This window comes from Streptomyces sp. ActVer, from assembly GCF_027270795.1.
Classification (GTDB): Bacteria; Actinomycetota; Actinomycetes; order Streptomycetales; family Streptomycetaceae; genus Streptomyces; species Streptomyces umbrinus_A.
In genome coordinates this window covers 1-55230 of record NZ_JAPWHT010000004.1, presented here as the reverse complement: position 1 = coordinate 55230, position 55230 = coordinate 1, and the positions used below count along the sequence as shown (strand labels likewise).

The following is a 55230-nucleotide window of genomic DNA, read 5'->3' as shown; positions in this document are numbered from 1 at the left end:
GTCCGTAGCGTTGTTCGAGCGCCGGGAGGAGCTGGAGCTGGTGGCCGCCGAGGCCGAGCGGGCCCGGGCCGGATCCGGCCGTCTCGTCCTGCTGCGCGGCGCCACCGGCACCGGCCGCACCGCACTCCTGGAGGCCGCCGCCGAGCAGGCGGAGGCAGCCGGAATGCGCGTCCTGCGGGCCCGCTGCTCGCCGGACCAGACCTCCGTGCCGTTCGACACCGTCTTCCAGCTCCTCGCGCACGGACCCGGGTTCGACTCGGCCGCGGGGGAGGAGCCGGACCCGCCCGGCACCCCGCCCCACCGGGGCAGGCCCGCACGGCTGTGGCGTCTGCTGCGCTCGTACGCGGATGACGCGCCTCTCCTCTTGGCCGTGGACGACGTGCACCTCGCCGACGAGTCCTCGCGCCGCTGGCTGGTCGATGCCGTGCGGCGGATCGACCAGTTACCCGTGCTGATGGTGGTGACCGAACGCAGCCAGTACGACATCGATCCGCCGGCCGACGGGCTGGTGCACACGCTCTCCCCCGCCCTCGTCCGCACCCGCACGCTGGCCCCGCTGAGCGCCGGCTCCGCGGCGGAGCTGGTCCGTTCGGCCCTCGGCCGTCCCGCCCCGGCCGAGTGGGTGGACGACTGCGTACGGGCGGGCGCGGGCAGTCCGCTGCTCCTGCGCGCCCTGCTGGACGACGTCGTGAGTACTGCCCCGGAGGACACCCCGGCGGTCCTTCCGGACAACTGCGCGGCGCTCTACCCCGGTTCCTACGCGGCCGCCGTGTCCTGGTGGCTCGACAGCGCCGGGCCCACGACCACCGAGGTCGCCCGCGCGCTCGCCGCTCTGGACGACGACGAGGAGGGCGACGAGAAGGACGGGAACGGGGACGGGGACGGCGAGAGCGGCCGGGGCGGACACGGGGACGCCGACGCCGGGTTGCTCGCCAGGACGGCGGGCGCCGACCCCGCCCGCGTACCGGGCTGGCTCACCGCGATGACCGGCCTCGGGCTGCTGCGCTCCGGCCCCTCCGGACGGCCCCGCTACGCCCATCCGCTGCTGCGGGACGCGGTGCTGAGCAGTTGGTCGGGCGCACTGCGGCAGGCGGCGCACCACCGGGCGGCCGAGGCGATGCTGCGCCGTGGTGACAGCGCCGAGGCGGTGGCCGGGCAGCTGCTGCGGTCCGCCCCGGTCGGCGAGGCGTGGGCGACGGGTGTCCTGCTGGACGCCGCGGACCTGGCCGTCCGGGACGACCGCAGCGACGATGCCCTGGTGTTCCTGCGCCGCGCCCTCGACGAGCCGATGCCGGACGCCCGCCGGAGCGTGGTCCTCACCGAACTGGGCTCGCTGGAGTACGCCACCGTACGGTCGACGGCCGGGATACCGCGGCTCGCCGAGGCGATGCGGCTGCCGGGTCTGCCGCGCGACCGGGTGCGCGCGGCGGTCGCGCTGGGCACGGCGCTGGCCCGGCGGGGCGAGGCGCGCACCGCGATCGACGTGCTGCGCGGCCTGGAGGACGAGCATCTGACCGGCCATCCGGACCTGGTCCGCACCGTACAGACCGCCTCGGCGCTGCTGTCCGACCACGACCCGGGGACACGGCGGGAGGTGTACCGCTGGCTGCGGGAGACCGCCGAACGCTCGCCGCAGCTCGTCGGCACGGCCGGGCAGGCGCTGCTCGTACGCTACGAGTCGACGGCCGGTCTGACCTCGGCGGCGTCGGCGATGCGCCGGATCCGCGCCCTGCTGGCGCAGCCGGCCGACCCGCTCGCGGAGGGGTTCCTGCTGGGCACGGCCGCCGCGGTCGCCCAGTGGGCCGACCAGCTCGACGAGGCCGGACGGCTCGTACGACGCGGCCTGGCCGGGCAGCGCCCGTCGCTGCTGCACCCGATGCACCTGGCGCTGCTGAACGTACAGGTCGACATCGCCGCCGCCCGTGGCGCGTACGCCGAACTGCTCGCCGACCCGGAGGCGTTGAGCCCCGTCGCGGGCCGGCCGGACCCTGCCAACGCGCAGGCCCACGCGCTGATCGCGCTCGTCGAGACGGGCCGTACGGAGGAGGCCACCCGGCTCGCGGACGGCTTCGGCCTCCAGAACCCGCACGACACCTGGGAGTTGAACCGCTTCCTCTACGCGCGCGGTGTCCTGCGCGCGGCCACCGGCGATCCGGCGGGCGCGCTCGGCGACTTCCTGGAGTGCGGGCGCCACCAGTCGGCACGGGACGTGGCGAGCCCGGTCGTCACCCCTTGGCGGACCGCGTCGGCGGAGTGCCACCTCGCGCTCGGCCGGCCCCGCCAGGCGCTGGCCCTGGCCGAGGAGGAACTCCGCCTCGCCACGGTGTGGAACACGCCCCGTGTCCTGGGCCGGGCCCTGCGCGTCCTGGGCACGGCGACCGGCGGCCGCCGAGGCCTCGATCTGACGGACCGGGCGGTACGGGTCCTGCGGCAGGGGGCCGGCGGGGCGTCGGCCGGAACACCCGAGGCGACACCACCCGAGGCGTCCCTCGACGCGGCCTCCGACGGCGGCGGGTCCGCGACCCCGGCCGGGGAGCCGGTCGAAACGGAGTTGATCCCGGCGCTGATCGCACAGGGGCGCCTGCTCACCGCCACCGGGGATCGGGCACGGGCCCGCGAGTCACTCCGGGAGGCTGCCGAACGCGCCGAACGGCTGGGCGCGGTCCGGATGCGGGCGACGGCGGAAGTGGCCCTGCGCGAGGGCGGCGCCCGCCGCGCGGCGACGGCACGGACGGGGTCCGGTTCGCTCACCGCCAGCGAGCGCCGGATCGCGGAGCTCGCCGCGCAGAGCCGCACGAACATGGAGATAGCGGAGCTGCTGCACCTGGCCCGGCGTACCGTCGAGACTCATCTGACCAGTGCCTACCGCAAGTTGGGCATCCGCCGCAGAGCGGAACTCGGCGCCGCGCTCACGGACGCCGGGTCCCGCTCAGGTCCGCCCGAAGACACTCGGGCATAGGCAGTACGTGCCCTACTTGGTCGTGCGGTAGGCCCCGTAGACCGTCTGCTTCAGGGTGTTGCCGTCGGCGTCGGTGAGGGTGGCGCGCAGCGAGACCGTGCCGGGCTTGGCCGGGCTGCGCAGCTTGAGGAACTTGCCGTCCACGGCACTGGCCTTCTTCCAGGTCCTGCCTCCGTCGTAGGAGACGGCGAAGGCGAGCTTGCGCAGCGAGGCGACCTCGGTGGCCGCGCCCTGGAGGGTGAAGGGCACGGTGAGAGTCGTCCTGGCCTTGGCGGTACTGGCCAGCGACAGCTTCGGGGTGAAGCGGACGACCGTCAGCGGCAGCCGCTCGGGCGCCTCACCGGCGACGTGCGCCGAGGCGAAGGTCCAGGTCGCGGCGACCCGGGTGCTGACGGCGGACTGCGCCGGGGAGCGGGAGACGTCCACGTCGAGCCTGTAGCTGCGCCGGCCGGCGGGGACCGTGTGGGACTCACCGTCCAGCGGCTCGTCCACCGTGAAGATCTCCTCGCCGTCGGCGTGGAGCGAGCTCCTGGCCTTCGTGTAGGCGGAGTTGCCCACGTTGCCGCCGCCGTCGGAGAACAGCGGCAGGTACGCCGAGAAGGTGTCGCCGGAGCGGATCGCGCCCGGCCGGTCGAAGCCGTGCGCGAGCGGACCCGAGGGGAGGGACGGGCCGAAGACGCCGACGTTGAAGCGCTGGGTGTAGTCCCTGCCCGCCGCGTACGCCCTGGGCGCGCCGACCTGGGCGTTCTCCCACGTCGGATCGCCCTCCACGTCGGGGGCGCCGAGCTGGCTGACCTGGTAGAACCACTTGATGCCGTTGGGCAGTACGTAGTCGGTGCCGGTCAGCGGCAGACGGCCCGGCGTCTGGAAGAGGTTGAAGTAGCCGCCGGGCATCAGCGGCGCGGCCCAGACGGTCGCCGTCTTGCCCTTGACCGGCGTCCCGACGACGATCTTGACCTTGGTGAGCTGCGAGCGCCTGACGTTCTTGGTGAAGCCGGACAGGTCGCCCGTACGGTTCCAGGCCAGCCGGTAGTTGACGGCCTTGTGGGTCCAGATTCCGTGGTACATCGCGGACGCCTCGGCGGCCGGCACCGGGGCGCCGAGCTGTCCGACACGCATGCTGCCGAAGGAGGGGGCGTCGTACAGAGACGTGTACGGCTTGTTGTTGACGTCGACGTGGAAGAAGAACATCGCGCCCGCGGGCTTGGCCGCGCCGTCCGGCACGGTGACCTTGACGGGTTTCGTCTTCCGGGCGTCCATGACCAGGGTCGTGTCCTTGGTCAGCGCGAACTTCGGGTACAGCAGCACGGACCGTCCGGAGTTGCCGGTGAAGAACCTTCCTTCCAGGGCGTAACGGCCCTTCGGCAGACGGATGGTGACCTCGCCGTCCTTCTTGTCGGCGACCTCCGTCCAGATGTCGTTGTCCAGGCCGTAGATACCCGTCTCGGCGTCGTCGGGGACCTTGCCCTCGAGGTCGAGGTGCTTGATGGTCAGGTCGTACGACTCGACCTCGCGGACGACGCCGAGGGAGGTGCGCGCGGTGGTGGTGCCGTCAGCGGTGGTGGCGGTCACCGAGCCGCCGAAGCTGCCGTCGGCCGCTCCCGCACGCGTGTCGGCGGTCACGGTGGCGGTCGCCTCCCCGCCCGCCGGGACGGTGAGTTGCTGCGGCGAGACGGTGAACAGGCCCTCGGCCGTGGGCTTTCCGTCGTCGCCGTAGGCCTCGGTGGCCAGGTCGAGGGTGACCGGCCCGGTACCCGCGTTGCGGTACGTGACGTCCTTGGTGACCGGCTGGTCGTCGGTGTGGGGGAATTCCTGTGTCCCGAAGTCCAGCGAGGTCGGGCTGCTGGTGAGCTGCTGGGTGATCGCCCCGGCGACGTCCACCCGGCCGGTGCCCTGCGTGTACGCGGAGGTGGCGGCGGCCGGCTTCGCGGAGGCGGTGAGGGCGGCCTTGATCCGCGAGCCGGTCCAGTCCGGGTGCTGCTGGGCCAGGATCGCGGCGGCGCCCGCCACATGCGGGGTCGCCATCGACGTACCGCTCATGGAGACATAGCCGTCGGCGGCGGGGTCGCCCATGAAGCCCTCGGCGGCCTTGGCGGCGACGATGTCCACGCCCGGCGCGGTGAGGTCGGGCTTGAGGGAGCCGTCGGCCGTGGGACCGCGGCTGGAGAACTCGGCGATGGCGTCCTGCCGGTCGACCGCGCCGACGGTGAGCGCGGCGGCGGCGCTGCCGGGCGTGCCGATGGTGCCTTCCTTGGGACCATCGTTGCCGGCGGCTATCACGAACAGGGCGCCGGAACTGGCCGACAGGTCGTTGACGGCCTGTTCCACGGGGTCGATACCGGGCCTGTCCTCGCCGCCCAGGCTCATGTTGACGACCTCGGCGCCCTGCGCGACGGCCCACTGCATACCGGCGATGACACCGGAGTCGTCGCCCGAGCCCTCGTCGTCGAGCACCTTGCCGACCAGGAGCCGGGCGCCGGGCGCGACACCCGCGTACTTGGTGCCCGCGGGAGACGCGGCCCCGGAGCCCACGATCGTCGAGGCCACGTGCGTGCCGTGGCCCGCGCGGTCGACGGTGTCCGCGGCGGCGGAGAAGTTCTTCTCCGCGTCGATACGGTCCTTCAGGTCCGGATGCGTGGCGTCGATGCCGGTGTCGAGGACGGCGACCTTGACGCCCTTGCCGTCGTACCCCGCCGAGTGGGCCGCGGGCGCGCCGATCTGCGGCACGCTCCGGTCCAGGCTCGCCTTCACCTTCCCGTCCAGCCAGATCTTCCTGACCTTCGCGGAGCCGGTGCCGCTGGTGAGCGTCTTCCACAGGGCGGAGCCCTCGGACTTACGGGCGCGTACGGCGTCACCGTTGATGCTCGGCAGGTCCCGGCGGACGGTCGCGCCCGAACTCCGGAACGTACCGGCCGACAGGGACGTGCCCTTGTCGTACGTGACGATCAGCGGTACGTCGGAGCGGCGGGCGTCGTCGTAGTGCCCGCCGACCAGCCGCTTCACGTCGAACAGCCGGCGGTCGACCGTGCCGTTCGCGATCAGCGGCTCGGCGTCGCGCGGCACGACATACGCGTGACCGGCGGCCTGCTGGACGCGGAAGCCGATCCCCTTGCGGCCCTCGGCGGCCACCACACCGGTGACCTTGCCCTTGGCGTCCAGGGCCACCTTGTCGCCGGTCACGAGCGTGACCGTCCTGGCGGCGGCGGGGAGGGGGCTTTCGACGGGGGCGGCCTGGGCGCCGCCGGACGTGCTCACCAGCAGTCCGGCGCCGAGCGCCGCCGTGAGAGCGGCGGCCAGCGGGACCGTCACGACCGCTCGTTTCCTGTGCTTGTGCGACTTCAACTCGGGCCTTTCGACATGGTTCATGGCGATGTGTTCGCCGGCTCGGGGCAGCGTCAGGGCGCGGCGGAGCGACACTGTGGCCGCTCGGCCGCGTACTGGGAAAAGGACAGAAAGGAGAACTGCGAAGAGAACTGCGAGAGGGACTGCGAGGGGGTCGGGCCGGACGAGGCGCCCGGCCGGACGGCGGCGCTCGGTCAGACGAGGCGCTTGCGGCCCCAGAGGATGACGAAGGCCGCGATGCCGGCGGTCAGGGCCAGCAGGATCGAGGCGCCGAGCCACTGCATGGAGGACATCTGGGAGATCGGGATGTACTCGACGTTCCAGCCGACGACCTGTGCCTTCTCCAGGCAGGCGTTGGCGGCCTTCTCCGTCGGCTCGTTGCAGCTGCCGTAGCCGATGAGGTCGCCGGACGCGGTGAGGTAGGACTGGTCCACGGCATAGGCGCCGTCGGGCAGCTTCGGGAAGTTGTCTCCCCCGACACCGTTGGTCGTGACGGTGATGACGTCCCCGAGGGACATCCGGAAGTGCGACCACACCATCTGCACGACGACGGCGAAGCCGAAGGTGACGACGATGGACAGCAGGGTCCGGCGCAGCAGCATGCCGATCGCGATGCCGCCGACGACGGTGAACAGGGTGAGCGCCACGGGCACGGGTCCACTGCTGTCGAAGGCGTTTCCGTCGGACCAGTCCAGCGCGTACTGCGACGACTTGACCGGCGACCACCACCAGGTGAACACGGCGGAGGCCGCCGCGGTGGACACCGCGACCACGAGTGCGGTCACCCCGAGCTTGGTGGCGAGCCAGCGGACGCGGCTGGTGGACTGCGCGTTGACCAGCTTGGCGGTGCCGCCCTCCAGGTCCCCGGCGAGCAGCGGCGCGCCCAGGAAGACACCGATCAGGATGGGCGCGTAGCCGAGCAGTTGGCCGGCCATGCTGAGCGGCCTCCGGTTGAACTTCTCCTCCCAGCCGGACTTCAGGTCCGGCCAGCCGTAGCCGTCGAGGTACGTCACCATCTGCTGGCGCCCGTAGAGCATCAACGCGACGGTGATCGCGGCGGTGGCCAGCAGGGTCCAGTACGCGGCCCGGTGCTGACGCCAGACGAGCCAGTTCATGCCGCTGAGCCGCAGGCCACGGCCACGGCCCGCCTGGGGGTGGGCGGATTCGGCGGGGGCCGGTCCGCCGGTGCTTCCGGTGCTGGTCATCGTGCTCATGCCGCCACCGCCTGCGGGGCGACGTAGGAGCTGGGACTGATCAGGGGCGGTGCCTCGGGGGAGCGCAGATAGGCGAGCAGGAGTTCCTCCAGGTTCGGGGTGCTCGCCTGCCAGGGGCCGCCGCTGACCGGCCCGTCGGGGCGGACCAGCGCGGTGAACTGCCGTCCGCTGGTACGGGTTTCGACCACCGTGTGGTACGCCAGCTCCGCGGGCGCCCGCCCGTCGGAGTGGACCCCGGTCAACACGGCGTGCGCGGTGCGGAGTTCGTCGACCTCACCGGCGAGCCGCAGCCCTCCTTCGGCGATGACCAACAGGTAGTCGCAGGTGTTCTCCAGCTCGGCGATCATGTGGGTGGACATCAGCACGGTGGTGCCGCGCTCGGCGGCCTCGGCCAGCAGGGTGCTCATCAACTCGTGGCGCACCAGCGGGTCGAGGTCGGACATCGGCTCGTCGAGGAGCAGCAGGTCGGGGCGCTTGCCGAAGGCGACGGCGAACGCCACCCGGGTGCGCTGGCCGCCGGAGAGGGTGCCGATCCTCGCCTCGAACGGCACATTGCCCGCGCGGACGATGTTCTCGGCGGCCCGCTGGTCCCAGCCGGGGTTCAGTTCACGGCCGAACCGCAGGGTCTCGGCGACGGTGAAGCGCTTGAACAGCGGCTTCTCCTGGGCGAGGAACGCCGTACGCCGGCCGGCCTCCGCGGACTCCGGGGCCGCGCCGAACACCCGCAGCGTGCCGGCGGTCGGCTCCAGCAGGTTGGCGGCGATGGACATCAGCGTGGTCTTGCCCGCGCCGTTGGGGCCCACCAGACCGCAGATCCGCCCGGCCGGCAGCCGGAAGGAGCAGTCCCGCAGGGCCCAGCCCCGGCGGTACTTCCTGCCGACCGCGTGGGCCTCTATCGCGGACTCGCCCGCGAGGCCCCCGTATATCTCGTGTCCCCCGTAACCCGTCCCGTTGCTCATCATCCGTGTCCCCCGTGTCCCTTGTGCCCGGCGGTCGCGCTGGTCTCGGCGTACCGCTCCTCCATCACCGACGTGACCAGCGCGGTCACGTCCTCCTGTTCCAGACCCGCTTCGTGGGCCCGGTCCATCCACGCCTCCAGCTCACCCCGCAGCGGTGAGTCCGCCCCCGCCTGAGGACGGGCCAGCGACTGGCGGACGAAGGTGCCCAGGCCCGGCCGAAGTTCGACCAGGCCCTCCCGGTCCAGCTCGCGGTACGCCTTGAGCGTCGTGTTCGGGTTGACCGCGGAGGTCGCCGCGACCTCCTTGGCCGTCGGCAACTGGTCCCCGGGCACCAGTACGCCGAGGCGCAGGGCCTGCTTGGTCTGCTGGACGATCTGCTGATAGGCGGCCACCCCGCTCCGCCTGTCGATCCGGAACTCCAACTTCCATCACCACCCTTTAGCTAATGAACTAGTGGATTGATGATGGAGATGATGGAGTACGGATCGCGTACCTGTCAAAGACCTCTGGTCACCGAACGCCGAAGACCCTCCCGCGAGTTGATCGGCGGAAGGGTCTTGGACGGAGGTCGCGGTTCTGGTCGGCTGTTTGCCGCTTACCCCTTGTCCGGTGCGGAGGGAGTGGCGGACTGCTCGGTCACGAAGGAGCCGAGGCCGGGTTCGGTGTGGATGAGCCCTTCCGTGCGCAAGCCCTTGTGCACCTTCTGCGCGGTCGCTGTGGCGATCCCGAATTCGGCGATGATCTGTTGGACGGACGGCACTCGGGTACGCGGCGGGTAGGTCCCGTCCTCGATCCGGCTCCGGATGACTTCGGCGACCTGTCGCCAGCGAGGGATATCTGGTACGAACTGCATCACTACACCACCATGTCCATACTAAGGACACCAGTGCGATCCCTGATACCCCCTAGTACACCTGCCTCACTATGGGTAAGGTGCGGGCAGAAGACCCCCGCGACGGAAGCAAGCCGTCCGGGGGCGCGGCCACCAGCAATTCCTGAACCGGAGCTGATGACATGACCGACCTTATCCACCGCCTCGCCACCTGGGTGGGCCTCCTGCTCATCCCACGCGGAGCGCATCGAGGGCGGCCGGCCCACCCGGCACCCGCCACCTCCCCGCCACCGCGAGCCGTCGTGCCGCCCCTCCCCGCCCACCGCAGCCCGTACGGCCTGGACACCCCCCTCGACGCCACCGCCACCCAGCCCGTACGCCCCTACCTGACCGCCCACGAGCAGTGGTGGCGGCGCCGCGAACTCGCCCTGGCCACCCTGGGGTTGGACACGCCGGGACCGTACTGGATCCACGGGGTGGAGGTCGCCTGATGGAACCGCAGCCGCTGGAACAGCCGCGCCTGTTGCCCTGGTCGGGGCCCGAGGGCAAGCCCTGCTATCTCATCAGCGACGACCACGGCGGCCCGGTGTCCCGCCTCGCCGACGCCACCGAGTCCATCCAGCTCGGCATGGGTACGGAACTCCTCGCGCACGCCCACGAGATGCTGCCGGACAGTCCGCGGGGCGAACTCCGTTTCCTCGCCGAGCGGTTGAGCGAGGCTCTGCAGGCGGCCCTGCGGGTGGCCGAGAGCCGGGGCCGACGCCTCAGCCGGCTGAACTGAGCGCCGACCACCAGAGGACGCCGACACCCCATGCCCGGGCGGGACATGGGGTGTCGGCCGTGCTGACGTGGTGGGCTACTTCACCGGTTGCGGCTCCGGCTCGTTCTCCGAATCGGCCGCACCCGCCGGGGGTTCGTCGTCGACCGGGGTCTTCACGGAGTCGAGCAGCAACTGGGCCACGTCGACGACCGTGATGGACTCCTTCGCCTTGCCGTCGTTCTTCTTGCCGTTGACCGAGTCGGTCAGCATGACCAGGCAGAACGGGCAGGCGGTGGAGACGATGTCCGGGTTGAGGCTGAGGGCCTCGTCGACGCGCTCGTTGTTGATGCGCTTGCCGATCCGCTCCTCCATCCACATCCGCGCACCACCGGCGCCGCAGCAGAAGCCGCGCTCCTTGTGGCGGTGCATCTCCTGCTGGCGCAGGCCCGGGACGGCCGACATGATCTCGCGCGGAGGCGTGTAGATCTTGTTGTGACGGCCCAGGTAGCAGGGGTCGTGGTAGGTGATGAGGCCCTCGACCGGGGTCACCGGGATCAGCTTGCCCTCGTCGATCAGGTGCTGGAGCAGCTGGGTGTGGTGGATGACCTCGTAGTCGCCGCCGAGCTGCGGGTACTCGTTGCCGAGGGTGTTGAGGCAGTGCGGGCAGGTCGCGACGATCTTCTTCGCGGACTTGGGCTTCTTCGACTCGGCGGTGAAGTTGCCCTCGTCGTCCATCTCCTCGCCGAACGCCATGTTCAGCGCGGAGACGTTCTCCATGCCGAGCTCCTGGAAGAGGGGCTCGTTGCCCAGGCGGCGGGCGGAGTCACCGGTGCACTTCTCGTCGCCGCCCATGATCGCGAACTTGACGCCCGCGATGTGGAGCAGCTCGGCGAAGGCCTTGGTGGTCTTCTTGGCGCGGTCCTCAAGGGCACCCGCACAGCCGACCCAGTACAGGTAGTCGACCTCGGACAGGTCCTCGATGTCCTTGCCGACGACCGGGATCTCGAAGTCGACCTCCTTGGTCCACTCCAGGCGCTGCTTCTTCGCCAGACCCCAGGGGTTGCCCTTCTTCTCCAGGTTCTTGAGCATCGTGCCCGCCTCGGACGGGAACGCGGACTCGATCATCACCTGGTAGCGGCGCATGTCGACGATGTGGTCGACGTGCTCGATGTCGACGGGGCACTGCTCGACACAGGCGCCGCAGGTGGTGCAGGACCACAGGACGTCGGGGTCGATGACGCCGTTCTCTTCGAGGGTCCCGATGAGGGGCCGCTCGGCCTCGGCGAGGGCGGCGGCGGGCACGTCCTTGAGCTGCTCCGCGGACGCCTTCTCGTTGCCCTCCATGTCCTTGCCGCCACCGGCGAGCAGGTAGGGGGCCTTGGCGTGGGCGTGGTCCCGCAGCGACATGATCAGCAGCTTCGGGGAGAGCGGCTTCCCGGTGTTCCAGGCGGGGCACTGGGACTGGCAGCGCCCGCACTCGGTGCACGTGGAGAAGTCGAGGATGCCCTTCCAGGAGAACTGCTCGACCTGGGATACGCCGAAGACGTCGTCGTCGCCCGGGTCGGTGAAGTCGATCGGCTCGCCGCCCGACGTCATCGGCAGCAGGGCGCCCAGCGCGGTGCCGCCCTCGGCGTTCCGCTTGAACCAGATGTTCGGGAAGCCGAGGAAGCGGTGCCAGGCGACACCCATGTTGGTGTTCAGCGCGACGGTGATCATCCAGATCAGCGAGGTGCCGATCTTGATCATCGCGACGAGGTAGATGAGGTTCTGGAGCGCGCCGAGGGAGAGCCCCTTGAAGGCGAGGACCAGGGGGTACGAGGCGAAGTACGCGGCCTCGTAGTGCTCGACGTCGTGGATCGCGCCCTCAAGCCCGCGCAGGGTGTAGATGGCGAGGCCGATGGTGAGGATGACGTACTCGACGAAGTAGGCCTGCCAGGCCTTGGAGCCCGCGAAACGGGACTTGCGGCCGGCCCGGGAGGGCAGGTTCAGCAGCCGGATCGCGATGAGCACGACGATGCCGACGATCGTCATCACGCCGATGAACTCGGTGTACATCTCGAACGGCACGAAGCCGCCGATGACGGGCAGCACCCAGTCCGCCTCGAAGAGCTGGCCGTAGGCCTGCGCGAGGGTCGGCGGCAGCGTCAGGAAGCCGATCGCGACGAACCAGTGGGCGAAGCCGACGATGCCCCAGCGGTTCATCCGGGTGTGACCCAGGAATTCCTTCACCAGGGTGATCGTGCGAGCCTTGGGGTTGTCGGTGCGGCTGCCCGCCGGCACCGGCTGGCCCAGCTTCACGAACCGGTAGATCTGCGCGACGGCTCGGGCGATGAGCGCAACGCCGACCACGGTCAGGACCAGCGACACGATGATCGCGGCGAGTTGCATTTCGGGACTCCTCGGGCCTGCGAGGTTCTCTTCGGGGTGGGTCTCCCGGTTCCCCGAAGATTGATTACTAAGCGGTAACTTATGCAGTCCTCTGAGACTACCCACTCCTGTGTCCGCACTGTAGTCAGGGGTGCGGTGATCTGCGTCGCTGAGGCTTGCCTGAGTGAGTCGTGCCCCTTTAGGGGCGCGGGGCAGTGACACCACGCGGCTCCGCCGCGTGGTGTCACTGCCCCCGCCGCCCCGCAGCCGACAGTCGACCCGCAGGTCAGGGCCTAATTGCGCGTAAGGGTGAGATAAGAGTTGAGCCCCCAAGACTCACCTCTGTTGACCGAGCGGTGAGCGTCGTGCACACTTGAGCCTGTTCCACTCAAGTCATTGCTGGAGGAATTGAAATGGCACGTGCGGTCGGCATCGACCTGGGCACGACTAACTCCGTCGTCAGCGTTCTGGAGGGCGGTGAGCCCACCGTCATCACCAACGCCGAGGGCGCCAGGACCACGCCGTCCGTCGTCGCCTTCGCCAAGAACGGTGAGGTGCTCGTCGGAGAGGTCGCCAAGCGCCAGGCGGTCACGAACGTGGACCGGACCATCCGCTCTGTGAAGCGTCACATGGGCACGGACTGGTCCATCGAGCTCGACGGGAAGAACTTCAACCCGCAGCAGATGAGCGCGTTCATCCTGCAGAAGCTGAAGCGCGACGCCGAGGCGTACCTGGGCGAGAAGGTCGCGGACGCGGTCATCACCGTCCCGGCGTACTTCAACGACTCCGAGCGTCAGGCGACGAAGGAGGCCGGCGAGATCGCGGGCCTGAACGTCCTGCGCATCGTGAACGAGCCCACCGCGGCCGCCCTCGCGTACGGCCTCGACAAGGACGACCAGACGATCCTCGTCTTCGACCTCGGCGGTGGCACCTTCGACGTGTCCCTCCTGGAGATCGGTGACGGCGTCGTCGAGGTGAAGGCCACGAACGGCGACAACCACCTCGGTGGTGACGACTGGGACCAGCGCGTCATGGACTACCTGGTCAAGCAGTTCTCCGCGGGCCACGGCGTGGACCTGGGCAAGGACAAGATGGCCCTCCAGCGCCTCCGCGAGGCCGCCGAGAAGGCCAAGATCGAGCTGTCCTCGTCCACCGAGACCTCGATCAACCTGCCCTACATCACCGCGTCCGCCGAGGGCCCGCTGCACCTGGACGAGAAGCTCACGCGCGCCCAGTTCCAGCAGCTGACGGCCGACCTGCTGGAGCGCTGCAAGACGCCGTTCCACAACGTCATCAAGGACGCGGGCATCCAGCTCAGCGAGATCGACCACGTCGTTCTCGTCGGTGGCTCCACCCGTATGCCCGCCGTCGCCGAGCTCGTCAAGGAGCTGACCGGCGGCCAGGACGCCAACAAGGGTGTGAACCCGGACGAGGTCGTCGCCATCGGCGCCGCCCTCCAGGCCGGTGTCCTCAAGGGTGAGGTCAAGGACGTCCTGCTCCTCGACGTGACCCCGCTGTCCCTCGGTATCGAGACCAAGGGAGGGATCATGACCAAGCTCATCGAGCGCAACACCACGATCCCGACCAAGCGGTCCGAGATCTTCACGACGGCCGAGGACAACCAGCCGTCCGTCCAGATCCAGGTCTACCAGGGCGAGCGCGAGATCGCGGCGTACAACAAGAAGCTCGGGATGTTCGAGCTGACCGGTCTGCCGCCGGCCCCGCGCGGGGTCCCGCAGATCGAGGTCGCCTTCGACATCGACGCCAACGGCATCATGCACGTGACCGCGAAGGACCTGGGCACGGGCAAGGAGCAGAAGATGACCGTCACCGGCGGCTCCTCGCTGCCGAAGGACGAGGTCGACCGCATGCGCCAGGAGGCCGAGCAGTACGCGGACGAGGACCACCGTCGCCGCGAGGCCGCCGAGTCCCGCAACCAGGGCGAGCAGCTCGTCTACCAGACGGAGAAGTTCCTCAAGGACAACGAGGACAAGGTCCCCGGTGACGTCAAGACCGAGGTCGAGACGAGCATCGAGGAACTGAAGACCGCGCTCAAGGGCGAGGACACCTCCGAGATCCGTACGGCCACCGAGAAGGTCGCCGCCGTCTCCCAGAAGCTCGGCCAGGCGATGTACGCGGACGCCCAGGCCTCGCAGGGTGCCGCCGGCGCCGAGGCTCCGGGTGCCGACGAGGGCGCGGGCGCCAAGGCCGCCGACGACGACGTCGTGGACGCCGAGATCGTCGACGAGGACCGTGACCGCAAGGACGGTGCCGCGTGACAGAGGAGACCCCGGGCTTCGACGAGCAGCCCGACGTCCCCTCCGGCGCCACCCCTGAAGACGCCGAGCCGAAGGCTGGCCCCTCCGTGGAGGAGGGGGCGGCCCGGGCCGGGGACGCGGCAGCAGCAGCACAGATCGCAGGCCTCACCGCTCAGCTGGACCAGGTACGCACGGCGCTCGGCGAGCGCACGGCGGACGTCCAGCGGCTCCAGGCCGAGTACCAGAACTACCGCCGCCGGGTCGAGCGCGACCGGATCGCGGTCAAGGAGATCGCCATCGCGAACCTCCTGACCGAGCTCCTGCCCGTGCTCGACGACATCGGCCGCGCGCGGGACCACAGCGAACTGGTCGGCGGCTTCAAGTCGGTGGCCGAGTCGCTGGAGACCGTCGCGGCGAAGATGGGTCTGCAGCAGTTCGGCAAGGAGGGCGAGCCCTTCGACCCGACGATCCACGAGGCCCTGATGCACAGTTACGCACCGGACGTCACCGAGACGACGTGCGTGGCCATTCTGCAGCCGGGGTATCGCTTCGGCGAGCGCACCATCCGCCCCGCGCGGGTGGCCGTCGCCGAGCCCCAGCCCGGCGCGCAGACGGTCAAGGGCGACGAGACGGACGGGACGCAGGCGGCCGACGACAAGGAGAGCGGTGGCCCGGACGAGGGCTGACGTGAAACAGGGCGTACGCGCGCCCGTATGCAGCACGAACACCAAGCGCGTACGTGACAGTGGCGTGCGGAAGGAGGGGCGTCGAGGATGAGCACCAAGGACTTCATCGAGAAGGACTACTACAAGGTCCTCGGCGTCCCCAAGGACGCCACCGAGGCCGAGATCAAGAAGGCGTACCGGAAGCTCGCCCGCGAGTACCACCCGGACGCCAACAAGGGGAACGCGAAGGCCGAGGACCGCTTCAAGGAGATCTCCGAGGCGAACGACATCCTCGGGGACCCCAAGAAGCGCAAGGAGTACGACGAGGCGCGCGCCCTCTTCGGCAACGGCGGGTTCAGGCCCGGACCGGGCGCCGGAGGCGGCAACTTCAACTTCGACCTGGGCGACCTCTTCGGTGGCGGCCCGGGGCAGGGCGGAGCGGGCGGCCAGGGCGGCGCCGGCGGCTTCGGCGGCGGTATCGGTGACGTGTTCGGCGGCCTGTTCAACCGTGGCGGCGCCACGACCGGCACGCGTACGCAGCCGCGGCGCGGCCAGGACATCGACACCGAGGTCACGCTCAGCTTCACGGAGGCGGTGGACGGGGCGACCGTTCCCCTCCGCATGACCTCGCAGTCCCCCTGCAAGGCCTGTTCGGGCACCGGCGACAAGAACGGCACACCGCGCGTGTGCCCGACCTGCGTCGGCACCGGCCAGGTGGCGCGCGGCTCGGGCGGCGGCTTCTCGCTGACCGACCCGTGCCCCGACTGCAAGGGCCGCGGCCTGATCGCGGAGCACGCGTGCCTGGTCTGCAACGGCTCGGGGCGCGCCAAGTCGTCCCGCACCATGCAGGTCCGTATCCCGGCCGGGGTGTCGGACAGCCAGCGCATCCGGCTCCGTGGCAAGGGCGCCCCGGGCGAGCGGGGCGGGCCCGCGGGCGATCTGTACGTCACCGTGCATGTGGACGCGCACCCGGTCTTCGGCCGCAAGGGCGACAACCTCACCGTCACCGTGCCCGTCACCTTCACGGAGGCGGCGCTCGGCGGCGAGGTCCGCGTGCCCACGCTCGGGGGGCCTCCGGTCACCCTGAAGCTGCCCCCGGGCACGCCCAACGGCCGTACGATGCGCGCCCGTGGCAAGGGCGCGGTCCGCAAGGACGGCACCCGCGGGGACCTGTTGGTCACCGTCGAGGTGAGTGTTCCCACGGACGTGACGGGGAAGGCTCGTGACGCGCTAGAGGCGTATCGCGAGGCCACCGCGGACGAGGACCCGCGGGCGGAGCTGTTCCAGGCCGCGAAGGGAGCATGAGGACACCATGGACGCAACCGGACGCCGTCGACAGAGTTCTTATTCCGCATATGAGCTGACGGAAGAAACACCGGTGTACGTCATCTCGGTGGCCGCCCAGCTTTCCGGCCTGCACCCGCAGACCCTCCGCCAGTACGACCGCCTCGGCCTGGTCTCCCCGGACCGCACGGCCGGGCGAGGCCGCCGCTACTCGGCCCGTGACATCGAACTGCTGCGCACCGTCCAGCAGTTGTCGCAGGACGAGGGCATCAACCTCGCCGGCATCAAGCGCATCATCGAGCTGGAGAACCAGGTCGCCGCGCTCCAGTCCCGCGTCGCGGAGATGGAAGCGGCCCTGGACGGCGCGGCGGCGGCGATGCAGCAGCGCGAGGCCGCCGTCCACGCCTCGTACCGCCGCGACCTGGTCCCGTACCAGGAGGTCCAGCAGACGAGCGCGCTGGTGGTGTGGCGCCCTAAGCGACAGCAGTCGGACTGACGCGGACTGACACCGCGTCAATCATGCGAAGGGGCCCGGAGGTTCGACTGAACCTCCGGGCCCCTTCGTGTGGCGCCGCTTGGCCGAACGCCCTCCGCGCCCCTCGCCCGCAGGGAATTTGACGGTACGTCACCATCCGTTCGCGTTCCTCTGGGCATATGGATTCGAATCACTTCTGGATCGAACGCAGTCGAACACATACGGGGGGACATGTTGAGACCGATCACACGTACCAGAGGCGTTCTGCTCACCCTCGCCCTGACGGCCATCGCCACGGCCATCACCGCCCCGCCCACCGCGAGTGCGGCCGCCGAGCGGTCGGCGCAGGTCGGCGCACCGTGCACCAGGTCGCAGCTCGCGGTACCCGCCGGCACCTATCGGGCCGGGGTGTATGACGCCGACCCCACCGGCCGATTCCAGGTCGGCTACATGATGGACACGGCCTTCGTGTACCACCTGATCCGGTGGACCGATGGCGTGCCCGAGGATCTGGGCACTACCCGCACCGGAGCCAAGGGGATCAACGCGCACGGCGACATCGTGGGGTCCGAGTTCGACAACGAGACCTACCGGTCGGCGGGGTGGCTCTACCGGAACGGTGAGTTCAGCGCACTGCCGGGTATCGAGCCGGGCTTCGACACCATCCCGGAGTCCATCAACGCGGACGGCACGGTCTCCGGAGCCTCCGGTGCTCCCGGTCAGCGGCCCGTGCCGGTGCTCTGGACACCGGCGGGCGACGTGCGTCCGCTGGACCTGCCTCCCGGCGACGCCGGCGGGCGCGGCACCGACATCGATGACGACGGCACCATCGTCGGCTGGACCGACGCGGGCCCCGAAACCTCCACGCACGCGGCCCGCTGGAGCCCCGACGGCACCCCGGAGCGACTCCCCGAGCACCGGCCCGGCCCGGAGACCGGGTCGAGGGCCGAGGCCGTGGCCGGCGACACCGCGCTCGGGTACGAGGTCCACGCCACCGGCCCGACCTCGATCCTGCTCTGGCGGAACGGGACCGCAGGCGGTCCCGAGGTCCTCGGCGAAGGCGCACCGCAGGCGGTCAACAGGCACGGCTCGGTCGTCGTGCTTACCACGCCGGACACCAAGTTGTGGCTGATCCAGAACGGGGTCACGCGGTCTCTGCCCAGTGACACCACGCCCTTCCCCACCGCCGAGGTCACGGCACTGACCGACCACGACATCGCCTACGGCCGCTGGAACAGCACTCCCGTGCGCTGGGACTGCCGGCTTCCGTAGTCGTGACCGTGGCAACCACGTGAAGGGGCCCGGAGGCTGAGACAGCTTCCGGGCCCTCCCATGTGTTGGGATCATGTACTGGACTGCTGATCTACCGATCGACGGATCCGTTGGATTCACGGGGGGAATGGAGCTTGCCCATGGCCATGGTGGGGCTGTTCTGGATCGCCGAGGGCGATGTGTACGTGGGGGCGAAACCGTCCGGGCGCGCCCCGGGGGTGCGGCTGACGCCGGAGGGGGTCGTGTCGCTCGGTGACGGCAGCTCGGACCTGTGGCCGTGGGACGAGGTGCGTGGGCTGACGGTCGAGGATGTCCCGTTGAAGACCCTCAAACGTCGGATCAGCGTGATGGTGGACATGGTGCTGACCGTGACCAGCTTCGGCGAGACCGATGCGCCGCCGATGATGAGCGTCCTCGTCGAAGCGGCCGACGGGACCACCGATTTGACCGTGTACGCGGCGGCCTCCAGCTACTCCCAGGAGGAGTACGACCTCTCGCTGTCCCTCCTGTCCCACCTGACGGCGGGCGAGGCCACCCTGCGGGCGACGCTGGCCGCCATGGCGCAGTGGGGACGGGCGCAGGAGGACGGGTCGCCCCGGGCGGCGGAGCGGGAGGGGCTGCTGCGGGAGTGGGTCGGGGTCGGCAGCCTCTCGTGAGCGGCCGGGCGTCAGAGGTGTCGGGGCATCAGGTGCGTCCGGCTCCCCGCGATAGTGCGACGAAGACGAACTCGCGGCCCGGCCGGTCGGGGGCGTCGCGGACGTCCTCCACGATGTAGCCCTGCGCGGCCAGGTCAGCCTCGATCTCGTCCCGCTCGCGGAAACGGAGGGTCGATTCCGAGGTGAGTACCTGTCCGTCCGCGGCAAACACAAAGGTGTGGCGGAACGTCACCAACTGCCCGTCGACCTCGACCAGGTCGTCCCAGCCCTCGACCGCGCCGACGCCCGGGATCTCCGTAACTCCGTACGAGGACTCGCGGGTCCACTCCTCCCAGGCGCGCCGGGCCGGATCCCGGGTCTCGAAGACCAACCGCCCGCCGGGGCGCAGGGCTTCGTAGGCGCCCCGCAGGGTTTTCCGCCACATCTCCGGATCGGCGAACTCCTGGGCGGCGTTCGCCGTCATGGTCGCGAGGTCGGCCTGGAGCGGCGGGAGGGTGGTGCCGTCTCCGTGGACCCAGCGCACCCTTTCACCGCCGGGCTTGCCCCGGGCCACATCGAGGGACGCCGGCGCCGGGTCGACACCGACGACCTCGATCCCGCGATCGGCGAGCAGCAGCGCGAACACACCTGTCCCGCAGCCGATGTCCAGCACACACCGCGCCCCGAACTCCTCCGCGATGCGCACGTACGCGTCGAGGTCGCTCCGATCGGGATCGAGCGGGTCGTAGAGAGCGGCGAGCCGCGGATGCCTGAAGGCTTCGCCCGCCATCAGGAGTTGTGAGTACGGGTACGGAGGTGGTGCAGAAGCCCCGCGAGGCCCTGCGGGGCGGTGGCGAGGACGACGCCGGGGGTGTCGCTCTCACGGAGGCGGAGGGTTCCGTCGGGGGCGGTGGCTATGTAGAGACACTCGCCCTGCGGGCCGCCGCTGAACGTGGACTTCTGCCAGTTGAGTTCAGGCATGGGCCTGTGCGGGTGCGTGTCCTGTCGCGGCGGTGCGGATGTGGTGCAGAAGTCCCGCGAGGCCCTGCGGGGCGGTGGCGAGGATGATGTCGGGGGTGTCGCTCTCGCGGAGGCGGAGGGTTCCGTCGGGGGCGGTGGCTATGTAGAGGCAGTTGCCTTCGGGGCCACCGCTGAAGGATGACTTCTGCCAGCTGATCTCGGGCATGCGGGCCTCCCTAGAGGGTGTAGAGGAGATGCTGGATGAGGGCCAGCGAGTCCTTCACCGAGTGTGCTTCGGGGGCCAACGATACGTCGATGGGGGCGAGGGCGCTCCCGGTGAGGTGATCGAACAGGGCGGTGTACTCCAGCAGTTGCTCCCACTCCGTCAAGTAGTGCGACCTCAGGGGTGCTTCGAGCACGACGGTGCCCAACTTCGGGTTGGCGGGCACGAAGTGGGCGAAGTTGCCGCTGAGCACCGCGTAGGCCTGGGCGCTGAACGGGTAGATCTGGATCGTCACATGAGGCAGCCGAGCTAGCTCGACGAGTCGCAGCAACTGTTCTCGTACGACGTCGACGCCGCCGAACCGCATGTGCAGCGCCGCTTCGTGGATGACGGCGTGCACGGACGGCGGGTTGTCGAGCGTGAGGATGCGCTGCCGCTCCATACGGAACTTCACGCCTTCCTCGATGTTGTCGAACCCCAGCTTGGGGCTGGTGAAGATGGCGCGCGCGTAGTCGGCGGTCTGGAACAGCCCCGGGATGAACAGCGGTTCGTGCGTCCGGATGCTCACCGCCCCCGATTCCAGCTCGGCCAGGTCGAGGGCACCGGGGCCCCTGCGTTTCTTATGCGCACTCCACCAGCCTTTGCCGCTCGCCTCGGACGTGGCGACCAGTGCCGATACATAGGGCTCGTCCACGCACCCGTACACCCTGCACAGGTCGCGGAGTCGTTCCGTGAGGATCGAGGTGCGACCCAGCTCGATGTGGCTGAGCTGGCCACGGCTCATGCCAATGCGCTCGCTTGCCTCCCCGGCACTCAATCCTGCCTGTTCGCGCAGTTGTTTGAGTTCGAGGCCGAGGCGGCGCTGGCGTTCGCTGATGGTGGTCCGCAGTCCCACGTATATCTCCTTGATGGCGTGCCCAGAGTCTGCCGCCTACAAGGGAGTTGGTCCACCGCTTCGAGTGATCTGGTTGCGCATAAGAACCCAGAAGCTCTACCGTCAGTGTTGGATCAGTTACTCACTGAAGCCGTTCAACTCCCCTGCCCACAAGCCGACAGAGCACCCGCCCCTCCACCCAGGAGCGCTCGGGCAAAGCCATCGCCGGGCGCGGGCCGATCACCCCCCACCTCCCGACTGGAGTCGACGCCCATGCACCCCGCCCGCCGCGCCGCCCACCGCCCCGCGCAACTCGCCTACGAATACAGCCTGTTCGCCCCCGCGGACGCCACCGCACCCCGCGTCTGCCGGGATTTCGTACGGGCCGTCCTGTTCACGCACGACCACGAACCCCTCGTCATGCCCGCCGCCCTGTGCACCTCGGAGCTCGTCACGAACGTCCACCTGCACACCAAGGGCGCCGCCATGCTCCGGGTCCGGCTGAATCCGGCCCGTCTCCATGTGAGCGTCTTCGACGAGAGCCCCGACCCACCGGTCGTGGCGCACCCGGTGGCGGGGGTGGCCGCCTGCTGGGGGCGAGGGCTTGCCCTGGTCGAGGAGGTGGCGGATACGTGGGGCGTCGCCGTCGAGCGAGCGGGGCGGTACGCGAAGGGCGTGTGGTTCGAGCTGAGGCCGGCGGGGTGAGTCGTTTCTGCTTCATCTGTTCGAGTGAACAGCGAACGTTTCCGCAGGTGAGCCCATGTGGCTGCCTACCGTGATGGCGTTGCTTGTGCCACAAGCACGCCCAGCCCACACTTGAGGAGGTGACGCCACGATGACCGCTCTTGCGCACGAGAGGCCCGAGACCATGACCGAGATCAGGACCGAGCCTCACTGCCTGCCCGAGAACGGGCCCGGCCTTGACAAGGTCCTGTGGCAGGCATGGAAGGCCATGGAACTCCCCGAGGGCTACCGCGCTGAGATCATCGAGGGAGCCATCGAGGTGTCGCCCACCGGCCGTTATTCGCATGCTCGTGTCGTCAACCGTTTGCGGGACGCGCTGGCGGACTTCTTGCGAGGCAGTGAGCATGCTGCCTGGAATGACACAAACGTGATCCACGGGCACCGGGCGTGGATTCCGGATGGCTTCGTGGCTCCAAGGGATGAGGAGCCAGCAGCGACAGAGGATGATCTGGGCATCAAGGCCTCTGCGGTCGAACTGATCTTCGAGATCGTCTCTCCCGGCAAGCGCAGCCAGGATCGCGACCGGATCAAGAAGCGCCGCGAATACGCCCGCGCCGGCATTCCCGTGTACGTGATCATCGATGACTACGACGGTGAGGGCGCCGTCACCCTCTTCACCGGACCCCGCCCCGACAGGGCCGACTGGGAGGACATCCACCGGGTCCCCTACGGCACCGAGGTCACCATCCCCGAAGGCCCCGCCAAGGGTTTCGTCGTCACGGAGGCGATCACGGGACCTGCGCGGGCCAAGGAGTAGAGCGCCTATCTGCCCAGCGTCTGCCAGACCGTGAGTGCCAGGGCCAGGCACGACGTGGCCGCCGCCAGGGAGGGCAGGGGCCAGCGGGTGCGTTCCAGGGCCTCGATACGGGTCTCGTGTTCGTCGAGGGTCTTGTCGGTCTGGTCGACGCGCTGGAGGAGGAGCGCGAGGTCGCCCCGGGTGGTCGCGAAACCGACGTCGACCGAGCGACGCAGCCGCTCCAGCTCCAGAACGACCTCCTCCGTCTCAGTCGCTGTCATCTCGCACCTCCCGGCGATCGTCCGCATCGGTATCCGTATCGGCATCGGTTTCGGTCATCGTGCTGCTCCTCGTGCTCCTCGTTCTCTTCGGTGTTCGCGGCGCTTTCTGGCGAGGGTCGCTCGTCAGTCCCTCGGCACGCGCAGTCTGTCCCAGCTGGTGCGGCCCGGGATGCCGTCCGCCGCCGCGCCCACGTAGCCGAGCTTGCGCTGCCAGGCGGCGTACGAGAGGACGTCGGCGCGGGTCCAGACGGGGCCGGGGCCGTTCGCGTACCGGCCGCAGTCCTCGGCGACCAGCCGTCTGCCGACGGCGGTGACCAGTTCACTGCGGCGGCCCGGCACGAAGAACGCGGCGCCCGGGAAGGGCGCGTGTGCCACAGGTGTGGGGCGCGGAGTGGGCTTGTCGCCCAGCAGCGCCTCGATCCGCGCGCGCATAACCGCCATCGGGAACGACGGGTCGATCTTCCGCCGCGTCCACTCCTTGTGGGCGATCACGCTGGCCGCCGACCAGCCATGGGCACGGCACACGGCTGCCGACAGCCGCTCCACGGCGGCGAGTTGGGCCGCCGGATACGGATCGCGGCCGTTGCCCAGGTTCTCGATCTCGAAGCCGTAGAAGCGGGCGTTGCCGTCCACGGCGTCGGGCCCGGGGGCGGGGAGCGTGGACTTCTCGGCCCGTACGGCGTCCAGGACCGCGGTCGAACCCGAACCGGCGTGGTTGGTACGGCCGTACCCGAGCAGGTGCAGTGTGCCGTCCTTGGTGATCAGCCCGACGCACAGCGGGCCCGGCAGCGCCGCGGTGCCGTCGCGGCACAGGCGGAGACTGTCGGTGCCGGCGGTGTGGTGCAGCATCACGCCGTGCACCGGACCCCAGGGACCCTTGTGATTGCGGTTGTGCGTACGCCAGTTGGAGTGCTCGGAAAGGGCGACGCCCTCGCCGCGCAGCGCGCGGGCGAGGGCGTCGGCCGTCAGGGGTGTGGCCATGACGTCCTCTAGTTCACGGGGGTGACGGTCAGGAATCGGAAGGCGAACGTGGCCGTTCCCGTCGTGCACTTGTAGGCGGCGGTCGCCGTGTACGCGCTGTTCGGGGTGAGGCCGCTGACCAGGTACTGGGTGCTCGCCGAGACCTGGCCCGTACCGGTGGAGATGGCCGAGCGGCCCTCGCCGGCGGCCAGCACGACCGTCGAACCCGAACCGGCCTTGACGTTCGCCGACATGAAGCACGTACCGGTGGTGCTGTTGCTGATACGTGCGCCCACCGACACGAGCACGGAGCCGGAGGCCGGAGCCGTGAAGGCGGCGACCGAGTCGCCGGTGGAACCGGTGAGTGTCTCCACGAACGCTGTCGCGGCGGTGGTGCCGACCGTCGGGTTCGCCTTGTGGACCGGGGCGGGCGCCAGTTGGGACCAGACGCTGCCGGTGTAGTACCAGTACTGCTTCGGCGTGCTGAGCCAGCACAGCATGCCCGCCACCGGGGCGGTCACCTTGGCGTCCCGCGCGGCGCCGTCGGCGAACCGCAGCACGGTCCGGCCGTCCACGGCCTCGGCGAGCGACTGGATGTGCACGGGAATGTTCGCGGCGTCGGCCGGCTGCGGGTACGGGAGACTGCCGAGCGGAGTGAGCAGGGCCATGACGGCTTCCTCCTGGAGTTCGTGGGAGACGGGGAGTTGGGGAGTTGGGGAGCTGGGCGTTACGGGGATGGGGAGACGCGGCGCGAGGTCAGTCGCCCAGGACCGGCGGCAGCGAATCCGGGGGCATGCCGCCGTCGCCGTCGCGTGTCGTCGGGCTGTCGATCGGGACGGGATGGGCCACGTTGCCGTCCTCCTCGACGGGGTCCAGCAGCGATTCCTGCTGCGGTTCCTGCTGCGGTTCCAACAGCGGTTCCAACAGCGGTTCCTGCGCGGGCAGTTCGCTCATGCCGCACCTCCCGGTGCATTGAGCAGCTCGCGGTAGGAGACCTTGCTGCTGGTCAGGACGTCGAGCGTCGCGTTCTGCGCCTCGATCAGGGAGTACGTGCGCTGCGTGCCGTACCCCGGATCGACCGGCGGGTCCGGAGTGAGTCCGGCGTCGGACGGGACACCGTTGTAGGAGGTGCCGCGCAGGGTCAGGGTCTGCTGCGGTGCGGCGCCGGACGCACAGGTGGTGCGGATTCCGACGACCCAGGCGAGCGTGTCGAGCGTGGCGCCACTGGTGTCCACCACCCGTACGACGTCGCCGAGTTGGATGCGGGGGTCGTGCAGCACCTCCACCTCGCCGAGCACCGGCACCGGATAGCGGCCGGCGTCGAGCATGGCGAACGACAGGTCCGAGGCGGCCTGCCGCTGCTGCACCCACTCGGTCGCGGGCGCCTGGTAGACCTGCTTGCCGTAGTGGAGCTGGCTGTTGGTGTTGTACCAGGCGTACGAGCGCTGTCTGGGATCGCCGGTCCGCTTCTGCGGCACGATCTGCACGGACGGCTTGCCGTCCTTGGTGACCGTCCAGACGCTCGCCGTGCCGTGGTTGGTGAAGTGGACGATGTAGTTCGGGCCGTCGCGCCGTGCACCGACCGTCACCCTGCCCTTGACCGAGGTGCCGCCCGTCACCGCGCTGCCGAAGCGGACCCGGTGGCCCCCGATCGGAGCCACGTCGTCCTCGATCTGGAGTGGCCCGATGTCGAGCTCGTCCTCGGCGATGGCGTAGACCACCTCCACCGGGGTGCCCGGCCGGATCTCCCGTACGACGGTGTCGGTGACCGTGTCGCTGAAGGTGTGGCTGATGCCCGTCCAGTCCTGGTAGGGCTGTTCGCAGTAGTTGCGGCAGGCGTCGATCTCCTCGGAGACGGTGAGCGCGGCGATGTCCCGCCGGGTGGTCACCGTGAGATCGGGCCGCGCCGGCACCGACTGGAACCGGCTCGGCCCGCGCCAGCGGAAGACGCCCAGCTCGTCGAACTCGGCCGTGGACAGCGTGGCGCGGGCGATCTCGGTGATGGCGTCCCACTGGGAGCCGGAGACCTTGGGCAGGTCGAACAGCGGCACCGTCGCGTCGTCGAGCACCGCGCCCCTGGCCCAACGGCCCTTCTGCTCCCACTCGTCGGCCGTGTACGAGGTCAGGTCGGGCCAGGAACGGTCGGTGACCTGGAGGCATTCGACGGCCACGTCCGTCTTCAGATTGACCTGGAACAGCTCGGAGGGAGGCTGGAGGGCGGATGCCTCGGTGAAGGTGTAGGGCGCGGTCGGCGGGACGACGTACTCCCCGTCGGGTGCGGTGAGCCGCGGGTACACGGTCGCCGGAGTGCTCGCGCCGGTGGTTCCCGCCCGGGTGTCCACGGTGAACCCGAGATGCCACACCCCCTTGAGGGAGGCGAGCTTGGGAATGGTCCAGCTCGCGACCGTGCCGCCGCCGTCGACCGTGCCCGAGGTGATCTTCACGACGCCGGTCGCGAAGTACACGTTCAGCGCGTAGTTCCCGAACGCTCCAGCGCTGCGGTCGAAGACCAGCTTGAGTTCCAGTTCGCTGCCCACCGAGAGAGCGGTGTTCACATGCAGCTCGGCCTGGAACACCTTCCCGGCCACGACGAAGCGGGACCGCGGCATCCAGGACACTTCGAGTCCGGCCGCCTTCGGCATCAGAGCCGTGTCGAACGGGGCTCCGTCCCGGATCCAGGAGTACGACGCCGGGGCCGGCAGCGTCTCCGGCTGCCCGTACGAGGCGTTGAAGCCGCCGTGCAGTGAGGCGTAGAGCGCGGTGAACGGCTTGGCGGGGTCCTCGGCCACGGCCGGCCCCCGGGGCGGCGGACAGCTGTGGATGCCGCCCTGGCGCAGGAGTTCGTCCACGCACCAGGTCGCGCTCGCCACCGGACGGCCGTACCGCAGACCGTGATAGGGCCGCGGCAACTGGGCGGGTCCGCGCAGCCGCTCCGCGCCGTCCAGCGCCTGCACGGTGACGGTGTCGCTGCCCGACGCGGCAGTACGGGACCGCACTGTGCCCCGGAAGGCAGGCACCGTACGGCCGTTCGCGCCCGCCCGGTGGACGACGGACTGACCGGGGCGTACGGCGTCGCCGGTGCCGCGGCCCGCCCATGCCGAGTACAGCAGGGGCGCGGGCACGCCGTTGCCGCCGAGGAGCAGTTCCAGCTGGGCCGACGCGCTTCCGGAGAAGGCGCGCAGGGCTTCGGGCAGATCGGTGCTGTAGGCCCGCTCCACCTTCCAGGACTGGATCTGCGCGCCCAGCTCCCGGCCGCCGAGCCGGGTGGCGTGGGCCGGGGTCCGGTCCGGGGCGGCGAGGGCGGCGCCGAGCAACTCGTCTGAATCCTGCACCTGTTACACCTCCACCAGGTCGATGCTGATGTTCCGGTACGGCAGCCGGGACGCCGGGACGTCGCTGTACGCGGTCACGGTCATCGCCGGGCAGCCGTCGCCGAGCGCGTACGCGACGGGGACCGCGTCGATCGTCAGACAGGCGCCGGCCAGTCCGGCGAGTACGGCTTCCCCGGGGCCGCCGACCGGAGTGACGAAGGCGGCCTCGGCCGGAGCGGTGCCGGTGACGGAGGCGCCGGACGCGGCCGTGGTGCTCAGATACGTTCCGTCGGCGCGCTTCCAGTCCAGCTGGGCGCTCGCGAGTGCCGGGTTCCAGTCGGGTGGCACCTGCCAGGACACCCGCATACCGGGAGCCACCGGCCAGCCGGTCCACGTGCCGTGCCTCCAGCCGATCCGGGTGGTCTCCCCGAAGTCGCCGATGACGGTGTCACCGGTGTGGGGGAGCACGCCCAGGGAGCCGGACACGGTGAACCAGTGGTCGGTGCCGCCGGGTTCAGCGCTCTGGGCCGCGGCCTGGTACGGCCCGAGCAGATTGGCGGAGGCCGGGTCGATGACCACGAGCGGTCCGTACGACGGCCCCGGACTGCCTTGCAGACCGGGGCCGTTGACCCGGCGCGCGAGCCGGGTCAGGTGCTGTGCGTCACCGGGTTCGAGCCAGTCCCAGGAGAACTTGAGCCGGCGGACCGTACGCGGCGGCGCGATGGTGGTGACGCGTCCTTCGAGGGACTTGAACTCGGTGACGTTCAACTCGGCGCTGCGGTCCCAGCTCTTGGCGGCCTGGTCGATCTCCCGCAGCAGACCGGGCTTGCCGATCCACAGGTTCCTGGCCATGTCCTTGCCTCACCTCCGGGCGAGCTTGCGCTGCCCCAGCTGGACGGCGCGCGCGATGGTCTGGGAGTCCACGTCGATCTGGACGGGCCGCTCGGCGAGCGCCTCGACGGCGGCTGCGAGCCGGCGCATGCCACCGCCGGAGCCGAGCATCCGCTCCAGCTTGGACAGCGGAATGACGGCCTCGTGCTCACCGCCCTCGCCGACGAGCGCGAGCGTGCCGCCGGTACGGGCCCGTACGACGCCGCCCTTCGCGAGCTGCGGCACCGGGATGGGCGACAGGTTGAAGGCGAAGCCCCGGCCGCCGATGCCGGGCACCCAGTCCGGGATCTTGAACTTGACGCGGTTCAGGGCGCCGATGAGGACGTTGAGCCCGCGGACGAGCATCCGGGTGGGGGTCAGGAACCCGTTCACGACGCCTTTGAAGAGCGGCCCGAGGATCCTCGCGGCCGACTGCGAGGAGCTCTTGATGTGACCCCAGGCGGCGGTGAGCCCCTTGCGGACCAGGGCGGCGACCTTGTCCATGTTCACGAACTGGGCGATGAGCGGGGCGACCAGGGTCATCACCAGCCCGAACGGGTTGGAGGCCATGGCGAGGTTCAGCCCCTTCTGCGCGGTGGACGCCCCCTTGAGCCCCTTCCCGAGGCTCCCCATGGACTTCCCGCCCTTGTCGGCGTTCTTGCCGGCCCTCCCCACGGACTTCTCCACGGCGTCGGCCTGCTGCCTGACGTCCTTGAGCGCGCCCTTGGCCTTGTCGGCGGAGGACTTGAGCTTGTCGAGGGAGGTCTTGAACTTGTCGGTGGTGGACCTGGACCTGGCGAGGGAGCCATCGGCGCCCTTGGCCCCGGAGCCGGCCTTCGAGAGGCCACTGCCCGTCTGCGAGGCGGCCGTCCGCAGCCGGCCCAGCGAGGTGTTGAGCTTGTCGGAACCGCCCCGGATCCTGTCCAGCGAGGGATTGGCACCGGTGGTCGCGGTCCGCAACTGCCGTACGGAGCCGGATGCCTGGGCGGCCGCGCCGCGAAAACGTGCGAGCGCTCCGGCGGCGGTGGTGGAGCTACGCGCGAGTGACATGGGAACTCCCTGGGTCAGGCGATCTCACGCGACGCGTCGCGTACGTCCTTGGTGAGATCGTTCAGCGAACGGGAGAGGGCGATGGAGGTACTGCGCATCGCTTTCAGACGGTCGATGTCGATGCTGGTGATGGGGGCCTGGAGGGGAGGTTGGAGAGGAGATGCGGCCGAATCATTTTTCCGGGGAATTCCCGTGTCGTCTCGGGTGTATCCGCGCTTTTTCAACAGCGAGGTCGTGAGTGCTTCTTTGTCGATGATGTTACTGGCCAGGAATCCGATCACCACAGCACTGAGGGTGGACCAAGTGGCTATGGAGTTCACTTTCAAATCCTGTACGGCCTTCACCACCTCTTCCATGCCTATCAACTTGGCCCAGTTCTCGATCTGGGACGGCTCTTTCTTCGGTTCCTCCTTCGGCTTTTCCTTTGCGGTTGCTTCGAGCTTCTTCTTTATGTCGGCGACTTGGGCGTAGACGTCGTCGATTGAATGCTGAGACATGAGGAAACCTCCTCGGTCTTCCCGCCGTGGATGCTCAGAGAGCCTTGACGCAGACATGTCGAGGGCTCAATAATGGGTTGGTTCGCGTCCGAGTGGGGGGTTCGATATGTACGGTCCTGCAATACCCGTCGTCGTATTGGCGAGTGTGGTGTTCTGGTTCTCTGCTGGAATTTTCCGACGAGGCAGAGCACTGCGGAGACGCGGTATCCGCACCGACGCGAAATGCGTGGACAGGGAGAGGGATGCGAAAGGAATCAGCTTCCTCGTCATGCGGTTCGCGGCAGAAGACGGTAGGACGCTGCAGGCGAAGGTAGGACCCTTCAGGAATCCGCCCGCCCTGGTGGGGGGCATCATCGATGTGGTCTATGACCCGAAGGACCTGTCCAATGTCGAGACCCCCGGCCAGATGACGAGCGGAAGGGTGGCTCTGCCGACGGCCATAGTTTCCGGTCTGGTGCTCGCCTTCTCGCTCCTCATGCTGTTCTTCGGCGGCTGAGGAGAGAAGGGAACCGCAGTCGAAAAGCAGAGGGAGAAGCGCTGGTGTCGAAGAAGGCCGGAAAGCTAGGAAAGGGGCGTTTCGCCGCGTCCCTGGCCGTGCGGACGAGTAAAGCCAAACGGCATTCGCCGCGTGTGGTGCTGGCTTTTCCTGGGGGCAGTAGCCGTCCGTTCGAGAGCGGCGAAATCGCCGGCATGGCGCGTCGGGCCGTCACGCTCGGCGAGTTCCTGGCTCCCGGGGCGGGCGTGGAGCCCTGGATCTACACCGCGCGGGCGCACCGGTTGCCGCAACTGCTGCCGGCCAACGCCGCGGAGTGGATCGAGGACTGGGCCGTCGTACCGCCCAAGTCCCTCCTCACCAGGGACGCTTCGCCGGACAACCAGCTCCTCGCGAACACGAAGCGTTTCGGCCTCTTCGGCTTCGATGACGGGGCCGAGGCGGTCAGGGCCATCACGGCAAGTCTCCCGAAGGACGGGGACCCGACCCTGGTGCTGTTCCACGTCTGGGCGCCGGGCGATGACGGCACCCCCCTCGCCGACCAGTTGGAGGCGGCGTCCGGTTCGAACGTCTTCTGGCAGTTCCTCGGCGACCCGGACCCGGGGCATGTGCTCTGGCACCTCGACGAACTCCGGGCCGAGGCGCCGCACATCACGAACGTGAGTTTCTACCGGTGGTGGAACATGCCACAGGGCGTCCCCGAGTACCTCCTCTTCCGAGGCCCCCTGAAGCCGTTCGTGCGCTGGTGCCGTCAGCCGAAGAACTGAGCGAGCTCCAGGGCGCTGGGCTGCTGCCGCGGTACCGGCCGGGCCGCCGGCTCCTCGTGGTCCGCGCCGGGACGCGGTACGGGCTCGGGGAAGTCGATCGACTCGGCGTCCTCGTCCCGGTTGACCGTCGCGAACATCCAGTTCGCCTCGGCGAGTTGGTCGACGACGGTGGCGAGCAGGTGGTCGGTGACCGACCAGTCCGCCGACTCGCCGTGCAGTTCTCGGGCCGTCGCGCTGTCCCGCGGAAGGTGCTGGAGCAGTACCGAGAGCCGCCGCGACGACAGCAGCCCCCGGTGCCAGTCCAGCAGGTCGACGCCGTAGTGGCGGAGCAGGTCCGCCTCCAGGGCCTCGGCGTGCTCTTCTACGAGCTCGCCGAGGCTCAGTCTTCCCCCAGGCCCAGCCCCGTCTCCTTGCCGTAGGCCTCCAGGATGGCGGCGATGTCCTGCATGGTGACGTCGTGCCGCTCGAAGCGGGCGAACTGCTTCTCGCCCAGCAGGAGTTGGAGCAGCCCGTCCACGTCGTTGTCGTCGAGGTCGCGGAGTGTGTGGGCCGTGGTGCGGGTCAGCTCGGTCGGCAACTCGAAGCTGTCGTCGTCGAGCTCGAAGGTCCAGGCCCGGCCGAGCGCCTCCAGGCGCTGCGCGCGGGCCGCGTTGACGTTGAATCCGGCCATGGTGAACTCCCTTGCGGATGGGGGTGGTGCCGTGGTGTGTCGGGTGCGGGTGCGTTGTGGCTGGTCGCGCAGTTCCCCGCGCCCCTGAAAGCGGGGCTGCGCCCCTGCTTTTGTCTTTGGGGGCGCGGGGAACTGCGCGACGTGGGGGCCGGGGCGGCGGGTGGGGGAGCCCGCCGCCCCGGGTGACGAGCCCGAACAGGGCTGTCACAGAAGGCGGATCAGAGGGTGGACGGGCGGTCCGTCACAGAGCCGCGTACGCCTTGTCCTTCATGATCCACTTGGCCAGTTCGCGCTTGGTGGTCTCCGCCTCCAGCGCGGTGAAGGTGACCCCGAGCTTCACGGAACCGGTCCGCGTGAAGCCCATCTCCTCGGTCTCGGTGACCTGCCCGCGCGGCAGGATGAAGCGGTACACGGCGTCCGTGCCGTCCGTGAACTCGATGCCGAGGGCCCGCTCGTCCTTCGCGGGCGTACTCGGGATCAGGAACTCGTACGTGTCCGCCACCGCGGTACCGCCCACCGAGGTCTGGGTGATGTCGGTGGCCGGGATGCCCATGAAGAAGGAGAGCGTGCTCTTGTTCATCTGGAGCAGCTGGAACTTCACGGTCAGGTCCCGGTCGGAGTAGATGAACCGGCCCGGGCTCGCCGACTGCCAGGTGTCGACCGGGTCGATCTTGTCCTTCTTGTTGAGCTTGATGCCGTCGACGGAGGTGTATCCCAGCTCGACCCAGCCGGTCGGCCAGACGTCGTCGGACTTGGCCGGCGCGGTGTTCCCGGCGGGGGCCACCAGGACCCGGCCGGTGCCGGCGACACGGATTTCCTTGCCGTTGTTCGTTGCCATGCGAACGCCTCTTTCGAGTAAGGGACTTGAGCGGTCGTACGGTGAGCGGTCGTACGGTGAGCCGCCGGGCTCAGCCGAGCCGCAGCAGCAGCCGGATCGTGGAGCGGTAGCGGTTCGCCGCCGACCGCGTGTAGTCGGGGAGCCAGCGCGGTCCGTCGGCCTCGGAGACATCGACGACGACCGCGGAGCCGTACACCGTGTCGGCCAGTTCCAGGACGCAGGCACGGGCGGACAGTGCCACGGTGTGTGCCGTGGGCTTGTCCGGGCCGTACGCCTCCAGGTCGAGCAGCGGCTGGTCGAGATGCTGGTCGTCGATCCACGCGCCGCCCATGTGGGAGACGAGGACCACCTTCTGGGTGCCGTCGAACCCGGCAGGCGGGCGGCTGTCGACGGTGACACCGGTCAGCTCGGCCCGGTTCTTGAGGAAGTCGACGACCAGTTGCTCGGCGTCGGGGAAGGTCAGGATGGCCACATGGACGCTCCCTTCGGGAGACGGGTTTCCGGGGTCTCCGGGCGGCCTGGCCCGGGAGTTTCCGGGCAACACAAAGCGGCAGGTCCGCCGCCCGTCCTCCGGGCGCAGCTCTGCCGCTGCATCCACTGTGACACCGGTCGGAGAAACATGCAACTGGCTTATGCCGAGCGCCTATTCGGCCCGTACGCATGAGGGGTCCCGCCGCGTTGTGCGGCGGCACCCCTCGGGCGTACGACGGAATCAGCGGGACCAGCGGGTTCAGTGGGATCAGTGGTCGTGGTGCCGGGCGAGGTGTGTCGTCCGCTCGGCGGCGAAGACGTCCTCCAGGCGGAAGAGGCGCCGACGGCCCTGCGTGCCCGCGGGCCGCAGATGGCCGCGCTGCACCCACTTGCGGATGGTCGCGGTCGTGACGCCCGCCTCGTCGGCGGCCAACTGGGCAGTGATCAAAGGTGCGTTCGTGGGTCTGTTCACGTTCGTGGTTCCGGTCATGAGTGCTCGGCCTCCAGTAACCGCCCGCACACGGGATTGACGCATCTGATCTCGGCCCGCTCGGGTAACGCCCGCAGCGAGACGCAGTCGCAGGCGGGGCAGCGGCCGGGCAGCCGCACGAGCTGTTCCGGGTCGCCGAGCGCGCGGGCGCAGCGTGCGGCCATCCGCCGGGTCTCGTCCTCGACGTGCGGGGCGAGCAGCGGGTCGGCGGCGATGCGGTCCAGCAGTCCGGCGATACGGCGCAGCCGTACCGGAACGGAGGCCGGGGGCACCGGCCGCAGGCCGAGCCGTTCACGTACGGCCTCCTCCAGTTCGACGACTCCGTCGGTGATGTCCCGTACGGCGTCGGAGACGTAGAGGCGGACCGGGGCGGTCGTACCGCCGACGGGTCCGCTGTCCCGGCGCTCGCGCAGGCCTCCGTGGACCGCGGGGGACAACTCGTCGACGAGGTCCGGGAAGCGGCGGACGAGTGAGGCGATCCAGACGGCTCCACCGTGGTCTTCGCTCATCGGCTGACCTCGCACGGCCGGCGGACCGGGCGCTGATTGCAGCCGCGCAATACCGGTTCGGCAGCAGATCGCCAGGTTAGGGCTGTGGTCGTGGTGGCGGCGGCTCCGGGCGGCTGGTCGGGCACGTGCAACCCCTCTCGATCTATGGGAACATATGTTCGATGGTTGCGAGCGAGCGGACAGAGTTGCATGTTGCGAGCGCGTACGCAAGTGATTACGTTCCGTGGAGGTCGATGTGACGGCGGGTCCTCAATCCCTCCTGAGCTGCGGGAAGTTGCCGAATCTCCACAGTTACGTGCGGGCGCGCACACGTATTGGTGCGTGTGCGATCGGTACGCTGCCCCGGCGACGAGGGGAGAGCCGACTCATGGCTTCGACGAGCTCACGGGCCGGTGCCCGCGCGGACCACAACTTCCGGGCCGCGGGCCTCGACGACTTCGCCGGCTGGATCGAGGGACTGCTGCGCGCCCGGGGCTACGACATCGACAGCCCGCGCGGCGGCGGCCGTTCGAAGCTCGCGGACGACGCCGGGGTGCACCGGGCCGCCGTGAGCCGGCTGCTCCAGCGGCAGTCCATGCCCGACCTGGAGACGATGCGGCGTATCGCGGCCGTACTCGGCGTGCCGCTGCGGGAGATGCTCATCCGCTCGGGCCGGCTCACCGAGGACGACCTGCCGGTGTCGGACGGCGTGCGCCCCGCGGGCGGTGAGGACCGCCCGTGGCTGAGCGCCGAGGAGGCCGCTCTGCGCATGGGTGTCCCGCCCGAACTGCGGGAGCTGTTCGCCAAGGTGGCCCAGCAGTTCCTGCCGGACGGCGGCTGACGACGAAGGGCCCGGGGCCGGAGTGCTCGGGCCATTGGCCTGCGTGGCCTGCGGAGCCTTGAGGGAGCGCGGCATGGGAAATCCAGGAGGCGGCCCGGAAGGTGAGGCGGAACGTGTCTCCCGCCTGGTGGGCGAACTGCTCATCGGCCTCGGCGAGAAGGTCCGGTCGGCGGGACCGGAATCCGTCCGCGTCCTCACCGAGGAAGAACTCCAACGGCATCAGCTGAACTGGTTCCGCGCGGGCTGGGACGAACACGCGCGGGCGACTGTCCCGGAGGAGAACCCGGAGGGACAGGCCCTTTGGGAGGGGCAGGCCCGGCCCGGCTCCGACGTCTCCGGGCATCCCGACACCGAGGGCTTCCCAGTCCCGCCCTCCGCCCTCCTCCTCCGCTTCCCCGAACGCCCACCGGGCGACGAGGGCGGGGGCGGGGGTGGCGGCCGGGACTGACCGCAACGCGCGGCAACGGCTCAGGCGGTCTCAGTGCGCCGCTCGTAGGCCGGCAGCGCCGACCTCCCGTACGACGACGGTCGCGTTCCAGTCGGTCGCCCTGGTGTCGAGCCGTTCTGTCAAATGCCGGCAGGGTCCGGCGCGGTGTCGTCCCTGGCCGGAAGGGGTGGGCGTTTCTCCGGCGGGTAACACCGCCCACCCTCTTCCGTTATTCACGAACCCCTTGCACCTTTTGCCGTGGACCCCTTTGTCAGGGGGCCGGATCGGCGTGGGCCGGACGGCACAGTGTCGGCTCGTCGAAGATCTCGGCGAGGTCGCAGGCCAGATCGTCGTCCCAGTCGGCGGCGTCGGCGCCGGTCCAGTCCTCCACGGCGGTGACCCCCTGCTCCTTCTTCTCCACCGGCGCCACCTGAGCCGCCTGCGCCATCTGCTCGACCTGCTCCTTCTGTGTCATCTGCTCCACGGGCGGCTTCGGCGGGGCCTGGAGCCAGCTGTCGAGGTCGCGTTCCGTGTAGCTCTCGACGCAGGTGACGATCGCCTCGCGGAGCGTGCCGGTATCGGTGAGCCCGGCGAGCGCGGGCCAGTCGACGGCACACGGGTCGGGGGCGGGTTCGGGTACGGGCAGGGGCGCGGCCGGCGCCACGGCACCGGCGTCGACCGCAGAGGCCGTAGAGGCCGTCGCGGACGTACCGGCCGTCACGGCCAGGCAGCCGGCCGCCAGAAGCGGTATGAGGCATCGGGAGAGCGTGCGCATGGGGACTCCAGAGTGAGTGAGGACACGGGCGGGACGGGCTGCCTGGTTCCGGCAACTGCTCCCGGCACCTCCTCCCAGCAACTTCCGAGAGCCGCGCCACCGCAATCCGTACGCGGCCGAACAGGTGCCCGTACTGACCCGGACGTGGTGTTCTGGCCGCTTCCGCCCAGGTCCGCCCCACCCTCGCCCCCCTCGTACGACGAGCGTGTGGCCCCCTGCCCGACGGATTTCCCCCACATCACCCCGGTCTCTCCACAGGTTTCTGTTGCGATCTCGTTAGCAGTTACTCCTTGACGCACCGGGAACCCCGACGTTGGCTTTTGTCACCTGGGCCAGCACGGTTGCGCCCTCGTCCGGAAGGCACCCGAAAGTGAACAGCGCCATACGTCGTACCGCCGTAGCCGTCTCGGCTTCCACGATGACCCTCATGCTCGCCGCATGCGGAGCACTGGACGGGAGCAGTGACGGCGGCGAGGCGAGCCCGGCCAAGGGCGACGACATCACGGTGGGGCTGCTGCTGCCGGAGAAGTCGAACTCGCGCTACGAGAAGTTCGACTACCCGATCATCAAGGAGAAGGTCGAGACGCTGACCGACGGCAAGGGGAAGGTCGTCTACGAGAACGCCGAGCAGGACGCGGCCGAGCAGAACAAGCAGCTCGCGCGGATGGTGGCCGACAAGGTCGACGTACTCCTCGTGGACGCGGTGGACTCCAAGGCCATCGCCTCCGGGGTGAAGCAGGCCAAGGAGGCGGGGATTCCCGTCATCGCGTACGACAGGCTGGCCGAGGGGCCGATCGACGCGTACGTCTCGTTCGACAACGAGGCGGTCGGCCAGGTGCAGGGCCGGGCCCTCGCCGACGAGCTCAACGGCGGCAAGTCGCAGAAGATCGTCATGATGAACGGCGCGGTGACGGACCCGAACGCCGCCCAGTTCAAGGACGGCGCCCTCGGCGAGCTCAAGGGCAAGGTGACCATCGCCAAGTCGTACGACACCAAGGACTGGAAGCCGGCCAACGCCCGGGCCAACATGATGGCCGCGATCTCCTCCATCGGCGCCGACAACATCGCCGGGGTGTACTCCGCCAACGACGGCATGGCCGGCGGCATCATCTCCGCGCTGAAGGCGGCCGGGGTCACCGACCTGCCGCCGATCACCGGCCAGGACGCCGAGCTGGACGCGGTGCAGCGCGTCGTCACCGGCGACCAGTTCATGAGCGTCTACAAGCCGTACCCGCAGGAGGCCGAGACCGCCGCCGAGATGGCCGTGGCCGTCGTCCGCGGATTCGGCATCGAGTTCGACTCCCTGACGCCCGACAAGGCCACCAGCCCCACGAAGAAGAACATCCCGTCCAACCTCCTCCAGGTCTCCGCCCTGACCAAGAACACCATCAAGTCGACGGTCCTCCGGGACGGCATCTACACGGCCGACCAGATCTGCACGGCCAAGTACAAAGCGGCCTGCGACTCCCTCGGCATCAAGTAGCGCTTTGTGCGGTGCGTGGTCGACGCGCGTAACCGGGATGGTTCAGGGGGTTTCCCACATCTGTGGAAAAACCCCTGAACCTCTCGGCCCACGGGGGCCCGGGAACTCACGCCACCGGGAGCTCATGCCACCCGGGTGAACTCCACCGTCACCTCCGGCGGGCCCCCGGCCACCCCCCGGTAGATCCCCTTGTGCGGGGTCACGTCGTCGTAGTCGCGGCCTCGGCCGACCACGACGTGGGACTCGTTGGCGCGGGTGCGGTTGGTGGGGTCGTGGCCGGTCCAGTCGCCGGCCCAGTACTCGATCCAGGCGTGGCTCTGGCCGGCGACGGGGCGGTGCAGTTCCGCGTCCCGTTCGGGGTGCAGGTAGCCGGACACGTAGCGGGTCGGCAGGCCGAGGGCCCGCAGGAGTCCGGCCGTGAGGTGGGCTATGTCCTGGCAGACGCCCGCGCCCTGGTCCCAGGCCTCGGCCGCGCTGGTGTTCACGCCGGTGGAGCCCGGGATGTACGAGACCCGGTCTGCGACCAGGTCCGAGACCGCGACCGCCGTCTCGTGCGGGTCCAGGCCCGCGGCCGCCGTGCGGGCCCGCTCGACCAGCTCCTCGGGGACGGCCGTGCGGGAGGTCTGGACCGAGTGTTCCAGCAGGCGGGAGTTGGTCACGCGTTCGGCCACCTCCGCCCAGGTCGGGGCCGACGGCAGCGCGGCCGGCGGTGACGTCTCCACCAGGCTCACCGCCGTGATCGTCAGATCCTCGTGCGGCTCCATCAGGTCGAAGCCGGTGACCTGGGTGCCCCAGTAGTCCCAGTACGACCAGGTCGGCGTGGACGGGTTGACCAGGACGCGGGCGTCCAGGGTCGTCTGGCCCGGCAGCGTCAGCGGGGTCATGCGGACCTCGTTGTGGGAGCGGACCGCGGCCTGCGCGTACGAGACGCGGGTGATGTGCCGGATGCGGAGCCGACGGGTCATCGGTGCGTTCGAGTTCATGCTCGTGTTCAGGCTCGTATTCATGTTCATGCTCCTTCCTGGGCCCACTCGACTGGTCCCTGGTACGGGAAGAACCTCTCCGCGACCGCCTCGGCGGAGGCCATGCACGACGTCTGCAACTCCCTCAGGAGGGAGGGGAGTACGTCCTCCAGGGCCGTCGAGTCCAGGTATTCGAGGCGGGTGCGCATCCTGCCGATCGGGCGCCGCGCCGGATCCTGGCGCGGGCGGCCGAGCGCCGCCAGGCACTCCTCCGCCGTGGTCAGCGAGTGCAGCACCGAACGCGGGAACTCCCGGTCCATGATGAGGAATTCGGCCACCCGGGCGGTGTCACCGAAACCGCCGTACACCCGCGCGTACGCCTCGTCCGCCCCGCTCGCGCTGAGCAGCGTCGGCCAGTCGGGCGCGTGCGCCGCGTCCAGCACCCGTACGGACAGCAGCCGTACGGTCATGTCCACCCGCTCCAGGCTCCTGCCGAGGACCACGAATCGCCAGCTGTCGTCCCGGCTCATCGTCGAGTCGGCGAGCCCGCAGAAGAGCGCGGCCCGCCGGCGGACCAGCTCCAGATAGGCGTACGGGCCGGTGCGGCGGGCCGCGAGTCGCTGGTCGGCGAGGGCGTGCCAGGTGGAGTTGAGGCACTCCCACATCTCGGAGGACACCGCCTCGCGGGCGCTGCGCGCGTTCAGCCGGGCGGCGCCCAGCGCGCCCTCGATGGAGCAGGTCGAGCGGGCGTCGAAGGCCAGCTGGTCCAGGACCTGTTGCATGTCGACGGGTTCGGTGCCCGCGTCGACGCCGAGGATCGCGTACAGCGAGCGGCAGGCCACGTCCTCGTCCCGCCAGGGGTCTTCGAGGAGCCGGTGCAGATACGCGTCGAGGATGCGGCCGGTGGCGTCGGCCCGTTCGACATAGCGGCCCGTCCAGGTCAGTGCCTCGGCGATGCGCGAGAGGATCACGTCGTTCACGGCCGTACCTCCTGCTGCGTGTGCGGCTTGAGTTGCATGTGCTGCCTGAGCTGTTCGAGCTGCTTGTGCGGGCACTCCATGCGTGGCCGTCACTGCTGCTGCGCCCCTTCCTGCGGGACGAGGCGGTCGCCGTCCGGGCCGAGCTGACGCGGGGCGACGTCGGGCAGGGGGCCCGTGGGCTCCTCCGCCGGTCCCTCCGCCGGTCCCTCCGCGAGCACCCAGGTGTCCTTGGAACCGCCGCCCTGGCTGGAGTTGACGATGAGGTTGCCCTCCTGGAGCGCGACCCGGGTGAGACCGCCGGGCAGCACCCACACATCGCTGCCGTCGTTCACGGCGAACGGCCGGAGATCGATGTGGCGCGGGGCCATCCGCTCGCCCGCGAGGGTCGGGGAGGTGGACAGGGCCACCGGCCGCTGGGCGATCCACCCCCGGGGATCGGCGACGACCTCTTTGCGTACGCGATCGAGTGTCTGCCGGTCCGCGTGCGGTCCGATCACGATGCCCTGCCCGCCGGCTCCGTCGACGGGCTTCACGACGAGCTGGTCGAGCTGGTCGAGGACTGCTTCCAACTGCCCAGGTTCATCAGGGCGAAACGATTCGACATTGGGGAGCACCGGCTCCTCGGACAGGTAGTACCGGATGAGATCGGGAACGTACGTGTAGAGGAGCTTGTCGTCCGCTATGCCGTTGCCCACCGCATTCGCGAGTGTGACGTTCCCGGCCTGGGCGGCGTTCATGATGCCGGGGCAGCCGATCACCGAGCCGGGCCGGAAGTGCAGCGGGTCGAGGAAGTCGTCGTCGAGCCGCCGGTATACGACATGGACCGGCATCTCGCCGCGTGTGGTCCGCATCCACACCCGGTTCCCGCGGCAGACCAGATCGTGCCCCTCCACCAGCTGCACGCCCATCAGCCGTGCCAGCAGGGCGTGTTCGAAGTAGGCGGCGTTGCTCGGACCCGGGGTGAGCACGACGACGCGCGGGTCGCCGACCCCGTCGGGCGCGGCCGCGCGCAGCGCCGCGAGCAGCCGCTGCCCGTACCCGTCGACCGGCAGCACATGCTGCTCGGCGAAGAGCGAGGGGAAGATCCGGGTCATCGCCCGCCGGTTCTCGATGACGTACGAGACCCCGGACGGCACCCGGACGTTGTCCTCCAGGACCCGGAAGGCGCCGGCCTCGTCCCGTACGAGATCGATGCCGGCGACGTGGACGCGTACCCCGCCCGGGGGTTCCACGCCGTGCGCGGCCCGGTGGAAATGGGGGGAGTTGAGGAGGAGCCGCCAGGGCACGACCCCGTCCTCGAAGGCCCGGCACGGCCCGTACGCGTCCGCGAGGTAGGCCTCAAGGGCCCTGACCCGTTGGGAGACCCCGCGTTGGATGAGATCCCATTCCAGTGCGTCCAGCACCCGCGGCACGAGGTCCAGCGGCCAGGGCCGCTCCTCGCCCGCGAACGCGTACGTCACGCCGCGGTCCGTGAACGACCGGGCCATCTGATCGGCCCTGAACCGAAGTTCGGCCGGTTCCATCGGTTGGAGTGCCGCCAGCACCGGCTCATAGGCGGCCCTGACCTCACCCGGCCGCTCAAACATCTCGTCCCACGCGTCGGCCAACGCGTATGCGTCAAATATGTCCGCCATGGCCTGACGTTAAGTGCGGTACGTAACGTGCCGATCACTCGACGATTTCCGGCAGCTCACGCAAGTCGCTCGTCTTCTCCTTGTCCTCGCGCGTCGCATCCGCGCCAAGCCGTCGGCTTCGCGACCGCCATCAGCTTGTTGCAACGAGCCATGCTGGGGTGGGGACAAAGAAGTATCAACTGTGACGATAGGGGGTGTGGGTGCGGCGAAGCCGTGTTGCGGAGGCGGTGGCAGCCGCGCATAGTTGCGCTCCGGAAGAGGCTGGAACCGGGGGTTGAGGAGATGGCCGGGCACGGGAAGGAAGCGCATCCGCACGGTGCTGACCGCCTGTGCGAGGCGGGGGACCGGGTGTACTCCCGGGCGGTACGACGCGGCCGGGTGTCCCGCGAGGACGCCGAGACCGTGCCCTGCCTGGTCGAACTGGCGCTGCTGCACCCCGACCCCGACGACATGGGCTGGCTGGTGCCGACCTCGCCGCAGGAGGTCATGACACGGCTGCTCCGGGAGATGCACGAGCACGTCGTCACGACGCAGTCGCGCATGGGCTCGGCGGTGTCCGCCTTCGAGTGGTACGCGACCCTCGGCGGCAACGCCCATTCGCGCACCGAGGGCGTGGCGATCCGGGTGCTCGACGGACTGCCCCGGATCCGGGCCGCGATGGACGGGGCGACCGAGGCATGCACGGCCGAGGTACTTGCCGTCCAGCCGGGCGGAATCCGCCGCGAGGACGAACTCTCCGAGGGCCTGCCCCGGGCGATGGCGCTGCGCCGCCGGGGCGTGCGCATGCGGGACCTGTACACACACGTGGCCCGGCACGGGCAGGGCCTGCTCAACTACATGGAGTTGATGGGCGACGCGGCCGAGGCCCGCACGCTCGACGAGGTCACCGAGCGGCTCATCATCTTCGACCGCACGGTCGCCTTCATCCCGGCGAGCGCCGACCGCACGATCGCGCTGGAGTTGCGTCACCCGGCGCTGGTGGACTACCTGGTCACCGTCTTCGAACGGCTCTGGCGCCTGGCGATCCCCCTCACCGCGCCCCTCCCGGACACGGGCATCGAGGGCATCACGCACCGGGAGCGTTCGATCGCGGCACTCCTGGCGGAGGGCCACCAGGACGCGGTGGTCGCGGAGCGGCTGGGCATCAGCGTCCGCACCTGCCGGGCCCACATCGCCCGCCTCTCGGAGACACTGGGCGCCGCCAGCCGCACGCAACTGGGCGTCCGCATAGCCCAGGCGGGCCTCGACGGCCCACCCCGCGACCCGGAGCTTCAGTCCCTCACGGCTCCCGGTCCGGGGGTTCCAGAATCCCCGACCGACCGATGAGGTAGCCGAGTTGGGCGCGGCTTTCGCTGCCGAGGGTGGCGGCGAGTTTGGCGATGTGGACGCGGGCGGTGCGGATGTTGAGGCCGAGGCGGTCGGCGATGGCCGCGTCGGTGTGTCCTTCGATGAGGAGGGCGGCGATGGCGTGCTGGCGGGGGGTGACGCCGTTGAGGGACGGGCGGTGTGCCGCTTCGGGGTGCATGGGGGTGGCCAGGCGCCAGAGGCGGTCGAAGGTGGTCACGAAAAAGGTGAGCAGGGCCGGAGTGCGGACTTCCAGTGCGGCCGTACGGTCCTTGCTTGCCGCGACGAACGCGACAGCGCGGTCGATGACAAGTAGCCGCTCGGTCACTTCGTCGAGGGTGCGCGCTTCCACATCGCCCCGGAGCAGCTCGTAGCGGGCGATCACCGGAGGCGTATGGCGGACGGGGTGCTGGTAGAGGGTGCGGATGCGGGCGCCCCGATCCAGCAGTGCCTGGTCGCGATCCAGGGCGCTGCCCAGGGTTTTGGAGGCCAGGCCGTTGTGCGGCTGGATCGCGAGGAGCTCCTCGCTCGCTTTGGCCAGTGCCTCAGTGATGGCCAGGTCGATCTGTCCTTTGCCACGGAGAACCCTGATCGTGGGAGTGTCTGTCACCGCCGTATGGCTGCCCGCGATCCGCATCAGTGGCTCGAACGCTTCGGCCAGCCGAGCCTCCCGCCGCCGTTCCTCCGCGATCCGCTCGTCGAACGTCCGAAGGAGCCGGGGCAGCGCGACGGTCGGCGCCGTGGGAACCAGACGCTTCTCGTCGTCCATGTCGGGGTGCAACAGTCCCAGGTCGAGCAAGCAGGGAGCAGCCTCGCCATCGTCCCTGTGCACGCTGCCCTCGCGCAGCGCACGGGCGTACAGGGCCATGCCTGTTTCGCACAGCTCCTCGTCTCCGTGCGCGTGGAGGTTGCGGCTCTCTCCGGAGGACATGTCAGTGATCCCGCTCCAGGAGCCCCGACTGCGCTATGAGAAAGCCGAGTTGGGCCCGGCTGCCGCTGCCGAGGGCGGAGGCCAGCTTCGCTATGTGGGCGCGGCAGGTGCGGACGTTCATACCCAGGCGGCGCGCTATGGCCTCGTCGACATGCCCCTCGATGAGGAGTTTGGCGATGGACCGCTGGACAGGGGTGATGCCATTGGGGTCGACGTCGTTCGGGACGTCCTCGGTCAGCGGGACCGCGCGCTGCCAGAGCTGTTCGAAGACCTTGCTGAGGTACAGGACGAGTCCGGGGTGCCGGAGTTCGAGAGCGACCCGCCGGTCGTCGCTGGCGGGGATGAAGGCCACGGTCCGGTCGAAGATGATCAGACGCTCTATGAGCTCTTCCAGCGTGCGGACCTGGATCCTGCCGCCGGATATTCGCTCCACGTAGGCGAGCGTTCCCTGGCTGTGCCTCGCCGTGTGCTGGTACAGCGTGCGGATGCTGACCCCGCGGTCCGTGAGGGGCCGGTCCCGCTCCAGGGCCTGCATGAGGGCGTCCGCGGGGCGCCCCCCGCCGGGCTGGATCGTCAGCATCTCCCTGTTGCACTCGGCGGTAGCCGAATTGAGTGCCGCGTTGATCCGGTCGAATCCCTCCAGAACGGTGATCGCGTGGATGCTCGTCTGACCCTGCGTACTGATCGCGATGAACGGATCGAAGGAATCGGTCAGCTCGATCGCCTGGCGTCGCCGCTCCTGGATCTCGCGTTCCAGGGGGTGAAGACGTTGTGCGAGAGCGACGGACGGGGGAACTGGACGCAGCCACTTCTCGTCGTCCGGATCGGGATGGAGCAGTGCGAACTCCAGGAGACAGGGAGCCGCCTCCACCTCGACCCGGGTGATCCGGCCGGAGTGCAATGCGCTGGCGTAAAGGCGCGCTCCTTCGTCACACAACGTCGTGACAGCATGGGGATGTGTCGGTTGTGAGTTATTTGTAGGCAAATCTCCACCCCCCAGGGTCCTGAACATGCAGGAACATGATGCATCGCTCCTGTGGCATTGACGTGCCTGAATGAGCCATCGTCTTGTGACGACGGGGGAGAAGATTCCATCAAGTGAGGACGAAGCCGACTATGCGAGCGAGATTGCTTGGTTCAGTGCTTGCCGCAGTCTTCTCTGTCGCTGTGGCCTTCGGCGCGTCGGGGGGCTCGGGCCTTGACGTCGTGCACGCCGAGCTGACGGTCCCACCGGACAGCGGTTGGACCGATGCGGAGGCGGCGCCGGCGGACAGTGGCTGGACCAATGTAGTGGCCGGTGCGGCGGAGGTCCCGCCGGACAGCGGTTGGACGAGCAGCCCCGCGGACGCAGAAGCATGACCACCCCTCCCGACGACCGCTCCTTCCGCCGAGAAATGGCCACCGCGTACCGCTCCGGCTGGCACTTCATCGATCTGGCCACTGCTGTCCCCCACAGCGGTGACTCGTTGATGGTGACGGTGTTCGGGGAGCCGGTCGTGGTGACCCGGGACGACGACGACGACCTGCGGGCGTACCGGTGTCTGCGACGGCCTCGGGGGGCGCCGCAGCCAGTACGGTGCGCCATTCGGTACGGAATGATCTTTGTGAACCTCGACCAGCGCGACCACCGACTGGACGAGCCGGAAGCCCCGGACGTACGAGCCATCTCAGCCACCCCCCGCAGTGCCTGACGCGATTCCCCCGTCGTTGTAAATCGCTCAGGCGCTTCCCCCCGCAGCGGCGTCACCGTGACCTGAACACGGTGACGCCGCTGCAGTTTCCAGGCATATTTCAGGTCATCCACCAGTTTCCACAAGGGCTGAAACCAGCCTGGTACCTGACTGGTGTCGCACTGTGCGCGCACCTCGCACCCGTTTCCCGTCAGTCGCGCGGTCAGCCGTGCCCAAGTGCCGACGTCAGCGCGATCTCGACGACCACCCGGGACGGGTTGGGGGACGGGGTCCGGCCATAGCGCTCGGCGTACCGCCGTACCGCCTCCGCGACCCGGGCCGGATCCGTGGACACCGTCGCGCGCCCCTCCAGCGTCGCCCACCGCCGCCCGTCCACCTGGCAGACCGCGACCGGGACGCCCTCGGGCCCGCCGGCCTGCACGTTCCGGATCTTCGTGCTGGACTTGTTCGCGATCACCCGAGCGAGACCGGCCTCCGGATCGTATGTAACCCCGACGGGCACCACATGCGGCGTGCCGTCGGGACGGGGGGTGGTCAGGGTGCACAGGTGACGTTCCCGCCAGAATCCGAGATACGAGTCGTCGGGATCGCGCGGGTTCACGGGGTACGAGGCCATGGACCGGAACCTATCCGCTGACCCTCGCCCGCACCTTCTTGAGTGGAATAGACTCAACTTTGTGTACGTTGGTTGGGTCAGCCAACCTGGAGCACGAGGAGGAGAACGGACACGTGGACGCCGAGCTGACCAACAGGAGCCGGGACGCGATCAACGCGGCCAGCAACCGGGCCGTGACCGGGGGGCACGCCGATCTCACCCCCGCGCATCTGCTCCTCGCGCTGCTTGAGGGGCAGGAGAACGAGAACATCACCGACCTGCTGGCCGCCGTCGAGGCCGATCAGGCCGCCGTACGGACCGGCGCGGAGCGCGTACTGAGCGCGTTGCCCAGCGTGACGGGCTCCACCGTCGCCCCGCCCCAGCCCAACCGCGAACTGCTCGCCGTCATCGCCGACGCCGCCGAGCGCGCCAAGGAGCTGGGCGACGAGTACCTCTCCACCGAGCACCTGCTCATGGGGATCGCGGCGAAGGGCGGCCAGAGCGGGGACGTACTCTCCCGGGAGGGAGCTGATGCGAAAAAGCTCCTTGAGGCCTTTCAGAAGAGCAGGGGAGGGCGCCGGGTGACCACCCCGGATCCCGAGGGCCAGTACAAGGCACTCGAAAAGTTCGGTACGGACTTCACCGCGGCCGCGCGTGAGGGCAAGCTCGACCCCGTCATCGGCCGCGACCAGGAAATCCGCCGGGTCGTGCAGGTGCTCAGCCGCCGCACCAAGAACAACCCCGTCCTCATCGGCGAGCCCGGCGTCGGCAAGACCGCCGTCGTCGAGGGGCTCGCCCAGCGGATCGTGAAGGGTGACGTCCCGGAGTCCCTCAAGAACAAGCGGCTCGTCTCGCTCGACCTGGGCGCGATGGTGGCCGGCGCCAAGTACCGCGGTGAGTTCGAGGAGCGCCTGAAGACGGTCCTGGCCGAGATCAAGGACTCGGACGGGCAGATCATCACCTTCATTGATGAATTGCACACCGTTGTCGGCGCGGGTGCCGGCGGCGACTCCTCCATGGACGCCGGCAACATGCTGAAGCCGATGCTCGCCCGCGGTGAGCTGCGCATGGTCGGGGCGACGACTCTGGACGAGTACCGCGAGCGGATCGAGAAGGACCCCGCCCTCGAACGCCGCTTCCAGCAGGTGCTGGTCGCCGAGCCGACCGTCGAGGACACCATCGCGATCCTGCGCGGACTCAAGGGGCGGTACGAGGCCCACCACAAGGTCGTCATCGCGGACAGCGCGCTCGTCGCCGCCGCGACCCTCTCCGACCGGTACATCACCTCCCGCTTCCTGCCGGACAAGGCCATCGACCTCGTCGACGAGTCCGCGTCCCGGCTGCGGATGGAGATCGACTCGTCCCCCGTCGAGATCGACGAGCTCCAGCGGGCCGTCGACCGGCTCCGCATGGAGGAGCTCGCGCTCGACAAGGAGACCGACCCCGCCTCCAAGCAGCGCCTGGAGAAGCTGCGCCGCGACCTCGCCGACAAGGAGGAGGAGCTGCGCGGCCTCACCGCCCGCTGGGAGAAGGAGAAGCAGTCCCTCAACCGCGTCGGTGAGCTGAAGGAGAAGCTCGACGAACTGCGCGGCCAGGCCGAACGGGCCCAGCGCGACGGCGACTTCGACACCGCCTCCAAGCTGCTGTACGGCGAGATCCCCACCCTGGAGAGGGACCTGGAGGAAGCCTCCGAGGCCGAGGAGGAGGCCGCCAAGGGCACGATGGTGAAGGAGGAGGTCGGCCCGGACGACATCGCGGACGTGGTCGGCGCCTGGACCGGCATCCCCGCCGGCCGCCTCCTGGAGGGCGAGACCCAGAAACTCCTGCGCATGGAGGAGGAGTTGGGCCGCAGGCTGATCGGCCAGACGGAGGCGGTGCAGGCCGTCTCGGACGCCGTACGCCGCACCCGCGCGGGCATCGCCGACCCGGACCGCCCGACCGGCTCGTTCCTCTTCCTCGGCCCGACCGGCGTCGGCAAGACCGAACTCGCCAAGGCCCTCGCGGACTTCCTCTTCGACGACGAGCGGGCCATGATCCGCATCGACATGTCGGAGTACGGAGAGAAGCACAGCGTGGCCCGGCTGGTCGGCGCGCCGCCCGGCTACATCGGCTACGAGGAGGGCGGCCAGCTGACCGAGGCGGTCCGCCGCCGTCCGTACAGCGTCGTGCTCCTCGACGAGGTGGAGAAGGCGCACCCGGAGGTCTTCGACATCCTGCTCCAGGTGCTGGACGACGGCCGCCTGACGGACGGCCAGGGGCGGACGGTCGACTTCCGCAACACCATCCTGGTCCTCACCTCGAACCTCGGCAGCCAGTATCTGGTCGAGCCGCTGACGTCCGAGGAGGAGAAGAAGCAGCAGGTCCTGGAGGTCGTACGCGCGTCCTTCAAGCCGGAGTTCCTCAACCGGCTCGACGACCTGGTGGTCTTCTCCGCGCTGAACAAGACCGAGCTGGAGCGGATCGCCAGGCTCCAGGTCGACCGGCTCGCGAAGCGGCTCGCCGAGCGGCGGCTCACCCTGGAGGTCACCGACGCGGCGCTGGCCTGGCTCGCCGACGAGGGCAACGACCCGGCGTACGGGGCGCGGCCGTTGCGGCGGCTCGTCCAGACCGCCATCGGTGACCGGCTCGCCAAGGAGATCCTCTCCGGCGAGGTCAACGACGGCGACACGGTTCGCGTGGACGCGTTCGGCGACGGCCTGATCGTCGGCCCCGCGACAGCCTCCGGCAAGGAGCTGTAGGGGAGTTGCGGCCTGGTTTCGCCTGCGGGCCCGGTGGGGGCTTGTCGCGCAGTTCCCCGCGCCCCTGAGGTGATTGGGGCCGAGCGTGGTGAGTTCGCCGCGGGTTGTTCTGGGCTGAGCGCGCAGTTCCCCGCGCCCCTGAAAGGCGGGGCTGCGCCCCTGCCTTTCGTCTTTAGGGGCGCGCGGAACTGCGCGACAAGCCCCACCGGGCCCGCACACGCACAACGAACCCCACGCACCCCTCACGTCACGCCGGTGCAGCCACCCGCACACCCACCCGCGTACGGGTGGCCACCAGCTGCCCGTCCTGCGGATACGCATGCCACGTGCGCCAGTGCACTTGCCCCTCGTGCCGCTGGGCAAGCATCGCCGTGAAGGCGTGCGGGCTGCCGGGGAACACCCCCGCCAGACCGTTCGGATGGTCGGCCACCAGCGCGAGCAACTCCTGCGCGCGCCCCGCGAACGAGCCCCGCGACAACGTCTCCACCCGCGCGGCGAACTCGTACTCCCAGTCGCCCACCCGCTTGGCGACGCCGAGCGGCAACGGTGTGCTGCTGCCCGGAATACAGGCGACGGTTTCCGAACAGCTGCCCCGCTCCTCCTCCAATAGCACCTGGTGGGACGCCCCGAGCAGTCTCAACTGGAGCTTCGAACCCGAGAGTTCCAGATCGAGCGTGGCGAGCGCGGGCAGCGGTTCGCGACCGAGTGCCCAGGCGAGATCGGCCGCACGAGTGTCGGTGTAGGCGGTGTTGAGGGTCGTGAGCATGGGTCGGCTCCGCTGCACGCAAAAGGGTGGGGTTGGTGTCTGTGAAGGGTGAAGGCGAGTCGGTCCGTCGCACCCCGGTCGGCGCCGGGCGGGGATTGGGCCCGGGCGGCCAGGTCAGAAGGATGTTCCGGGGTCTGCGTCGGCGATTACGAGGGAATCATGAACGGCGCGTCCGCCACAGCGTTTTTACCCAACTTCGTAGGGTTTCCATCCCCCAGAGGGCTCCACAGCTCAACTGTTCAAGCAAGAAGTGCGCCATTGGCTCACACGTGCGCCTTCACGCCCCCCGCTCTCTCAACGCCCCTCAACGTCCCTCAACAACGCTCCTCGACACCCGCCCGGCTCTCCTCACACGGCGAAGCGCCGCCCGGCGCCGAATCCCGCCACACGGCGAAGCGCCCGCCGGGAGGTGACTCCCGACGGACGCTTGTGGTGCCGGACGGCCCGGACGCGTTTCCCCGTCCGGAGCTCAGCTGCCCCGTGTCAGCTGCCTCCGCCGCATCCGCCCCCATCGCCCCCGCCCCCGCAGGACAACGACCCGCCTCCGCAGGACGAACCGCCACCGCAGGAAGAACTGCTCCCCGTGGAACAGCCGCCGCCCGAGCCTGAACCCGAACCGGAGCCGCCGGCCCACCAGCTGTGCCTGGACCGGCGCGAACGCCTCGTGTTGCTGCGCCCCGCCGCGGACACGACGGCCACGAATGCCACCGCGATGACTGCCACCAGGATGATGCCTCCGATCATGGCGCCACCCTCCTTCCGTTCCCCCGAAGCGGCCCCCCGTGGGCTCTGCTTCTTGCCTGTGCTTCTGTGTGTGTTTGTGCCTGTTCCTCTTACTGCTCTGCTTGCTGTTTTCCCGTGTGTGCTTCTTGTGTGAAAGGGGGATGCCCCCGCGCCTCACGGACCAAAGCAGAGTTGAGCAACTCCAGAGGTTGAGCGCAGGATGACGGTCATGACCTCCGATGCACGCCGCCCGCTCCTCAACCGCCGCCTCGCAGAGTTCGGCACGACGATCTTCGCCGAGATGTCGGCCCTGGCCCTGAGCACCGGCTCGATCAACCTCGGCCAGGGCTTCCCCGACACCGACGGCCCCGAGGAGATCCGCGAGGCTGCGGTACGGGCGCTGCGCGACGGCCGCGGCAACCAGTACCCGCCGGGCCCGGGCGTGCCCGAGCTGCGTACCGCGATCACCGCGCACCAGGAGCGCCGCTACGGCCTCACGTTCGACCCGGACACCGAGGTCCTGGTCACGGCGGGCGCCACGGAGGCCATCGCCGCGGCCCTGCTGGCCCTCCTCGAACCGGGCGACGAGGTGATCGCCCTGGAGCCGTACTACGACTCGTACGCGGCGTGCATCGCGATGGCGGGCGGTACGCGCGTACCGGTCACCCTGCGCCCGCACGAGGACACCCACGACGGGGTCGTACACCAGCGTTTCCGTCTGGACCTGGACGAGCTGCGCGACGCGGTCACGGACAACACCCGGCTGCTGCTGATCAACACCCCGCACAACCCGACCGGCACGGTCCTCACCCGCGAGGAGCTCACCGCGATCGCCGAGCTGGCCGTCGAGCGGGACCTGCTGGTGGTCACCGACGAGGTGTACGAGCACCTGGTCTTCGACGAGGCCGAGCACATCCCGCTCGCGACCCTGCCCGGGATGCGCGGGCGCACTGTCACCATCGGGAGCGCGGGCAAGAGCTTCTCGTTCACCGGCTGGAAGGTCGGCTGGGTCACATCCACCCCGGACCTGGTGACGGCGGTCCGCTCGGCGAAGCAGTTCCTGACGTACGTCGCGTCAGGCCCGTTCCAGTACGCGGTGGCGGAGGCGCTGAGCCTCCCGGACACGTACTTCACGGAGTTCCGCGAGGACATGCGGGTCAAGCGGGACCTGCTGTCGGCCGGTCTCAAGGAGGCAGGCTTCAAAGTGTTCCGCCCCTCGGGCACGTACTTCATCACCACCGACATCCGCCCCCTCGGCGCTGTGCAGTCCGAAGGCGGCGACGGCTTCGCCTTCTGCCGAGCCCTGCCGGAACGGGCCGGCGTGGTCGCGATCCCGAACGCGGTCTTCTACGACCACCGCGAGGAGGGCGCGCCCTTCGTACGGTTCGCGTTCTGCAAGCGGACCGAGGTGCTGACAGACGCGGCGGAACGGCTCCGCAAGGCATTCGCGGGCTGACCGCCACCCTGCGGGACCGGTCGACGCGCCCCGCCGCCTGCCCGGCACTTCGCGCCGGAGGCCGTCATTTCGGCGCTTGCCGCACCGACACTGACGACGTACAGTTTTCTGTACGTGAAAGGAGTCGATTGTGAAGACCATGACGTATTCCGAGTCGCGCGCTCGCTACGCCGAGGTGCTCAACTCCGTCACCGACGACCGCGAAGAGGTCGTCATCACCCGGGCCGGACATGAGCCGGTCGTCATCGTCTCCCTTGAGGACTACGAGTCCCTGAAGGAGACGGCGTACCTGTTGAGAAGCCCGGCGAACGCCCGGCGCCTGCTCGCGTCCATCGACGAGCTGGAGAACGGCGGCGGCACCGTGCGCGAGCTGGCGACCGGCGGATAAGGGCCGCGCGTTGAAGATCACCTTCTCCTCCCGCGCCTGGGAGGACTACCTGTGGTGGCAGCTTCAGGACCGGAAGACCCTGAAGCGCATCAACACGCTCATCGCGGACATCGCCCGGAACGGCAACGAGGGGATCGGCAAACCGGAACCGCTCAAGCACGGATTCCAGGGCTACTGGTCACGCCGCGTCAACGACGAGCACCGACTGATCTACAAGGCCACCGAGGACGGCGTCCTGATCGCACAGTGCCGCTACCACTACGAAAGCTGACGGGACCCGGGGTCGGGCACAGCACCTGCTGACCCCGGCGTCACACAGCGCTCACGCAGGCCGGCAACGGTTGAAGCAGGGTTCCGGATCCTTCAACCGGACAACAACCGGGACGCGGACGCGGTGGTCAGGTTCTCCCCTCGATGCGCCCGATTTCAACGTCGGTGCTGGGATCCGACTTTGTTCGCGGACCTGCGCAGGCGCTTGGCCAGTGTCTTGTCCCGGGCCCTCAGGTGTCGTCCTGCCGCTTCCAGGACGGGCCCGGTAGCGGGGTGGTCGCAGCGCCACAGTTCGTCGGCGGCCTGCTCCAGGAGTGGCAGAACCAGGTCCTCCTCCTGTTCCAGGAACATGGCAAATGCCTCGTCCGCTACGCCGAGCGGACCCCACAGATGGTCCACGAGCCCCCAGAGCTGGAGTTCCCGACCGTCCCCCTCGGGGGTCTCACCACGGCCGACCAGCGCGATCGCCGCGGTCTCGGCACAGCCGGGGACCTGGGAGGCCGCGGCTTTGCGCAGGACCGCGAGCGCTCTGGGTTCGTCGAGTTCTGCCAGCACCGGCGCGGCGGCAAGGCGGCGGAGGGCCGCGTCGGCCTCCAACCCGGCGCAGGCGTCGATGAGCTGGACCGCGGCCGGTCCCTGGCCCCGGTGCCTGATCCATCCGGTGATCTCGGCGTGAGCAGCGTCCTGGTCGTAGTCGAGCAGGGCGTCGAGCAGTGTCGGGGCGCCGGCGTCGGCCAGTTCGCCGATGAGCGGAGCGTGGACTCCCTCGGCGAGAAGGTACTCGCGCAGCCCGTGGCGTCCCAGCGGGGTGAGCCTGAGCCGTGTCCCGGGCAGGGGAGCGCCGTCGCTGTTTTCGGTGCTTCCCCCGATGCCGAGGATGTCGAGGAGGATGTGGTCGCGCTCCCCGCTCGTCTCCGGGCCGGGCTCGACCTCCGCCGCCTGGTACTCGGCGAGGAGCGGGGCCGCTTGGCCGAGGATCTGCAGGAGGATCAGCTCCACCAGTCGTGCCTCCTGCTTGGGGAGGCCCTCGCGGAGCGCGCCGACGAGCAGCGCCGTCTCCAGCCACTCGCCGTCGGGAACCTCGTACAGCGCCCGCAGCACCACCGCCGCCAAGCCGTCGCCGTCCTCGGCCCGCATGTCCAGCGCGGCCAGCAGCACCGGAGGCAGGCCGAGATTCCCGAGGTCGTTCAGGGCATCGAGTTCGTCTTCGAGTGCCTGGCACCAGACCTCCAGAACTCCCCCGTCCCCCGCAGCGGCAGGCAGATCAGTACCCGGACGGGCGATTCCCGCGCCGATCTCCACCAGGTCCGTGTACAGAGCGAGCTGCCAGGGGCCGTCCAGGCAGGGCAGGTCGCCGGAGCTGCGCAGGCGGGCCAGCCGCTTGTCGCGCTCCGCGGGCCGGAGTGCGATCAGCTCGTCGTCCTGGGCCCACAGTTGCAGTTCCTGGACGGCCTGGCGGCCCAGTGCGGGCTTGAGCACGTCCCGGGACGTGACGGCTCGTCCGCCCTCGCACCAGTGGGCCAGGCGGAGCGCGGAGGCGATCAGCGGCACCTGCCGCGCGGCCGCGGCGAGCTCCGCGCGCGGTGCCAGGGAGACGGGGCGCACGGGGACGGACTCCGCGGCGAGGTCCTCGTCGTACTCGTCGTCGTGGATCTTGCCGCAGGAGCAGCGCCGCACGCCGGGGCCGGCTGCGGCCGGGGCCGCCGTAGGCGGCCTCGGGACCAGTTCGGCCAGTTCCTGGTCCAGGGCGTCGCGGTCGAACCAGGCGGGGTCGAACGCCTCCTCGCGCAGGGTTTCGACCAGGTCGGTCCACGGCTCGGGGGCCAGTGCGCCGCGGTCCGCGACGGCGTCGAGTACGGCCTGCAGCCCCCAGGCGCCGCCGGTGTCCTCGGCGTAGGGCATGGCGCGGCGTCCCCCGGTGCAGCGGACGCGTCGGTCGGACGCGGACGCGGGGAGGGTCTTCTCCAGGGTGATCCGGTGCCGCCAGTCGTCACCGAAGTCGTAGGTGTACTCCAGCCGGCCGCCCTCGTAGGGCAGTACCTCGGCCACGGTCACGGACTCCTCGTCGGCGTCGCGGAGGGGATCGCGGTCCAACGGTGCGTCGAAGTCGACGAATTGGCGGCCGGAGGAGGGTTCGGTGAAGGAATGCAGGTGCGAGTCGTGCCAGCCGAAGCACACTTGGATGATGTCGTGCAGGCAGCCGAGCGAGGTGTCGGCGGGCAGGGTGACCCGGCGCCAGATCGGCGGGCTGGTGTCTCGCAGGGCGATCTTCAACTGGTAGGTCGGCACGGGCTCGGCGGTCACGGCGAAGGGTTCCCTTGAGGCGGAGACGGATTCCGGCACCGGTAAGGCGCTGCGCCGCAAAGGTGTCGCAGCCGTCCGTGACGGGTACCGATGCCATCTTCCCGCACTGCGCCGAGTGGGCGAAGCACTTCTGGCACGAGCTGTCCGCCTGCGCGGATAGCCTTGACCCGCCGAGGGCCCGCGGGCAACCCGCACCCTCTCGAACAGTTGTAGGAGCCTGTGCCAGGAGTGGGCGTAGTGGCGAAGGTCTATCCGTCGGCAGAGCCCGAGCCGGCTGCTGCGGACCGGGAACGGTTGTCGGCCTGCCTGCCGGAACTCGCCGCGGGTGAGGCGGTGTTCCTTCCCGCGGATCCGCCCCGGATGGGACGGGTGGCGTTCTGGAAGCCCGGTGGTGAGCCGCCGGACCTCGGGGTGGAACCCACCGAACTCACCGTGGTCCGCCCGCACGGTTCCTCCGTACGCCGGGCGCGGGTGGTCGCCGTGCCGCTGTCGGTGGATCAGGCGCTGCCGCTGCTGACCCGCTGCCGGGCACTCGGCGCCGACGGCAGCGGGCGGGCGTCGGCCGGTACCGCGTTCTGGGGCGGGGCGGCCCTGCTCGGCCTGCGTCTGCTCGCCCGGGGCCGGATGCTGCCCGGGGTGTCGCCAGAAGGATTCGACGCGTGGCGGGTCGGCCCGCTGGACGCCGAGGACCACGAGCGGCTGGCTTCCCTGGCCGCCGCCATGCCCCCGGAGGCCCGCGCGGTCGCGGTTCCCGGACTCGCTCCCCTCACGCTTCCGGCGGCCGAGCCGCTGCTGCGTGCCTTCCTGGACGCCGTGGCCGACTCCCTCGCCCGCCCTCCCGCCGCCCGCCAGGTGACCGGCGGACCGGCGTTCGCGGCGCGCGCTCCGCAGTCCGTGCCCGAGCAGCGGGGCTGGGCGGCGGAGGTCGCCGCCGGCCGCGACGCGGGTCTGGCGGTGTCGCTGCGCCTGGAACTGGGCCGCGCGGACTCCTTCCGGGCCGTGGTCCAGCTGCGCAGCCTGGCCGATTCCACCGTGCTCGCCGACGCCGCGGACCTCTGGTCCGGGAGGGCCACCGCCCCCGAACTGTTCGGCCCACGGGCTCAGGTGGACACGCTGCTGACGCTGCGCCGGGCCGCCCGCGCCTGGCCCCCGGCCGGACGGCTGCTGGACTCCGCCG

At 69.8% G+C, this 55230-nt stretch carries 55 protein-coding genes and 1 pseudogene (1 of these 56 only partly in view); 23 read left to right on the top strand and 33 right to left on the bottom strand.

Going from position 1 to position 55230, the window contains the following annotated elements; translation table 11 throughout:
* Positions 1 to 2959 carry the 3' portion of an AAA family ATPase gene (locus O3Q52_RS01510; protein WP_269646940.1) on the top strand. 2 nt of this gene lie to the left of the window's left edge, so the window shows 2959 of its 2961 coding nt (coding positions 3–2961); its start codon straddles the left edge of the window (only 1 of its three bases is visible, at position 1); its stop codon occupies positions 2957 to 2959.
* A gap of 12 nt (positions 2960 to 2971) precedes the next feature.
* Here the strand turns inward: O3Q52_RS01510 and O3Q52_RS01505 are convergent, their stop codons facing one another.
* From O3Q52_RS01505 to O3Q52_RS01485, 5 genes are all read right to left on the bottom strand, one after another.
* On the bottom strand, positions 2972 to 6325 hold the full coding sequence (locus O3Q52_RS01505; protein ID WP_269646939.1) for a S8 family serine peptidase: 3354 nt from the start codon (positions 6323 to 6325) through the stop codon (positions 2972 to 2974).
* A gap of 170 nt (positions 6326 to 6495) precedes the next feature.
* Complete coding sequence (locus O3Q52_RS01500; RefSeq protein ID WP_269646938.1) at positions 6496 to 7515, bottom strand: ABC transporter; 1020 nt, start codon at positions 7513 to 7515, stop codon at positions 6496 to 6498.
* Positions 7512 to 8474, bottom strand: coding sequence for an ABC transporter ATP-binding protein (locus O3Q52_RS01495; RefSeq protein ID WP_269646937.1), 963 nt, complete (start codon positions 8472 to 8474; stop codon positions 7512 to 7514). The genes O3Q52_RS01500 and O3Q52_RS01495 overlap by 4 nt, the downstream gene beginning before the upstream one ends.
* Entirely contained in the window at positions 8474 to 8896 is a 423-nt protein-coding gene (locus O3Q52_RS01490; protein ID WP_269646936.1) for a GntR family transcriptional regulator, read from the bottom strand. The genes O3Q52_RS01495 and O3Q52_RS01490 overlap by 1 nt, the downstream gene beginning before the upstream one ends.
* Positions 8897 to 9069: 173 nt before the next feature.
* On the bottom strand, positions 9070 to 9327 hold the full coding sequence (locus O3Q52_RS01485; protein ID WP_269646935.1) for a GntR family transcriptional regulator: 258 nt from the start codon (positions 9325 to 9327) through the stop codon (positions 9070 to 9072).
* A 161-nt stretch (positions 9328 to 9488) separates the two neighbouring features.
* Between O3Q52_RS01485 and O3Q52_RS01480 the strand changes: the two genes are divergently transcribed.
* Together O3Q52_RS01480 and O3Q52_RS01475 are read left to right on the top strand one after the other, a co-directional pair.
* Positions 9489 to 9797 carry a hypothetical protein gene (locus O3Q52_RS01480; protein WP_269646934.1) on the top strand — a complete coding sequence of 103 codons (309 nt, stop codon included), beginning with the start codon at positions 9489 to 9491 and terminating at the stop codon, positions 9795 to 9797.
* Positions 9797 to 10087: a hypothetical protein gene (locus tag O3Q52_RS01475; RefSeq protein ID WP_269646933.1), complete on the top strand. Its 291-nt coding sequence runs from the start codon at positions 9797 to 9799 to the stop codon at positions 10085 to 10087. The genes O3Q52_RS01480 and O3Q52_RS01475 overlap by 1 nt, the downstream gene beginning before the upstream one ends.
* Before the next feature lie 75 nt (positions 10088 to 10162).
* On the opposite strand, the gene O3Q52_RS01470 is transcribed toward O3Q52_RS01475, so the two are convergent.
* Positions 10163 to 12454 (bottom strand): (Fe-S)-binding protein, encoded by a 2292-nt coding sequence (locus tag O3Q52_RS01470; protein ID WP_269646932.1) that lies wholly within the window; start codon positions 12452 to 12454, stop codon positions 10163 to 10165.
* A gap of 392 nt (positions 12455 to 12846) precedes the next feature.
* On the opposite strand from O3Q52_RS01470, the gene dnaK reads away from it, so the two are divergent.
* The 6 genes from dnaK to O3Q52_RS01440 all read left to right on the top strand — a co-directional run bounded on the left by dnaK (position 12847) and on the right by O3Q52_RS01440 (position 19043).
* Complete coding sequence (dnaK, locus tag O3Q52_RS01465; protein WP_269646931.1) at positions 12847 to 14712, top strand: molecular chaperone DnaK; 1866 nt, start codon at positions 12847 to 12849, stop codon at positions 14710 to 14712.
* A complete protein-coding gene (gene grpE, locus O3Q52_RS01460) occupies positions 14709 to 15377 on the top strand; it encodes a nucleotide exchange factor GrpE (RefSeq protein ID WP_269646930.1) in 669 nt (222 codons plus the stop codon). The genes dnaK and grpE overlap by 4 nt, the downstream gene beginning before the upstream one ends.
* 87 nt (positions 15378 to 15464) lie before the next feature.
* Positions 15465 to 16661, top strand: a complete 1197-nt coding sequence (gene dnaJ, locus O3Q52_RS01455) for a molecular chaperone DnaJ (RefSeq protein ID WP_055615522.1) — start codon at positions 15465 to 15467, stop codon at positions 16659 to 16661.
* A gap of 7 nt (positions 16662 to 16668) precedes the next feature.
* The gene (locus O3Q52_RS01450; protein ID WP_055615521.1) at positions 16669 to 17136 is read left to right on the top strand and encodes a heat shock protein transcriptional repressor HspR; all 468 of its coding nucleotides are present in this window, start codon (positions 16669 to 16671) and stop codon (positions 17134 to 17136) included.
* 210 nt (positions 17137 to 17346) lie between these two features.
* Positions 17347 to 18387, top strand: a complete 1041-nt coding sequence (locus O3Q52_RS01445) for a hypothetical protein (protein ID WP_269646929.1) — start codon at positions 17347 to 17349, stop codon at positions 18385 to 18387.
* Positions 18388 to 18527: 140 nt separating this feature from the next.
* Entirely contained in the window at positions 18528 to 19043 is a 516-nt protein-coding gene (locus tag O3Q52_RS01440; protein WP_269646928.1) for a hypothetical protein, read from the top strand.
* Between the two features lie 28 nt (positions 19044 to 19071).
* Here O3Q52_RS01440 and O3Q52_RS01435 read toward each other — a convergent pair whose 3' ends face one another.
* Genes O3Q52_RS01435 through O3Q52_RS01420 form a run of 4 tightly spaced genes read right to left on the bottom strand, consistent with a single transcriptional unit; the run spans position 19072 to position 21100 of the window.
* Positions 19072 to 19812 carry a bifunctional 2-polyprenyl-6-hydroxyphenol methylase/3-demethylubiquinol 3-O-methyltransferase UbiG gene (locus O3Q52_RS01435; protein WP_269646927.1) on the bottom strand — a complete coding sequence of 247 codons (741 nt, stop codon included), beginning with the start codon at positions 19810 to 19812 and terminating at the stop codon, positions 19072 to 19074.
* Positions 19812 to 20003, bottom strand: coding sequence for a DUF397 domain-containing protein (locus O3Q52_RS01430; RefSeq protein ID WP_269646926.1), 192 nt, complete (start codon positions 20001 to 20003; stop codon positions 19812 to 19814). The genes O3Q52_RS01435 and O3Q52_RS01430 overlap by 1 nt, the downstream gene beginning before the upstream one ends.
* Positions 19996 to 20208 carry a DUF397 domain-containing protein gene (locus O3Q52_RS01425; RefSeq protein ID WP_269646925.1) on the bottom strand — a complete coding sequence of 71 codons (213 nt, stop codon included), beginning with the start codon at positions 20206 to 20208 and terminating at the stop codon, positions 19996 to 19998. Before O3Q52_RS01425 ends, O3Q52_RS01430 begins: the two co-directional genes overlap by 8 nt.
* Before the next feature lie 10 nt (positions 20209 to 20218).
* Positions 20219 to 21100, bottom strand: coding sequence for a helix-turn-helix transcriptional regulator (locus O3Q52_RS01420; protein ID WP_269646924.1), 882 nt, complete (start codon positions 21098 to 21100; stop codon positions 20219 to 20221).
* Positions 21101 to 21352: 252 nt separating this feature from the next.
* On the opposite strand from O3Q52_RS01420, the gene O3Q52_RS01415 reads away from it, so the two are divergent.
* Positions 21353 to 21784 (top strand): ATP-binding protein, encoded by a 432-nt coding sequence (locus O3Q52_RS01415; protein ID WP_269646923.1) that lies wholly within the window; start codon positions 21353 to 21355, stop codon positions 21782 to 21784.
* Between the two features lie 130 nt (positions 21785 to 21914).
* On the top strand, positions 21915 to 22580 hold the full coding sequence (locus O3Q52_RS01410; RefSeq protein ID WP_269646922.1) for a Uma2 family endonuclease: 666 nt from the start codon (positions 21915 to 21917) through the stop codon (positions 22578 to 22580).
* Between the two features lie 5 nt (positions 22581 to 22585).
* Here the strand turns inward: O3Q52_RS01410 and O3Q52_RS01405 are convergent, their stop codons facing one another.
* The 8 genes from O3Q52_RS01405 to O3Q52_RS01370 form a co-directional block, all read right to left on the bottom strand.
* Complete coding sequence (locus O3Q52_RS01405; RefSeq protein ID WP_269646921.1) at positions 22586 to 22840, bottom strand: hypothetical protein; 255 nt, start codon at positions 22838 to 22840, stop codon at positions 22586 to 22588.
* A 123-nt stretch (positions 22841 to 22963) separates the two neighbouring features.
* A complete protein-coding gene (locus O3Q52_RS01400; RefSeq protein WP_269646920.1) occupies positions 22964 to 23821 on the bottom strand; it encodes a peptidoglycan-binding protein in 858 nt (285 codons plus the stop codon).
* A gap of 8 nt (positions 23822 to 23829) precedes the next feature.
* Entirely contained in the window at positions 23830 to 24468 is a 639-nt protein-coding gene (locus O3Q52_RS01395) for a hypothetical protein (protein WP_269646919.1), read from the bottom strand.
* A gap of 88 nt (positions 24469 to 24556) precedes the next feature.
* Positions 24557 to 24754: a hypothetical protein gene (locus O3Q52_RS01390; protein WP_269646918.1), complete on the bottom strand. Its 198-nt coding sequence runs from the start codon at positions 24752 to 24754 to the stop codon at positions 24557 to 24559.
* Positions 24751 to 27132, bottom strand: a complete 2382-nt coding sequence (locus O3Q52_RS01385; RefSeq protein ID WP_269646917.1) for a hypothetical protein — start codon at positions 27130 to 27132, stop codon at positions 24751 to 24753. The genes O3Q52_RS01390 and O3Q52_RS01385 overlap by 4 nt, the downstream gene beginning before the upstream one ends.
* Positions 27133 to 27135: 3 nt before the next feature.
* The gene (locus O3Q52_RS01380) at positions 27136 to 27963 is read right to left on the bottom strand and encodes a hypothetical protein (protein ID WP_269646916.1); all 828 of its coding nucleotides are present in this window, start codon (positions 27961 to 27963) and stop codon (positions 27136 to 27138) included.
* Positions 27964 to 27972: 9 nt separating this feature from the next.
* A complete protein-coding gene (locus tag O3Q52_RS01375; protein ID WP_269646915.1) occupies positions 27973 to 29031 on the bottom strand; it encodes a hypothetical protein in 1059 nt (352 codons plus the stop codon).
* A gap of 14 nt (positions 29032 to 29045) precedes the next feature.
* Positions 29046 to 29528: a hypothetical protein gene (locus O3Q52_RS01370; protein WP_269646914.1), complete on the bottom strand. Its 483-nt coding sequence runs from the start codon at positions 29526 to 29528 to the stop codon at positions 29046 to 29048.
* A gap of 340 nt (positions 29529 to 29868) precedes the next feature.
* Between O3Q52_RS01370 and O3Q52_RS01365 the strand changes: the two genes are divergently transcribed.
* Both O3Q52_RS01365 and O3Q52_RS01360 read left to right on the top strand, forming a co-directional pair.
* Complete coding sequence (locus O3Q52_RS01365; RefSeq protein ID WP_269646913.1) at positions 29869 to 30024, top strand: hypothetical protein; 156 nt, start codon at positions 29869 to 29871, stop codon at positions 30022 to 30024.
* A gap of 194 nt (positions 30025 to 30218) precedes the next feature.
* Positions 30219 to 30788: a VWA domain-containing protein gene (locus O3Q52_RS01360; protein ID WP_269646912.1), complete on the top strand. Its 570-nt coding sequence runs from the start codon at positions 30219 to 30221 to the stop codon at positions 30786 to 30788.
* Here the strand turns inward: O3Q52_RS01360 and O3Q52_RS01355 are convergent.
* The 6 genes from O3Q52_RS01355 to O3Q52_RS01330 all read right to left on the bottom strand — a co-directional run bounded on the left by O3Q52_RS01355 (position 30773) and on the right by O3Q52_RS01330 (position 33766).
* Entirely contained in the window at positions 30773 to 31120 is a 348-nt protein-coding gene (locus tag O3Q52_RS01355) for a hypothetical protein (RefSeq protein WP_269646948.1), read from the bottom strand. The genes O3Q52_RS01360 and O3Q52_RS01355 overlap by 16 nt on opposite strands.
* Positions 31121 to 31167: 47 nt before the next feature.
* On the bottom strand, positions 31168 to 31458 hold the full coding sequence (locus O3Q52_RS01350) for a hypothetical protein (protein WP_269646911.1): 291 nt from the start codon (positions 31456 to 31458) through the stop codon (positions 31168 to 31170).
* A 241-nt stretch (positions 31459 to 31699) separates the two neighbouring features.
* Positions 31700 to 32296 carry a phage tail protein gene (locus O3Q52_RS01345; RefSeq protein ID WP_269646910.1) on the bottom strand — a complete coding sequence of 199 codons (597 nt, stop codon included), beginning with the start codon at positions 32294 to 32296 and terminating at the stop codon, positions 31700 to 31702.
* 70 nt (positions 32297 to 32366) lie between these two features.
* Positions 32367 to 32768: a hypothetical protein gene (locus O3Q52_RS01340; RefSeq protein ID WP_269646909.1), complete on the bottom strand. Its 402-nt coding sequence runs from the start codon at positions 32766 to 32768 to the stop codon at positions 32367 to 32369.
* Positions 32769 to 33035: 267 nt separating this feature from the next.
* Entirely contained in the window at positions 33036 to 33257 is a 222-nt protein-coding gene (locus O3Q52_RS01335; protein ID WP_269646908.1) for a helix-turn-helix domain-containing protein, read from the bottom strand.
* A complete protein-coding gene (locus O3Q52_RS01330; protein WP_266762184.1) occupies positions 33254 to 33766 on the bottom strand; it encodes a hypothetical protein in 513 nt (170 codons plus the stop codon). Before O3Q52_RS01330 ends, O3Q52_RS01335 begins: the two co-directional genes overlap by 4 nt.
* A 367-nt stretch (positions 33767 to 34133) precedes the next feature.
* Between O3Q52_RS01330 and O3Q52_RS01325 the strand changes: the two genes are divergently transcribed.
* Together O3Q52_RS01325 and O3Q52_RS01320 are read left to right on the top strand one after the other, a co-directional pair.
* A complete protein-coding gene (locus O3Q52_RS01325; RefSeq protein WP_269646907.1) occupies positions 34134 to 34586 on the top strand; it encodes a helix-turn-helix transcriptional regulator in 453 nt (150 codons plus the stop codon).
* A gap of 73 nt (positions 34587 to 34659) precedes the next feature.
* The gene (locus tag O3Q52_RS01320) at positions 34660 to 35034 is read left to right on the top strand and encodes a hypothetical protein (protein ID WP_269646906.1); all 375 of its coding nucleotides are present in this window, start codon (positions 34660 to 34662) and stop codon (positions 35032 to 35034) included.
* A 250-nt stretch (positions 35035 to 35284) separates the two neighbouring features.
* Here the strand turns inward: O3Q52_RS01320 and O3Q52_RS01315 are convergent, their stop codons facing one another.
* Entirely contained in the window at positions 35285 to 35788 is a 504-nt protein-coding gene (locus tag O3Q52_RS01315; protein ID WP_269646905.1) for a hypothetical protein, read from the bottom strand.
* A 370-nt stretch (positions 35789 to 36158) separates the two neighbouring features.
* Here O3Q52_RS01315 and O3Q52_RS01310 point away from each other — a divergent pair, with 370 nt between their 5' ends.
* Positions 36159 to 37271: a sugar ABC transporter substrate-binding protein gene (locus tag O3Q52_RS01310; protein ID WP_269646904.1), complete on the top strand. Its 1113-nt coding sequence runs from the start codon at positions 36159 to 36161 to the stop codon at positions 37269 to 37271.
* A gap of 122 nt (positions 37272 to 37393) precedes the next feature.
* Here the strand turns inward: O3Q52_RS01310 and O3Q52_RS01305 are convergent, their stop codons facing one another.
* The 3 genes from O3Q52_RS01305 to O3Q52_RS01295 form a co-directional block, all read right to left on the bottom strand.
* A complete protein-coding gene (locus tag O3Q52_RS01305; protein WP_269646947.1) occupies positions 37394 to 38236 on the bottom strand; it encodes a transglutaminase family protein in 843 nt (280 codons plus the stop codon).
* Positions 38237 to 38280: 44 nt separating this feature from the next.
* Positions 38281 to 39213: an alpha-E domain-containing protein gene (locus O3Q52_RS01300; RefSeq protein ID WP_269646903.1), complete on the bottom strand. Its 933-nt coding sequence runs from the start codon at positions 39211 to 39213 to the stop codon at positions 38281 to 38283.
* 89 nt (positions 39214 to 39302) lie between these two features.
* Positions 39303 to 40847 (bottom strand): circularly permuted type 2 ATP-grasp protein, encoded by a 1545-nt coding sequence (locus O3Q52_RS01295; RefSeq protein WP_269646902.1) that lies wholly within the window; start codon positions 40845 to 40847, stop codon positions 39303 to 39305.
* A gap of 282 nt (positions 40848 to 41129) precedes the next feature.
* Between O3Q52_RS01295 and O3Q52_RS01290 the strand changes: the two genes are divergently transcribed.
* Entirely contained in the window at positions 41130 to 42173 is a 1044-nt protein-coding gene (locus O3Q52_RS01290; RefSeq protein ID WP_269646901.1) for a helix-turn-helix transcriptional regulator, read from the top strand.
* Here the strand turns inward: O3Q52_RS01290 and O3Q52_RS01285 are convergent.
* Both O3Q52_RS01285 and O3Q52_RS01280 read right to left on the bottom strand, forming a co-directional pair.
* Positions 42127 to 43122, bottom strand: a complete 996-nt coding sequence (locus O3Q52_RS01285; RefSeq protein WP_269646900.1) for a helix-turn-helix transcriptional regulator — start codon at positions 43120 to 43122, stop codon at positions 42127 to 42129. The genes O3Q52_RS01290 and O3Q52_RS01285 overlap by 47 nt on opposite strands.
* 1 nt (position 43123) lies before the next feature.
* Positions 43124 to 44134, bottom strand: coding sequence for a helix-turn-helix transcriptional regulator (locus O3Q52_RS01280; RefSeq protein ID WP_269646899.1), 1011 nt, complete (start codon positions 44132 to 44134; stop codon positions 43124 to 43126).
* A gap of 343 nt (positions 44135 to 44477) precedes the next feature.
* Between O3Q52_RS01280 and O3Q52_RS01275 the strand changes: the two genes are divergently transcribed.
* On the top strand, positions 44478 to 44813 hold the full coding sequence (locus tag O3Q52_RS01275; RefSeq protein WP_143640154.1) for a hypothetical protein: 336 nt from the start codon (positions 44478 to 44480) through the stop codon (positions 44811 to 44813).
* Between the two features lie 202 nt (positions 44814 to 45015).
* Here O3Q52_RS01275 and O3Q52_RS01270 read toward each other — a convergent pair whose 3' ends face one another.
* On the bottom strand, positions 45016 to 45429 hold the full coding sequence (locus tag O3Q52_RS01270; protein WP_269646898.1) for a pyridoxamine 5'-phosphate oxidase family protein: 414 nt from the start codon (positions 45427 to 45429) through the stop codon (positions 45016 to 45018).
* 113 nt (positions 45430 to 45542) lie between these two features.
* Here O3Q52_RS01270 and clpB point away from each other — a divergent pair, with 113 nt between their 5' ends.
* Positions 45543 to 48146, top strand: coding sequence for an ATP-dependent chaperone ClpB (gene clpB, locus O3Q52_RS01265; protein WP_269646897.1), 2604 nt, complete (start codon positions 45543 to 45545; stop codon positions 48144 to 48146).
* A 247-nt stretch (positions 48147 to 48393) separates the two neighbouring features.
* On the opposite strand, the gene O3Q52_RS01260 is transcribed toward clpB, so the two are convergent.
* Entirely contained in the window at positions 48394 to 48912 is a 519-nt protein-coding gene (locus tag O3Q52_RS01260) for a DUF2617 family protein (protein WP_189843293.1), read from the bottom strand.
* A gap of 943 nt (positions 48913 to 49855) precedes the next feature.
* On the opposite strand from O3Q52_RS01260, the gene O3Q52_RS01255 reads away from it, so the two are divergent.
* From O3Q52_RS01255 to O3Q52_RS01245, 3 genes are all read left to right on the top strand, one after another.
* Positions 49856 to 51091 carry a pyridoxal phosphate-dependent aminotransferase gene (locus O3Q52_RS01255; RefSeq protein WP_269646896.1) on the top strand — a complete coding sequence of 412 codons (1236 nt, stop codon included), beginning with the start codon at positions 49856 to 49858 and terminating at the stop codon, positions 51089 to 51091.
* Positions 51092 to 51221: 130 nt separating this feature from the next.
* Positions 51222 to 51479: a type II toxin-antitoxin system Phd/YefM family antitoxin gene (locus O3Q52_RS01250; RefSeq protein ID WP_269646895.1), complete on the top strand. Its 258-nt coding sequence runs from the start codon at positions 51222 to 51224 to the stop codon at positions 51477 to 51479.
* Positions 51480 to 51489: 10 nt separating this feature from the next.
* The gene (locus O3Q52_RS01245) at positions 51490 to 51750 is read left to right on the top strand and encodes a Txe/YoeB family addiction module toxin (protein ID WP_269646894.1); all 261 of its coding nucleotides are present in this window, start codon (positions 51490 to 51492) and stop codon (positions 51748 to 51750) included.
* 155 nt (positions 51751 to 51905) lie between these two features.
* Here O3Q52_RS01245 and O3Q52_RS01240 read toward each other — a convergent pair whose 3' ends face one another.
* Positions 51906 to 54053 (bottom strand): plasmid pRiA4b ORF-3 family protein, encoded by a 2148-nt coding sequence (locus O3Q52_RS01240; protein ID WP_269646893.1) that lies wholly within the window; start codon positions 54051 to 54053, stop codon positions 51906 to 51908.
* Positions 54054 to 54290: 237 nt separating this feature from the next.
* Here O3Q52_RS01240 and O3Q52_RS01235 point away from each other — a divergent pair.
* Positions 54291 to 55230, top strand: a pseudogene (locus O3Q52_RS01235) (ATP-dependent helicase); the annotation flags it as partial.

Bases quoted from the DNA above. Each gene is read 5' to 3' on its own strand.
- O3Q52_RS01305 (WP_269646947.1), bottom strand. From the start codon at position 38,236: ATGACCCGTCGGCTCCGCATCCGGCACATCACCCGCGTCTCGTACGCG.
- O3Q52_RS01500 (WP_269646938.1), bottom strand. From the start codon at position 7,515: ATGAGCACGATGACCAGCACCGGAAGCACCGGCGGACCGGCCCCCGCC.
- O3Q52_RS01440 (WP_269646928.1), top strand. From the start codon at position 18,528: ATGGCCATGGTGGGGCTGTTCTGGATCGCCGAGGGCGATGTGTACGTG.
- O3Q52_RS01320 (WP_269646906.1), top strand. From the start codon at position 34,660: ATGGGAAATCCAGGAGGCGGCCCGGAAGGTGAGGCGGAACGTGTCTCC.
- O3Q52_RS01370 (WP_269646914.1), bottom strand. From the start codon at position 29,528: ATGTCTCAGCATTCAATCGACGACGTCTACGCCCAAGTCGCCGACATA.
- dnaJ (WP_055615522.1), top strand. From the start codon at position 15,465: ATGAGCACCAAGGACTTCATCGAGAAGGACTACTACAAGGTCCTCGGC.
- O3Q52_RS01325 (WP_269646907.1), top strand. From the start codon at position 34,134: ATGGCTTCGACGAGCTCACGGGCCGGTGCCCGCGCGGACCACAACTTC.
- O3Q52_RS01380 (WP_269646916.1), bottom strand. From the start codon at position 27,963: ATGGCCAGGAACCTGTGGATCGGCAAGCCCGGTCTGCTGCGGGAGATC.
- O3Q52_RS01275 (WP_143640154.1), top strand. From the start codon at position 44,478: ATGACCACCCCTCCCGACGACCGCTCCTTCCGCCGAGAAATGGCCACC.
- O3Q52_RS01475 (WP_269646933.1), top strand. From the start codon at position 9,797: ATGGAACCGCAGCCGCTGGAACAGCCGCGCCTGTTGCCCTGGTCGGGG.
- O3Q52_RS01425 (WP_269646925.1), bottom strand. From the start codon at position 20,208: ATGCCCGAGATCAGCTGGCAGAAGTCATCCTTCAGCGGTGGCCCCGAA.
- O3Q52_RS01390 (WP_269646918.1), bottom strand. From the start codon at position 24,754: ATGAGCGAACTGCCCGCGCAGGAACCGCTGTTGGAACCGCTGTTGGAA.
- O3Q52_RS01400 (WP_269646920.1), bottom strand. From the start codon at position 23,821: ATGGCCACACCCCTGACGGCCGACGCCCTCGCCCGCGCGCTGCGCGGC.
- O3Q52_RS01345 (WP_269646910.1), bottom strand. From the start codon at position 32,296: ATGGCAACGAACAACGGCAAGGAAATCCGTGTCGCCGGCACCGGCCGG.
- O3Q52_RS01255 (WP_269646896.1), top strand. From the start codon at position 49,856: ATGACGGTCATGACCTCCGATGCACGCCGCCCGCTCCTCAACCGCCGC.
- O3Q52_RS01260 (WP_189843293.1), bottom strand. From the start codon at position 48,912: ATGCTCACGACCCTCAACACCGCCTACACCGACACTCGTGCGGCCGAT.
- O3Q52_RS01280 (WP_269646899.1), bottom strand. From the start codon at position 44,134: ATGTTCAGGACCCTGGGGGGTGGAGATTTGCCTACAAATAACTCACAA.
- O3Q52_RS01330 (WP_266762184.1), bottom strand. From the start codon at position 33,766: ATGAGCGAAGACCACGGTGGAGCCGTCTGGATCGCCTCACTCGTCCGC.
- O3Q52_RS01270 (WP_269646898.1), bottom strand. From the start codon at position 45,429: ATGGCCTCGTACCCCGTGAACCCGCGCGATCCCGACGACTCGTATCTC.
- O3Q52_RS01350 (WP_269646911.1), bottom strand. From the start codon at position 31,458: ATGGCCGGATTCAACGTCAACGCGGCCCGCGCGCAGCGCCTGGAGGCG.
- O3Q52_RS01405 (WP_269646921.1), bottom strand. From the start codon at position 22,840: ATGACAGCGACTGAGACGGAGGAGGTCGTTCTGGAGCTGGAGCGGCTG.
- O3Q52_RS01395 (WP_269646919.1), bottom strand. From the start codon at position 24,468: ATGGCCCTGCTCACTCCGCTCGGCAGTCTCCCGTACCCGCAGCCGGCC.
- O3Q52_RS01430 (WP_269646926.1), bottom strand. From the start codon at position 20,003: ATGCCTGAACTCAACTGGCAGAAGTCCACGTTCAGCGGCGGCCCGCAG.
- O3Q52_RS01495 (WP_269646937.1), bottom strand. From the start codon at position 8,474: ATGAGCAACGGGACGGGTTACGGGGGACACGAGATATACGGGGGCCTC.
- O3Q52_RS01285 (WP_269646900.1), bottom strand. From the start codon at position 43,122: ATGTCCTCCGGAGAGAGCCGCAACCTCCACGCGCACGGAGACGAGGAG.
- O3Q52_RS01375 (WP_269646915.1), bottom strand. From the start codon at position 29,031: ATGTCACTCGCGCGTAGCTCCACCACCGCCGCCGGAGCGCTCGCACGT.
- O3Q52_RS01360 (WP_269646912.1), top strand. From the start codon at position 30,219: ATGGCGCGTCGGGCCGTCACGCTCGGCGAGTTCCTGGCTCCCGGGGCG.
- O3Q52_RS01470 (WP_269646932.1), bottom strand. From the start codon at position 12,454: ATGCAACTCGCCGCGATCATCGTGTCGCTGGTCCTGACCGTGGTCGGC.
- O3Q52_RS01480 (WP_269646934.1), top strand. From the start codon at position 9,489: ATGACCGACCTTATCCACCGCCTCGCCACCTGGGTGGGCCTCCTGCTC.
- O3Q52_RS01290 (WP_269646901.1), top strand. From the start codon at position 41,130: ATGGCCGGGCACGGGAAGGAAGCGCATCCGCACGGTGCTGACCGCCTG.
- O3Q52_RS01315 (WP_269646905.1), bottom strand. From the start codon at position 35,788: ATGCGCACGCTCTCCCGATGCCTCATACCGCTTCTGGCGGCCGGCTGC.
- O3Q52_RS01435 (WP_269646927.1), bottom strand. From the start codon at position 19,812: ATGGCGGGCGAAGCCTTCAGGCATCCGCGGCTCGCCGCTCTCTACGAC.
- O3Q52_RS01485 (WP_269646935.1), bottom strand. From the start codon at position 9,327: ATGCAGTTCGTACCAGATATCCCTCGCTGGCGACAGGTCGCCGAAGTC.
- O3Q52_RS01445 (WP_269646929.1), top strand. From the start codon at position 17,347: ATGTTGAGACCGATCACACGTACCAGAGGCGTTCTGCTCACCCTCGCC.
- O3Q52_RS01335 (WP_269646908.1), bottom strand. From the start codon at position 33,257: ATGACCGGAACCACGAACGTGAACAGACCCACGAACGCACCTTTGATC.
- O3Q52_RS01415 (WP_269646923.1), top strand. From the start codon at position 21,353: ATGCACCCCGCCCGCCGCGCCGCCCACCGCCCCGCGCAACTCGCCTAC.
- O3Q52_RS01505 (WP_269646939.1), bottom strand. From the start codon at position 6,325: ATGAACCATGTCGAAAGGCCCGAGTTGAAGTCGCACAAGCACAGGAAA.
- dnaK (WP_269646931.1), top strand. From the start codon at position 12,847: ATGGCACGTGCGGTCGGCATCGACCTGGGCACGACTAACTCCGTCGTC.
- O3Q52_RS01410 (WP_269646922.1), top strand. From the start codon at position 21,915: ATGACCGCTCTTGCGCACGAGAGGCCCGAGACCATGACCGAGATCAGG.
- O3Q52_RS01295 (WP_269646902.1), bottom strand. From the start codon at position 40,847: ATGGCGGACATATTTGACGCATACGCGTTGGCCGACGCGTGGGACGAG.
- O3Q52_RS01450 (WP_055615521.1), top strand. From the start codon at position 16,669: ATGGACGCAACCGGACGCCGTCGACAGAGTTCTTATTCCGCATATGAG.